Source organism: Allobosea sp. (assembly GCF_017308075.1).
GTDB lineage: Bacteria > Pseudomonadota > Alphaproteobacteria > Rhizobiales > Beijerinckiaceae > Allobosea.
In genome coordinates, this window is record NZ_JAFKFX010000033.1 from 54444 (window position 1) to 110287 (window position 55844).

Consider the following 55844-nt stretch of genomic DNA (forward strand, 5'->3'; position numbering starts at 1 on the left):
CGGCTTTGCGGCGCGCTGCCCGGTCGAGGTGCCGGGCTCGGGGCTGGAGGAGCTCTGCCGGGTGACCTTCCGGCATCGCGGCATGGATGTGAACATCCGCTTCCCGCGCGCGATCATCGCCGATTGGGAACTGATGCTCGGCGGCGTCCGCCGCACCGTCGACCGGCTGGTGCGCTAGATCGCCGTCCGCCAGCTCGGACGCGGTCGCTGCGACCTATCACATTGTTATCAAATCGGAATAATCCGAAAAATGGAGTCCGCTTTCGGTCCGACGCTATAGAGGGGTCAGCGCCGGAAGCGCCGGCATTTCGGCCGGAGCAAAGCGAAACGCCGGAATCCAGCGCGGGACTCCGGCGTTCCAGGATAGTTTCCGGTGCTGTGCGGCTCCGCCGCCTGCCGGCATGGCGAGCTCGGCTCGGCCGGAAAGCACGTTTCCGCCAAGCCTTCGGCGGCCTCAATCGTCGAGATCGACGTCGAGGATCGCCATGGTGAAGTTGAAGGAGCGGTCGCCGTCCTCGTCGTCGACATGGATGATGCCGATGAACTCGTCGGCGAGGTAGACCTCGGCGGAATCGGTCTTCTTCATCCGCGCCCGCACGCTGATCTGATGGTTCGAGAAGGTGCGGCGAAGATAGGCTTCGAGCTTGGCGAGTTCGGTCTTGTCCACGTGGGCGATCCTTTTGCGTTGGGCGGACGGATGCCATGCGAGGCCGGCGAGAGCAAGCGAAACGGCACCTCCCCCGGACGAGCACGACCTGCATGGGCCCATCCGCCCGAGCACCTGACGCAACGGCGCCGCGCGTGACATGTTCCCGCCGAACCGGCTCGAAGGATAGGTCTTGCGATGAAACCCTGGTTGCCCGCCGCCCTCGACTATATCGGAAGCTGGCTCGCCTTCCAGCGTCGCCATCACGACCAGCCCGGCTGCGCGCTCGCCATCGCCAGCGGCGGCGAGATCGCGCTCGAGGCCGCCTTCGGCAAGGCCGACCTCACCAGCGACGAGGTGCTGACGCCGCGCCACGGTTTCCGCATCGCCTCGCATTCGAAGAGCTTCACCGCCGCCGGCCTGCTGCGCCTCGCCGAGGCCGGCCGCCTGCGCCTCGACGACGAGGTCGGCGCCTATGTGCCGGGTCTGCACGAGGACGTCGCGAAGGTCACTCTCACCCAGCTCCTCTCCAACAGCGCCGGCCTCGTTCGCGACGGCGCCGATTCCAGCCAGTTCTTCGATCGCCGCCCCTATCGCCGCCGCGAGGAATTGCTGGCCGACCTCGCGCAGCCGCCGGTCTACCCGCCGGCCCAGCGCTTGAAATACTCCAATCACGGCTTTGCCCTGCTCGGGCTGGTGATCGAGGCGGTCACCGGCGAAACCTATCCCGACTGGATTCTCCGCGAGATCGTCGCCCCCGCCGGCCTGCGCGAGACGCAGCCCGATATCGGCCTGTGGACCGGCCCGATGGCCAAGGGCCATAGCGGCACCCAGCCGCTCGGCCGGCGCGTGGTGATCCCGGCCGACAATCCCGGCAACGCCATGACCGCCGCCGCCGGCTTCGTCGCCACCGCCGCCGACGTCGCCAGTTACTTCGCGCAGCTTTCGCCGCGCGCCGAAACCAGCATCCTGTCGCCGCTCAGCCGGCGCGAGATGACGCGCCGGCTCTGGCCGGACAGCGAAAGCGGCCTCGGCCGGCATTACGGGCTCGGCACCATCTCCGGCGGCGAAGGCGACTGGCACTGGGTCGGCCATTCCGGCGGCTTCCAGGGCTTCATCACCCGCACCGTCATCCTGCCCGAGCAGGACCTGACCGTCTCGGTGCTGACCAATGCGATCGACGGCCTCGCCCATCCCTGGCTCGACGGCGTCGTCCACATCCTCAAGGCCTTCTCCGAGCACGGCGCCCCCTCCAGGACGACGCAGGACTGGACCGGTCGCTGGTGGACGATCTGGGGAGCCGGCGATCTCGTGCCGGGCAAGAGCAAGGTGCTCTGCGCCAATCCGGCCCTGTTCACCCCCTTCCTCGACGCCCCGGAGATCACGGTCGAGGCCCCCGATCGCGGCCGGATCGTCAAAGCCTCGGCCTTCAACAGCCCGGGCGAGCCGGCCCGGCTCGCGCGCGACGGCGCGGGCAAGGTCGCCTCGGTCTGGCTCGGCGGCGGCCAGGCGATCGGCGAGGACGCGCTGCGCGCCGAGATGATTGAGCGCTATGGCGGGGCCAGCGGCTAGCCTTGCGAATTTTTCGCCAAACCTACGCCGTCATTCCGGACAAGCGGCGCTAGCCGCGCAGATCCGGAATCCATCGGAAGGCACTGAGCCCTATGATGGATTCCGGCACTCCGCTGCGCTGCGGCCGGAATGACGGCGAAGGTTTCGCATGAAGACAGCAAACGCCGGATCGTAAGCGCGCGGCTGCCCAAAAGCAGCCCACCGCTGGAGCTAACCGAGCTTGCTCAATCCCAGCGTATGCTCGACGCAGGCGTTGACATGGGTGCCGAGCACCGCAGCCGCCCGCTCCTGATCGCGCTTCAACGCGGAATCGAGCAGGATCTGATGCTCCTCGGCGGCGATCTGCCCGCGAAAGATCACCGCGACCATCTGGTAGCGCAGATATTTGTCGTAGATCGCGGCATGGGTCTCGAGCAGCACCTGCGAGCCGCAGGCCGAGATCAGCGCGTGGTGGAACTCCCAGTCATAGCGCTTCCAGAGCTCGGCATCGGCGCGGTCCTGCTCCAGCATGCGCCGCTCCATCTGGGCGAGCTTGTGATGGGCGGCGACGACGCGTCCCTCCCACTCCATGTCGCCGGCTTCGAAGGACTGGGCCAGCGCGTGGCCTTCGAGCAGCAGCCGCATCGCCGCGATCTCGCGCAGATTGGTCGCCGAGACCGGCGAGACCATGAAGCCCTTCTGGCCCTCGGCCGCGATCAGCCCTTCCGAGGCGAGCCGGTTCAGCAATTCGCGCAAAGTGCTGACGCTGGCGCCATAGCCCTCGCGCAGCACCTCGAGCTTGAGCTTCTGCCCCGGCGCCAGCCTGCCGAAGATGATGTCGGCGCGGATACGGCGATAAGCCAGCTCTCCGACAGACGCGTCCGGCGGGGCGATGGTGAGCATCTTCACGGCCTCGATGCGGGTGAACGGATCATGCCGGCACCGAAGCTCCCGCCCGTGCCGCCGGCCGATGCTAGCGCAGCCTCAGCGCAATAGACAATCCTATGTCGAAACCGAAAATCTCATATGAAAGCAAAAATCGAGGTTGCGCAGTTTCCAACCTCTGGCGATAGTGCCGGCAATAGGCGGAGCGATAAGCCGCCATGAGGGAGGGATCGGCATGACATTCAGGATCGACAGGCGCGCCTTGCTCGCCGGCGGCGCCGCTGCGGCGACGATGGGCCTCACCGGCGCGGCCATGGCCCAGGCCAAGCCCAATCTGCGCTTCTCCGCGGTGTTCTCCGAGCAGGACATCCGCGCCGAGATGATGAAGAAGTTCGGCGAGGCCATCAAAGAGGACTTCACGCTCCAGCCCTATTACGGCGGCAACCTGTTCAAGCAGGGCACCGAGCTGGTCGCGATGCAGCGCAACAACCTCGAAATGGGGAACATCGCGCCGCAGGACGTCTCGAACCAGATCCCGGCCTGGTCGATCGTCACCTCGGCCTATCTCTTCCGCGACGCCGGCCATCTCAAGAAGGTCTTCGCCAGCCCGGTCGGGGCCGAGCTCAAGAAGATGGCCGAGGACAAGCTCAACATCAAAATCCTCGGCCCGACCTATTTCGGTGCCCGCCAGGTCGGCCTGAAGCCGAAGAAGAAGATCAACACCCCCGCCGACATGGCCGGCATCAAGCTGCGCATGCCGGGCGGCGACGCCTGGCAGTTCCTCGGTCAGTCTCTCGGCGCCAATCCGACGCCGATGGCCTATGCCGAGGTCTATACCGGCCTGCAGAGCGGCGCGATCGACGGCCAGGACAATCCGCTGCCCAACGTCCAGAACATGAAGTTCTACGAGGTCTCCTCGCAGATCGTGCTGACCTCGCATCTCGTCGGCTTCGATCTGCTCTGCGTCACCAAGCGCGTCTGGGACGGCATGGATGCCAAGAAGCAGGCCGCCTTCCAGGCCGCCGCCGATGCCGCGATCGACTGGAGCACCAAGGAGCACCTCGCCAAGGAGACCGAGCTCGTCGACTTCTTCAAGAAGCAGGGGCTCGAGGTCTACACGCCCAACCTCAAGGCCTTCCGCGACTTCGCCCAGCAGAAATACCTCGCCTCCGACCTCGCCAAGGGCTGGACGCCGGGCATGCTCGACAAGATCAACGCGCTCTAGAGCCGTCCCGGCCGGGTCGGGGCGGTCCGGCCGGCAGCTCCGCCTTTTGAACCATCGATGGGGAACCCATGATCCGGTCAGCCTGCCCTGCGGGCTCACCGGCGCGGGCTCCGTCATCTGCCGCCTTCTGCCGGTGCGCCGGGCGACCCAGTTTCAGCGCCAGCCCTTCGAGGCCGGCGCGGCCCGCCGATTGAGGGGTCGGCGGGCCGAATTTAACGGGAGGACCGATGCTGCGCTCGCTGAAACCGCTCGGAGCCTGGCTGGCGCGCCGCGCCGAGAATGTTCTCGTGCTGATGCTCGGCGCGATGTTCGCCGTGTTCCTCGTGCAGATCGTCTTCCGCTACGTCTTCAACCTGCCGATCGGTTGGACGCATGAGATCAGCGTTCTGCTCTGGCTCTGGCTGGTGCTGTTCGGGGCCGCCTTCGTCACCCGCGAGAGCGACGAGATCCGCTTCGACATCATCTATGGCGCGGTCGGCCCCAAAGCCCGGCGGGTCATGGCGGTCATCACCGCCGTGCCGCTGATCGTGCTCTACACGATCTCGCTGCCGGCGATGGCCGACTATGTTTCCTTCATGAAGGTCGAGCGCACCGCCTATCTGAAGCTGCCCTTCAACTGGGTCTATTCGATCTATCTCGCCTTCGCGGTCGCCGCGATCGCCCGCTATCTCTGGCTGTGCTGGCAGGCACTGCGCGGCAAGGCGCCGGAGGCCTTCGACCCGACCAAGGCGGGCTCCGGCGTATGAGCCCCTTCGCTCTCTGCATCGCGACGATCGTCGCCCTGTCGCTGCTCGGCCTGCCGATCGGCCATGCCATGATCGCCGGCTCGATCTTCTATCTGCTGCTCGCCGGCCAGGATCTCTCCATCGCCGCCGAGCAGTTGCTCAACGGCATGTACACCAACTACGTCATCCTCGCCGTACCGCTCTTCATCCTGGCGGCGGAGCTGATGAACATCGGCAGCATGACCGAGCGTCTGCTGCGCTTCTGCGATGCGCTGGTCGGCCGTTTCCGCGGCGGCCTCGCCCAGGTCAACGTCGTCCAGAGCGTGATCTTCGCCGGCATGTCCGGCTCCGCCATCGCCGACGCCGCCGGCACGGGGCGGATGATGCAGGCGATGATGACCAAGGACGGCAAGTACCCGCCGAGCTTCGCCGCGGCGCTGACGGCGGCGACGGCCGTGATCGGCCCGATCATCCCGCCTTCGATCCCGATGGTGCTCTATGCGCTGGTCTCGGACGCCTCGATCGGCTTCCTCTTCCTCGGCGGCGTGATCCCCGGCCTGCTGATGGCCCTGGCGCAGATGAGCCTGATCGGCGCCACCGCGCGCCGCCGCAATTTCCCGGTCGAGGCTCCGGTGCCGTTGCGCAAGCTCCCCGGCATCACCTGGCGCGCCTTCCCGGCGCTGATGATGCCGGTCGTCCTGCTCGGCGGCATCTATGGCGGCGCGACCACGCCGACCGAGGCCGCCGCCGTCGCTGCGGCCTACGCTCTGGCGATCTCGGTGCTGCTCTATCGCAGCGTCTCGCTGCGCGCCTTCTACGCCTCGCTCGCCTACAGCGCGCGCACCACCGCCTCGATCGGCATGCTGATCGCCGGCGCTCTGGTCTTCAACTACGTCGTCACCATCGAGAACATCCCGGAGAGCCTGAAGGTCTTCCTCTCCGGCTGGGATCTTTCGCCGATCGGCTTCCTGGTCCTGGTCAACCTGATCCTGCTCGTCCTGGGCTGCCTACTCGAAGGCACCGCGATCCTGCTGATCGTCGTGCCGGTCTTCATCCCGACCGCCAAGGCGCTCGGCATCGACATGGTGCATTTCGGCGTCGTCGTGGTGGTCAACATCATGCTCGGGCTGATCACCCCGCCCTATGGCCTGCTGCTCTTCGTCATGACCAACATCACCGGCGTCCCGCTGCGCGACATCGTCCGCGAATGCATGCCCTTCCTCTGGGCGATGCTGGTGGCGCTGGCCCTCATCACCTTCACCCCCGAGCTCGTGCTCTGGCTGCCCCGGCTGATGGGCTACCAGGGCTGAACCCGGACGAACGGAAACCGCGAATAGGTGCTGCCGTGAACAAGCCGATCTATGTCCTGAACGGGCCGAACCTCAATCGCCTCGGCAAGCGCGAGCCGCACATCTACGGCAAGACTACGCTCGCCGAGGTCGAGACCATGTGCCGCGAGACGGCCGGCGACTGGCCGGTCGAGTTCCGACAGAGCAACCGCGAATACGAGCTGATCGACTGGATCCACGAGGCGATCGACGAGGGCAGCGCGATCATCATCAACCCGGCCGCCTATTCCTTCACCTCGATCGCTATCCTCGACGCGCTGAAGATGTTCCCGGGCCCGATCATCGAGCTCCACATCTCCAACATCCATCGCCGCGAGGCGCACTACCACAAATCCTATGTCTCGTTGGCGGCGACCGCGATCATCGCCGGCCTCGGCGCCCGCGGCTACGCCACCGCGATCCGCTCGGCGATCGAGCTGGTAGAAGGCTGAGCCTGCCCGGTTTCCCGGCAACCGCCCCGTCATCCCGGCTGGAGCGAAGCGGAACGCCGGGATCCATCGTAAGGCGCGGCGCACTGCGATGGGTCCCGGGACAGGCCCGGGACGACGGCGTGTTTCCCAGCAGGATCGGCACGCGGCCAGCCCCCGCCCCCTCATCCTGAAGGCAACAGCCCTCAGCGCATATAGTGCAAGTCGGTGAAACGCTTGCGGAAGGCGGTGACCTCCTGCGCCACCGCCGCCGCCGGACGCGCGCCCGACAGACCGTCGGCGATGTAGCCGGCGAGTTCCGGCATGTGGTCGGGCTTCATGCCGAAGCGAACGATCTCCGGCGTGCCGAGCCGGAGCCCGTTCACGTCCCCCGGCACTTCCGCGATCGGCAGACCGATGCCGCAGCTCAGGATGTTGGCGGCGCGCAGCCGCTTCGCCGCCGCCTGGCCGCCGCCATAGGCCGCTGCCTCGATGGCGAACTGGTGCGACCTCGTCATGCCGCGCTCGCGGGCGAAGACCGGCACCTGCCGCTCGACCAGCGCCTCGGCCAGCGCCTTGGCCGTCGCGGCCATCATCTGCGCGTAGTCGCGCCCGAATTCCTGCCAGTCCATCAGCGTGATCGCCAGCGAGGCCGATTTCGCCACGTCGAAATTGGCGGTGAGGCCGGGATAGGCGATGGCGTCGAGCTTCTTGGCGATCGCCGCGTCATTGGTGACGATCAGCCCGGAAGGCGGCCCGCCCAGGCTCTTATAGGTGCTCATCGTCATGACATGGGCACCCTCGGCCAGCGGCTGCTGCCAGGCATGGCCGGCGATCATGCCGGAGAGATGGGCCGCATCGAACAGCACGATGGCGCCGATCTCGTCGGCGATGGCGCGGATTTCGCGGATCGGATGCTGGAACAGGTTGAGACTGCCGCCGATGCTGATCAGCTTCGGCCTCAGCCGCAGCGCGTCGGCACGCAGCTTATCGAGGTCCACCGTGTAGTTCTGCGCATCGACCGGCGCCGGATGGGTGGTGATGCCGTAGAGCCCGGCCGCGCCGGCGCCGTGATGGGTGACGTGGCCGCCGATCGAAGGCGGCGGCGCGATGATGCAGTCGCCCACCTTCGCCGCGGCCATGAAGACATAGAGATTGGCGATCGCGCCGGATGGCACCCTGATCTCGGCATGGCCCGCGCCGAAGACCTCTGCCGCCAACTCGGCGGTGACGATCTCGATCTGCTCGATCGCCTCCAGCCCCATCTCGTATTTTTCGCCGGGATAGCCGAGTGAGGGCCGCGCACCCATGCCCTGGCCGAGCACGGCTTCGGCACGCGGGTTCATCACATTGGTCGCCGGGTTGAGGTTGACGCAGTCGCGTTCATGGATCGCCCGGTTCTCGGCGATGAGCCCGGCGAGCCGCGCCTCCGTCGCCGCCCGGTCCTGCCCGGCGACTTCCCCCGCGACACGCAGGACATAATCCTCGCTCGCCGCCGGCACCCAGCCCCGCCTCGCCAGTTTCACGCTCATCCGCCTGCCCTGCCCCAGCCTGTGTTTCGTGCCGCCATTGGAACGGCTTGGCGCGCCCCGCGCAAACCAGTTATCGTCGCCGCGAGGCCTAGAAAATCTAGGCCTGAACCAGCGATCACGATCCATGCCTGTCGCACCGCCGCGCCCGCCCATGCCGCCGCTCAACGCGCTGCGCGCCTTCGAGGCGGCAGCGCGGCTCGGCAGCTTCGCTCGCGCCGCCGAGGAACTCGGCGTCACGCCCGGCGCCATCGCCCAGCAGGTCCGGCAGCTCGAAGCGTTCCTCGGCTTTCCGCTGTTCCGGCGGCTGGCACAGGGCGTCGCGCTGACGGACGCCGGCAGTCAGGCGCAGCCGCGCCTCAGCGCGGCCTTCGAGGCGCTCTCGCTCGCGGTGCACGATCTGCGCGCAAGCCATGCCGGCCGGGCGCTCGCCATCGCCGCCTTGCCCTGCATCGCCCAGCTCTGGCTCTCGCCGCGCCTGCCGGCCTTGCAGCAGGAGTTTCCGGAGTTGCAGATCTCGATCTCGGCGATGGAGGCGCCGCCGAGCGGGCCGCGCGAGGCCTTCGACCTCGCTCTGTTCTATCTGGCGGAGCCGCCGCCGGGCGCCCTCGCCCTTGCCGAAGACAGCCTGGTCCCGATCTGCTCGCCGCATCTGGCGCAGCAATTGCGCACACCCGCCGATCTCCGCGGGAAAACCCTGCTGCATGATGCGGTCTGGCGCGGCGACTGGGCGCGCTGGCTGAGGCATGCCGGCGTAGCCGGCATCGATCCCGGCCGCGGCCCGTCCTATTCACTCTATGCGCTGGCGCTCGATGCCGCGCTCGGCGGCTCCGGCATCCTCATCGGCCGGACGAGCCTGATCGCATCGCTCTTGGCGCAGAGCCGTCTGGCCACGCCTTTCGACAAGGCGATGCCGAGCGGCGACCGGCTGACGATCCTGCCAGGGCCGGCCAGCAAGCCACACCCGTTGCGGGCACGGGTCATGGAATGGTTGGCGAACAGCCTCTAGCGGCGCCTCAGATGCCGCCGCCGCAATCGCTGGTCAGGATCTGGTCCATCGAGCGGGCGGGCTCGGCACAGCCGGCCTCGCCGACCACCTTGGCCGGCACGCCCGCCACCGTGGTGTTGCGCGGCACCGCCGCAAGCACGACCGAGCCGGCGGCGACGCGGGCGCATTGCCCGACCTCGATATTGCCGAGGATCTTGGCACCGGCACCGATCAGCACGCCCTTGCGGATCTTCGGATGACGATCGCCGCCCTGCTTGCCGGTGCCGCCGAGCGTGACGTCCTGCAGCATCGAGACATTATCCTCGATCACCGTGGTCTCGCCGACGACGAGGCCGGTGGCATGATCGAGGAAGACGCCCTTGCCGATCTTCGCGGCCGGGTTGATGTCGGTCTGGAAAACCTCGGAGGAGCGGCTCTGCAGGTAGAGCGCGAAATCGCGCCGCCCCTGCTTCAGCAGCCAATGCGCCAGGCGATGGGCCTGCAGGGCGTGGAAACCCTTGAAATAGAGCACCGGCTCAAGCAGCCGGTAGCACGCGGGATCGCGGTCGAGCACGGCGACGACATCGGCACGGATGCCCTGCCCGATCTCGGGATCGGCGGCGAGCGCCTCCTCGAAGGCCTGGTCGATCAGCTCGGCCGGCACCGCCGCATGGGCGAGGCGCGCCGAGACACGATGCGAGACCGCTTCCTCGAAGCTGCGCTGGTTCAGCACGGTCGAAAGGATGAAGCTGGTCATCGCCGGCTCGGCGGCGATCGCCTGCTCGGCCTCGCGGCGCAGCCGCGACCAGACGGGATCGACCCGATCGAGCCCGGTAGCGGGATCACGGGCTTCGATGTTCGGGCGTCCCGATGGCATGGCGTTCTCCGCTACGGTGCGCTCGATGAGCGATTTTTCCGGCACGACGGCGTCGCGCAGAAGGAGATGGGCCTGCCTTCTAGCTGAATCAAGCCGTGAAGGACAAGACTCGAAATGCGAACGGCTCCATGCAAGCCATTGATGGAGAATAATATTCTCTCCTAGGAGAAGGTTATTCTCCGGACCAAAGGTCAGGCCCGGCGCGACAGGAACTCCAGCACCGCCTGCTTATGGGTCTTGTCGCCGACCGCCAGATTATGGTCGCGGCCGATGATCTCGAAGCTCTCGGCGCCCGGGATCAGCGCCGCGAGCTCCGGCCCGGAACCGGCGACATCGTCCTTGGTTCCGACGCTGACCAGGGTCGGCACCGCGATGGCACCGGCCTCGGCGACGGTCAGCGTCTGACGGGTGCCGCGGATGCAGGCGGCGAGCGCGCGCAGGTCGCTGCCGGTGTTCTCGGCGAAGGCCCGGAACATGCGCTGCATCGGGTCGGTCAGATCGGCGAGCGAGGGCGCCTCCATCGCATCGGCGATGCCGAGCGGCAGGCCGACGCCCTCGACGAGATGGATGCCGAGTCCGCCGAGCAACAGCGAGCGCAGCCGATCGGGATGCGCCAGCGCCAGATGCGCCGAGATGCGCGCGCCCATCGAATAGCCCATCACATCGGCCCGCTCGATGCGCAGATGGTCCATCAGCCGGCGCACATCCTCGGCCATGATGTTCGAGTTGTAGGCAGCGGGATCGTAGAGCTTCTGGCTCTGGCCATGGCCGCGATTGTCGAGCAGCACCACCCGGTAGCCGGCATGGGTCAGCGTCTTCGTCCACTGTGTATTGACCCAGTTGACCATGTGGCTGGAGCCGAAGCCGTGCACCAGCACCACCGGATCGCCCGAGCCGCCTTCGATGGTCGGAGCGAGGTCGAGATAGGTGAGGCTGACGCCGTCGGAATCGAATCGCTGCATGTCGTCTTCGTCGCTTCTGCGTGGCTTGGAGATCTCGCCATCTGGTCTGCCACGACCTCGGGACTTTGGGTAGCCACGCCCGCGACTGCCGAGCGCAGGGCGCACGGAAAGAACGCCGTCATTCCGGCCGCAGCGAAGCAGAGCGCCGGAATCCATCGTAGGGCTCAGCGCTCTAAGATGGATTCCGGGACTGCGCTGCGCTTGCCCGGAATGACGGCGGATAGCTGGTAATAACTGGACCTCGGCGTTCCGGCCTTCCTCCGGCGCTCGCGAATGCCTAGAACGGCACCATGAGCGAGCAAGCCACGGCCTCGGCCAAGACCTCCGCCCCGGCCCGAGGCCGCATCGAACTGCTCGACCTGGCGCGCGGCATCGCCCTGCTCGCCATGTTCGTCTACCATTTCGCCTATGATCTCTCCTTCTTCCGGCTGATCCGCGTCGATGTCGTCTCCGATCCCGGTTGGCGCCTCTTCGCCCGCCTGATCGCCGGTTCCTTCCTCGCGATCGTCGGCTTCAGCCTGATCCTGGCGACACGGAACGGCCTGAACCGGAAGGCCTATGCGAAACGCTTCGCCATGGTCGCCGGCGCCGCGCTTTTGGTCACGATCGGCACCTGGTTCGCGATCCCCGAGAACTTCATCTTCTTCGGCATCCTGCATCATATCGCGCTGGCGAGCCTGCTGGCCCTGCCCTTCCTGCGGCTGCCAGCCCTGGCTCTGGCGCTGGTCGCGGCGGCCTGGTTCGCCCTGCCCTTCATCCTCGGCGGCGAGGTCTTCGAGAGCGAATGGCTGTCCTGGCTCGGCTTCGGCCCCTGGCCCTACACTGCCGATTTCGTGCCGCTCTTTCCCTGGTTCGCCTGCGTCCTTGCCGGCATGGCGCTGGGCAAGCTCGCTCTGGCCAGGGCGCCCGAGGGCGACTGGGCGCTCTGGCGTGCCAGATCGGCCCCGGCTCGCCTCGTCGCGCTCGGCGGCCGCAACAGCCTCATCGTCTACCTCGTGCACCAGCCGCTGTTCATCGGCGCGCTGATGCTCTTCATGCAGCTCTCCGGGCCGAAGCTGCCCGACGCCGAGGCCGTCCCCTTCCTCAGCGCCTGCCAGCGCAGCTGCGTCGCGACCGGAACGCCCAAGGAGGCCTGCGAGCGCGTCTGCTCCTGCTCGATGGAGGGGCTGAAGCGCGAGGAGCTCTGGAGCCGCGTGCTCGCCGACGCCCTCACCCCGGAGCAGACCGAGCGCGCCCGCGAGATCGGCCTCGCCTGCGCCCGGGCCCGCTGACCGGGACAGGACGCCGCAAGCCGCGAACCCGTGATTTCGCCCCCGCGCACTGGCGCGCCCGCAGGCGAGCGACTATCCTGCGCCGCAAATCGAGACGATAGAGAGCGACCATGGCCGACCACGGCACCCCGCATTTCCACAACGACCCCGGCGTCGCCGTCATCCATGTCGGCGCGCGCGAGCTGATGTGCATCGGCGCCAAGCCGCCCTTCGACCATCCGCATGTCTTCCTCGACATGGGCTCGGATGACGAGATCATCTGCCCCTATTGCTCGACGCTGTTCAAATACGAGCCTTCGCTCGGCGCCGGTCACGGCAAGCCGGCGGAATGCGAGTACCACGACGCCCCCAAGGCGGCTTGAGGCGCTTCCCGCCGGGGCACGGCGGGACATAGACGGCTGAAAGCCATGTTTCCGATCCTGATCGCCGGCGCCGGCATTGGCGGGCTCACTGCGGCCATCGCGCTGGCGCGCCGCGGCATTCCCGTCGCCATCGCCGAAAAGCGCACCAGATTCGCCGAGGCCGGCGCCGGCATCCAGATCTCGCCCAATGCCGGCCGGGTGCTCGAGGCGCTCGACCTCGGCATCGCCCTGCGCCGGGTCGCCGTCCGGCCCGAAGCGCTGGCGATCAGCCGCTGGCAGGGCGAGGCGCCATTGCTGCGGATGCCCTATGCGCCGCCGGCGCCGGGCGCGACGCCCTCGCGGGCGCTGAAGCGGGCCGATCTCCACCAGATCCTGCTCGATGCCGCCCGCACCCTGCCGAATATCCGCTGGCTGATCGGCCGCGGGCTGCTCGACTGTACCGAGACCGCAGCCGGCCTGACCGTGACGCTCGCCAGCGAAAGCGGCCAGACCGAGACCATCGAGGCCATGGGCCTGATCGGCGCCGACGGGCTCTGGTCGCGCGCCCGCGAGCTCACGGGCGATGCTCGCCCGCCGCGCTTCACCGGCTGGGAAGCCTGGCGGACGCTGATTCCCTCGGCCGAAGTGCCCTCCGAATTGCGCCAGCCCACCATTTCCTTGCGTCTCGGCAGCGCCCGCCATGCGGTCCACTATCCCGTTTCCGCCGGCAAGGAGATCAATCTCGTCCTGATCCGCGCCGCGCGCGAGGCCCGCCCGGGCTGGTCGCGCGACGGCGACGCTCGCGACCTGACCGGCATCGCCAGCGGCGCCCCGATCGCGCTGCGCCATCTGATCGAGGCGGCGCCCGCCTGGCAGGTCTGGTCGCTCTATGATCGCGAGCCGGCGGCGATGGCGAAGGGCCGGATCGCCCTGCTCGGCGACGCCGCGCATCCGGTCCTGCCCTTCCTCGCGCAGGGCGCTGCGCTCGCCATCGAGGATGCCGCCGTCCTGGCGCATGAACTGGCAAGCGGGCTGCAGGCCGGGGGCACCGCCTCGGTTCCGGCGGCCTTCGCCGCCTATGCCGCCGCGCGTCAGGCCCGTGCGACGCGCGTCCAGCAGGCGAGCCGCGACAATGCCCGCTCCTATCATCTCGGCCGCCCCTGGAGCTTTGCCCGCGACCTCGTGCTGCGCCGGCTCGGCCCCGAAGGTCTGCGCCAGCGCTATGCCTGGGTCTATGACTGGCCGCTCCCGGGCTGAAAAATCCGGGCGGCACCCTCGTCAACGCCGCATTGGCTTCCTAGATTAGCGCCAACTGAACGAACGACGAGCCATGATCCGCATCGACCTGAACAGCCGCCTCAACCAGAGCACGGCCCGGCTGCCGCGCTGGGCGAGCTATCTTATCATGGCCGGCGCCTTCGCGCTCGGCGTCCTGCTCTTCCTGGTGGCGGCCAGCCTCGCTTTGGTCCTGATCCCGGTGGTGCTGATCGGCGGCGCCGTCGCCGCCTGGCAGATGCGCCGGCGCATGCGCGCCGCCGGCATCGATCCGCAGAACCCCTTCGGCCAGCCCCAGCAAGGCGCTGCGCAGGGCGAGATCGTCGACGCCGAATACCGGGTCATCGAGACGAACGAGCGGCGCTGACCACTAGCTCCGGACGCGCCCGGCCAGCTCCGCCCGGAGCCGGGCATTCTCGGCTTCGAGTTCTTCCAGCCGCTGCCGTACCGGCGCCAGCGCCGGCCCCAGCTCCGCCTCGCTGAAGCGCGGCGTGATGTGCTGCGGGCAGTTCCAGTCGAAGCCCTCGACCTCGATCGTCATGCCGCGCTCCGGCACGGCGCGGTAACCCGGCACGATCAGCCGCCGCGCCAGTCCCGGCTCCGCCGCGAGATCGTGGAAGCGGGCATGCCCGAAGATCTTCAGCCGGGCCTGGCGGCCGTAATCCATCAGGAACAGGCAGAGCCGGTCGTCGGCACTGAGATTGCCCAGGCTGAGATATTGCCGGTTGCCCCTGAGATCGGCGAAGCCCAACGTCGTCTCGTCGAGCACGCGCAGGAAGCCGGGCGGGCCGCCGCGATGCTGCAGATAGGGCCAGCCGGTTTCCGAGACGCTCGCCATGTAGAAGGAATCGCGGCTGGCGATGAAGGCGGCCTCGCTGTCGCCGAGCCGGTCGTGATGCGGCGCGCCCTCCTCCTGCCTGGCATAGGCGCGGCGGCTGCCCTGTGCCTCCTGGGCCGCCCGAACGGCGGGCGTGGTCGCGATCTCGAGAAAACGATGGGTCATGGCTCTGGCCTCCGACCCAGCGAAATGATCATTCCTTCGCCCGGGCACAATTCCCTTGCCGGACAGTTCAGAATTCCAGGAACTGGAATGATCCCTATCCGACCAGGCGCAGCGCGATCCCGGCCAGCGCACAGCCGGCGAGCACCGTCATCATCCCCAGCTTGAAGCGCAGCATGGCCAGCATCGCGCCGGCGGCGAGCAGCGCCGCCCGCCAGTCCAGCGTCGAGAGCACCGGCAGGTCGGGCGCCAGCGGCCCGAAGCTGACCGGCTTCACCGTGCCGAACAGCACGTGCAGCCCGAACCAGAGCGCGAGATTCATGATCACCCCGACCACCGCCGCCGTGATCGCGGTCAGCGAGGCCGAGAGCACCCGGTTGCCGCGCAGCGCCTCGACATAGGGCGCGCCCAGGAAGATCCAGAGGAAGCAGGGCGCGAAGGTCACCCAGAGCGTCAGCAGGGCGCCGAGGCTGCCGGCGAGAAGCGGATCGAGCCCGCCCGGTACCCGCCAGGCGGCGAGGAAGCCGACGAATTGCAGCACCAGGATCAGCGGCCCCGGCGTCGTCTCGGCGAGGCCGAGCCCATCGACCATCTCGCCGGCGACGAGCCAGCCATAGCCCTCGACCGCCGCCTGCGCGACATAGGCCAGCACCGCATAGGCGCCGCCGAAGGTGACGACCGCCATGGCGCTGAAGAAGCTGCCAATCTGCGTGAAGACATTCCCCCCGCCGGCCAAGAGCAAGAGCAGCGCCACCGGGCCGAGCCAGAGCGGCAGCCAGAGCGCCAGCGTCCGCAAGGCCCGGCGGCTCGAAGGCTTGGCGTGCTCCAGCTCGCCGCGCTCGAACATCAGGTCGACGACGCCCTTGAACTCGTGCGCGCCGCCCTTGCCGGCATGGCCGCCGGCCTCGAACAGCGCCGGCGCATAGAGGCTGCCGAGCCAGCCGGTCAGTCCGGCGCAGAGGATCACCAGCGGAAACGGCAGCTTGAACAGGAAGAGCGCGAGGAAGGCCGCGACCGCGATCGCGACCATCGCCCGGTTCTTCAGCGCCCGGCGGCTGATCCTGAGTCCGGCCTCGATCACCACGGCGAGAACCGCGGCCTTGACCCCGAAGAACAGGGCATCGACCACCGGCACGCTGCGATAGAGCACATAGAGCAGGGAGAGGCCCAGCATCACCAGCGCGCCGGGCAGGATGAAGAGCAGCCCGGCGATCAGCCCGCCCGCCGTGCGATGCAGCAGCCAGCCGACATAGATGGCAAGCTGCTGCGCCTCCGGTCCGGGCAGCAGCATGCAGTAGTTGAGCGCGTGCAGGAACCGGCGCTCACCGATCCAGCGGCGCTCTTCGACCAGTTCCTTGTGCATCAGCGCGATCTGGCCGGCCGGTCCACCGAAGGAGAGCAGCCCGATCTTCAGCCAGACCCGCGTCGCCTCGCCGAGCGAGGGGATTTCGGCAGCAGCGGCCCTGCTTGCATCATCTGTCACCGTCGTCATGGCCTTGCCTCCGCCCCTGCCGGCACGGATGGCCAGTTATGGGTTTCCTCTGTGGCATCGCGGCACCAGCGATAAAAGGCGTCGTAGAGCAGCATGCCGGCCTCGAGCTGTGCCAGATCATCGCGAAACATCCGCGACAATCCGAGCGACGCGGCCAGAAACCCGGCCGCCTGCGGCACGTCCTCGAGCCGGGCGGTGTCAGCCGCCCGCGCGATCGCCGCGAGCCGGTCGAGCGCCGGAGTCGACAGGCCGAACTCCGCGATCATGGTGTCGAAGCTGCAGCGCTCGCCGCGATGGCTCCAGAATACGCCGTCTATGTCGAAGGGCGTCGCGCCGAAGCGCTCGGCCACCGCAGCGACTTCCGACGGCGTCACGAACAGGAAGATGGCTGCGGGGTCGACGAAGCGACGGATCAGCCAGGGACAGGCGATGCGGTCGACCTTGGGCCGCGCCCGCGTCACCCAGACGGTGCGCCCGGCACCGTCGCGGGCCGGCAGCCGGCCGACATCGACCAGCGGCAGGCCGGCCTCGCGCCAGGCCTCGAAGCCGCCGGTCAGCGTTTCGGCGGCGATCCCCTCATGCCGCAGCCAGGCCGCGACGCCTTCGCTGAGCTTTTGCCCGCGCTGGCAGCAGATCACGAGCTTGTGGCCGGCGAAGACATTGGCCCAGCCGGCGACGTCCTCATGGCTCCGGCGCTGCGCGGCCGGCAGCAGCCGTGGATCGGCGGCGAAATCCTCCGCGGTGCGGACATCGACGAGCACCGGCGCATCGGGCAGGCCGACGAGCCGTGACAATTGGGCAGCGCTGATCTGGATATTGGAAGACATGGCGTCCCTCCCGGAAGCTAGGAGACTGGACGCGATCCTTGGGCTGACGCCTCACGGGGTCGTCGCGAATGAACCCCTGCGGAATTTAGACCATGGCGTCGGGGGAGCGTCAACGGCGGTTTCATGAGACAACCCCGTCATGCTCGCCCTTGTGGCGAGGATCCATGCCTTGGAGACCAAGCTGTCTGAGGGAGGGCGTGGATGGTCGGGACAAGCCCGACCGCGACGGAGAATCGAGCTCTGGCAGACGCCGCTCAATCGATCCGGCTGACCAGGATCTTGTCGATGCGGCGGCCGTCGAGATCGACCACCTCGAAGCGCCAATGGCCCTTCTCGAAGCTCTCCCCGACATTGGGCAGCCGGTTCATCTCCGCCAGCACGAAACCGGCGACCGTCTGGTAATCGGCATCGCGCGGCACATGGATGCCGAGCTCGTGCGAGAACTCGTCGACCTGCATCCAGCCGGCGACGAGATAGGAGCCGTCGGCGCGCGTCACCAGGGCCGGCTCGCTGTCGTCCTCCTCCTGGAAGGCGCCGGTGATCGCCTCGAGCACGTCGCTGGAGGTGATGATCCCCTCGAAATGGCCGTACTCGTCGAAGACCAGCGCCATATGCACCGGCGAGGCGCGGATCGCCCGCAGCACGTCGAGCGCGCCGGTCGTGTCGAGCACCACCGGGATCTGCTGGACCATACTGCGCAATTCGCGCCCGTCGCCGTCGGAAAAGGCATCGAACATGTCCTTGACCGTGACGACGCCGATGATCGCATCGGCCTCGCCGTCCTGCACCGGCAGGCGCGAGCGCCGCGTGGCGCGCAACTGCGCCCTGATCTCCGCCGGGCTGTCGGCGAGGTCGAGATGCTCGACCTCGCGCCGCGGCGTCATCAGCGCCCGCGCCGAACGGTCGGCGAGGCGCATCACGCCGGAGATCATCTCGCGCTCGTCGCGCTCCAGCACGCCGGCCGTCTCGGCCTCGGCGATGATGGTACGGACCTCCTCCTCGGTGACCTTCTCCTCCGACTCGCCCTTCTGGCCGAGCAGAGCGAGGACGGTCTTGCCGGAGACGTCGAGCAGCCAGACCAGCGGCGAGCCGATCTTGGCGAGCAGCGCCATCACCGGCGCGACCCGCGCGGCGACCCGTTCCGGATCACGCAGCGCGATCTGCTTCGGCACGAGTTCGCCGATGATCAGCGAGAGATAGGTGATCGCGACGACGACCGTGCCGACGCCGACGCCGTCCGCGACGGCGCTGGAGAAGCCCTGCTCGTCGCGCAGCCAGTCGGCGAGACGTGTACCGAGCGTCGCGCCGGAGAAGGCGCCGGAGAGCACGCCGACAAGGGTGATGCCGATCTGGACGGTGGAGAGGAAGCGGCCGGGATTGTCGGCCAGGCGCTGCGCCGTCGCCGCGCCGCGGCTACCCTGATCGCTGAGGACTTTGAGCCTTGCTGGTCTGGATGAGACGACCGCGAGTTCCGACATGGCGAGCACACCGTTGATGACGGTGAGGACGACGACGATCAAAATCTCGGTTAACAACACCAGCTCGAAGGCTGCAGGGCCGCACTCGCTATCGTCCTGCTTCGCTGGCGCTTATAGAGCATCGCGCGAAGAAGTGGGTACCGGTTTTTCGTAGGGCCCTATGCCGAACTTTACGTATCGGTCGCGCATTTTATCCTTCGGGCAGCTCCGCCCGAAAGCGATGGGAGAACGCAAAATTGCCTGAAGCCGAGATCCGCCAGTTCGCGCCCTCCGCCCAGCGCAACCGCGACCCGATCCTCGCCGTGATGCGCGAGACCTTGCCGGCGAAGGGTCTGGTGCTCGAGATCGCCAGCGGCTCCGGCGAGCACGCCATGCATTTCGCGGCCGCCCTGCCCGGCCTGTCCTTCCAGCCCTCGGACCCCAATGCCGAGGCGCGCGCCAGCATCGACGCTTGGGCGAAGGAGGCCGCGCTGCCGAACCTGCTGCCCGCCCTGGCCCTGGACGCGTCGACGCCCGGCTGGCCGCTGGCGCGGGCCGATGGGGTGATCTGCATCAACATGATCCACATCTCGCCCTGGGCGGCGACGCAGGGACTGATCGCCGAAGCGGCGCGGCTGCTGCCGCCCGGCGGCCCACTCTATCTCTACGGCCCCTATCGGCAGAGCGGCGTGCCGCTGGCGCCGAGCAATGCCGCCTTCGACGAGAGCCTGCGCGGCCGCGATCCGCGCTGGGGCCTGCGCGAGCTCGACACGGTCGCAGCCCTCGCCGCCGCAGCCGGCTTCGGACCGCCCGAGGTCACGGCGATGCCGGCGAACAATCTCAGCGTGGTGTTTCGCAAGCGCTGAGCGACGAGTGCGGCGGGCTTCAGAGCCTGTCGGAGAACGCCCCAGCCCTCATCCTTCGAGACGCCACTGGCGCGGCTCCTCAGGATGAGAGCTCGAATATCCGGAGGCCGGCTCAGAGCACCATCGGCAGGACGAAGAAGCCCCCGACCACCACCACGACCAGCGCCAGCGCCGTCATCGGCAGATGCTTCTCGATGAAGATACGGATGTTGTCGCCGTAATAGCGCAGGGCGACCGCGATCATCGCGAAGAAGGTGACGCGGGAGATCACCATGCCGACGGTGAACTTCCAGAGATCGAAATGCAGGAAGCCCGACATGATCGTGACGATCTTGAACGGGATCGGCGTCAGCCCCTTGGTCAGCAGCACCCAGAACCAGTAGTCCTGAGAGGTGTGGATCAGATGGGCGGCCTTCTCCTGCAGGCCGTAGATGCCGATCAGCCAGGCGCCGACCGATTCATAGAGCAAGGCGCCGATCGCATAGCCAAGATAGCCGCCGGTGACGGCGCCGAGCGAGCAGACGCCGGCATAGAACCAGGCACGGTCCGGACGCGCGATGCACATCGGGATCAGCAGCGGGATCGGCGGCAGCGGGCTGATCGAGCTTTCAACGAAGGTAATGGCGAAGAGCAGCCAGGGCGCTGCGGGATGGGACGCGTAAGACACGCACCAGTCATATGCACGCTTGAGCATTTACTGTTCGACCGCTCCCCGGGCTCGCCTCTGACGCATGGTTGGCGTGCGCCGCATGCATCTACGCGATCCCGCGGCCGGACGCCAGAATTCTCTTAGACCAGCGTCAATAGCGCGACCGTTTCGTGACGGAAAAAGGTCGGGGCGGCCCCGAAAGCACCGCCCCGGCATTCGCCTCAGGCAAGGCGCTCGAGCGCCTCGGCGATCTTCAGCTTACGGGCCTGCGCGATCGCCTTGCGCTCGCGGTTCTCCTCGACGATCTCCTCGGGCGCGCGGGCCATGAAATCGGCATTCCCGAGCTTGCGCTCGACGGCGGCGATGTCCTGGTCGAGCTTGGCGAGTTCCTTGGTCAGGCGCCCGCGCTCGGCATCGAGGTCGATGATCCCGGCGAGCGGCAGGGCCGCGATCTCGCCGCGCACGATGATCTGGGCCGACTGGCCGGGCGCCGCATCGGCGAACTCGATCGCCGAAAGCCGCGCCAGACGCTCGATCATCGGCGCCCAGGCCTCGACGGCGGCGCGCGTCGCGGCACTCGGCTTGACCAGCACCAGCGGCACCTGCGCCCCACCCGGCACATTGGTCTCCGAGCGGACCGAGCGGATATCGGAGATCAGGTCGACGACGAAGCCGATCTCGGCCTCGGCCGCCTCGTTGACCAGCGCGCCGAGCTGCGGCCAGCGCGTCAGGCAGACCAGCGAAGCCTCGCCGGCCGGCACCGGCCGCGGCGCGCCCTCGCCCGCCTTCTGCGCCCAGAGCTCCTCGGTCAGGAACGGCATGAACGGATGCAGCAGCTGGCAGATCAGGTCGATGACATGCGCCACCGTCGCCTGCGTCTCGGCCTTCGCCGCAACGGCAGCCGCGTCGGTGCCCTCGCCCTGCAGCACCGGCTTGGAGAGCTCGAGATACCAGTCGCAGAACTGGCCCCAGACGAAGCGATAGGCCGCGTCGGCCGCCTCGTTGAACTTGAAGCTCTCGATGCCGGCGGCGATCGCATCGGCGGTGCGCGCCGCCTCGGAGAGGATCCAGCGGTTGAGCGGCAGCGCGACCTTGGCGGGGTCGAAGCCCTCGGCCCGCAGGCAGCCGTTCAGTTCGGCGAAGCGGGCCGCATTCCAGATCTTGGTCGCGAAGTTGCGGTAGCCTTCGACACGCGCGGTCGAAAGCTTGATGTCGCGGCCCTGCGCCGCCATCGCCGAGAGCGTGAAGCGCAGCGCATCCGCGCCGTATTTGTCGACGAGCACCAGCGGGTCGATGACGTTGCCCTTGGACTTCGACATCTTCGCGCCCTTCTCGTCGCGAACGATGGCGTGGATGTAGACGTCCTTGAACGGCACCTCGTCCATGAAGTTGAGGCCCATCATCATCATCCGGGCGACCCAGAAGAAGATGATGTCGAAGGCGGTGACCAGCGTCGCGGTCGGGTAGTAGCGCTTGAGCTCGGCGGTCTCCTCCGGCCACCCCAGCGTCGAGAACGGCCAGAGCGCCGAGGAGAACCAGGTGTCGAGCACGTCCGCGTCGCGCGTCAGCGCGACCGGGCCGCCATAATGGCCGAGCGCCAGCGCCTGCGCGCCGGCCTCGGACTCGGCGACGAAGCACTCGCCATCCGGCCCGTACCAGGCCGGAATCTGGTGGCCCCACCAGAGCTGGCGCGAGACGCACCAGGGCTCGATGTTCTCGAGCCAGTCGTTGTAGGTCTTGGTCCAGCTCTCGGGCGTGATCTTGGTGCGACCGTCCTTGACCGCCTTGAGCGCGCGGTTGGCCAGCGGCTTGACGTCGACATACCACTGGTCGGTCAGCCAGGGCTCGATCACCACGTCCGAACGGTCGCCATGCGGCACGGTGTGGGTGTTGGGCTCGACCTTGCGCAGCAGCCCGCGCGCCGCCATCAGGCCGACCACCGCCTTGCGAGCCGTGAACCGGTCCGTGCCGTGCAGCGCCAGCGTCTCCGCCTCGGGCGCCGCGCCCTCGAGGAAGTCGGCATTGTCCTGAAGCAGGATGCGAGCCTCGCCGTCCAGGATGTTGACGATCCTGAGTGAATTGCGCTTGCCGACATCGAAGTCGTTGAAGTCGTGCGCCGGGGTGATCTTGACCGCGCCGGTGCCCTTCTCGGGGTCGGCATAGTCGTCGCCGAAGACCGGGATGACGCGGCCGACCAGCGGCAGCACGGCATTCCTGCCGATCAGCCCCTTGAGCTTCTCGTTCTCCGGATGCACGGCGACGCCGGTATCGCCCAGCATCGTCTCAGGCCGGGTCGTCGCGACGGTGATGTAGGTCTCGGGATTCTCGGGGTCGTAGACCGCGCCCTCGATCGGATAGTCGAAATAGTAGAGATGGCCGTTCGGGTCCTTGGCCAGCGCCTTGTCGAGCTTGGCGGCGTCGAACGCCTCCTCGCCGTCGCGCTGCCATTTGAACGAGCCGGTCTTCTCGACCTGCAGCACCTCGAGATCGGAGATCGCGGTCTGGAACTTCGGGTCCCAGTTCACCAGCCTTTTGGCGCGATAGATCAGCCCCTGCTTGTGCAGGGCGACGAAGACCTTGAGGACGGCGGCCGAGAGACCCTCGTCCATGGTGAAGCGCTCGCGCGACCAGTCGCAGGAGGCGCCGAGGCGCTTCAGCTGGTTGACGATCGTGCCGCCCGATTCTTCCTTCCACTTCCAGACCTCGGCGACGAAGGCCTCGCGGCCCATGCTCCGCCGGTCCGAACGGTTCTCGGCCGCGAGCTTGCGCTCGACCACCATCTGGGTCGCGATGCCGGCATGGTCGGTGCCGGGCTGCCAGAGCACGTCCTTGCCGCGCAGGCGCTCGAAGCGGCAGAGCACATCTTGCAGCGTGTTGTTGAGCGCGTGGCCCATATGCAGCGAACCCGTCACGTTCGGCGGCGGGATCACGATGCAATAGGGCTCGGCGCCGGGCGCGGCGCCACGCCCTGCCCGGAAGGCATCCGCCTTCTCCCAGGCCTCGCTGATGCGTGCCTCGACGCTGGCCGGCTCGAATGTCTTGTCCATCATCGCTTTGCTCGAACGCCGAAAGGCCGGGGGAACCTGCCCCGGCCGTTGAATAACGAAAGCCAAAAGGTCTGACGCCTTAAGAGCGCATGCGGGGGCTGTGCGTCAACGTTTTCGACGCGATGCAGCCCTGCATCGGGCTCCGGGCGCTCAGGCGGCCTGCGATTGCAGGAACCAGAGCGCCTTGTCGAGCATGCGCGAATAGGCAGTCAGGAGATCGGCGGTGCCGGTGTCGCCGGCCTCGTCGCTCTTGTCGATCGCCTCGCGGACGCTGTTGGCCGCCGCGGCATAGCGCTCGATCAGCGCCGCGAGATGCTCGGCGACCGCGACGATCTCCGTCGGATAAGGCTTGAGGTCGCTGCCCGCGGCAACCGCCTGCGTCGTGCCGAGCGCGATGCCGCCGAGCTGAGCGACCCGCTCGGCCACCGTGTCGACATGGCCATCGAGTTCCTTGCGGAAGCCGTCGAGCATCAGATGCACGCCGATGAAGCCCGGCCCCTTCAGGTTCCAATGCGCCTGCTTGGTGGCGAGGGCGAGGTCGATCCCGTCCTGCAAGCGCTCGTTCAGCAGGCCGATCACCTCGTTCCTGGCATTGGACGGCAGGTCGATGCGCGTGGCGGGCTTCTTCATGGCGATTTCCTCGGCTGGAGAGAATGGCGGGCGCTCCAGCAACGCATGAACGCCCCTCCCCGTTCCCTGGCACCGAACCGCACCGCGCGAGGAACCGGCGCGCTTTCCAGCCGTTGGAAATGGCAGATCAAGGAGGATCTGAAATGCCCCGCCAAACCGACCAGGATCATGTCTGGGAGCTGATCGAGGAGATCGGCCTGTGCATGCTCGTCAGCCATGACGGCGCCAGCGACCAGCTGCGCGCCCGCCCGATGAGCGCTCATGCCAGGCGCGACGAGGACGCAATCTATTTCCTGACCGACAAGCGCTCCCACAAGGACGACGAAGTCGAGATCAACGAGAATATCTGCCTGACCTTCGCCGACAATGCCTCCTACAAATATGTCTCGGTCAGCGGCACCGCCAACGTGCTCGACGATCGGCCCCGCGTCGAAGAGCTCTGGTCCACCGCCGCCCGCGCCTTCTGGGAGAGCAAGGACGATCCCAATATCCGGATCCTGCGGATGCGCCCGACCATGGCGGAGTTCTGGGACAGCCCGGGCAAGATCGTCACCAGCGTCAAGATGATGGCCGCAGCGGTGACGGGTTCGCGGCCGGATCTCGGCGCGAACCGCAAGGTCGTTCTTTGAAGCAGGGGGGAGCAAACCCATGAGATTACTGGTTCATCTCGTCGGCGCCTGGGTCGCGGCAGAAGCCGCTTCAGGCCGCTATCCCCGCCCGGTCTCGCTGGCGCTCGGGGCGCTGGTCGCGCGCCTCGGCCCGCCGACCGCGCTGATGGCGCTCGCCGGCTGCACCATCCAGCGGCTCTATGAGGGCGGCGTCTTCGACAATTACCGGCCTCGCCCCGCATCGCGAGTACGGGCGCGAGCGGCGAAGCGGCGCTAGAGCATCGAACCGAAAAGTGGACTCCACTTTTCGGAAAGCTCCGATGCGATAACACTGCGATAGATCACCGTGACCGCGTCCGATGGCAGGCTCGACGATCTAGGCTCGCCAAGCCCGTCCGGCAGGCTGCCTCAGTGGCGCCCGCCGCGGGCGACGCGCTCGATCTCGGCGCGCACCAGTCGCTCGACCATGCCCGGCAGATTATCGTCGAGCCAGGTCTTCAGCATCGGCTTGAGCATGTCCTTGACCAGATCCTCGAGGGTCCGGGCATTGTTGCTCAGCACGGTGTTGGCGAGGGCGCCGAAGGCGTTGTGCACGGCGGCACCGGCCTGATCCGAAATCAAGGACGCCATGTCGAGAGACGGTGCGCTCGGCGCGACCTGCACTGGCGGCGCGATCGCGACCGGAGGTTCGGGTGGCAACGGCGCAGCCGTCGGCGCAGGCGCGGGTTCGACAGGCTCGGCGAACTCGATATCGTCGACCGCCACCGGCGCCTCGACCAGGCTCGCCTCGGCACCGAGGTCGAGCACATCGTCCTCCGGTTGCGGCTGCGGATCGGGCTCGGAAACCGCCTCGGGCTCAGAAACCGGGTCGGGCTCCGGCACCGGAGCGAGCGCGACAGGCTCGGGCTCGGGAGGAGTCGCCGGCTTCTCGTCATCCGCGATGATCCGCCGGATGGAGGCGAGGATTTCCTCCATCGAGGGTTCATTGGGCTTGGGCTGCGCGCTCATGCTGAATCCGGACCGCTCGACCGGGGAACGGCCATGGAATCAGCGCGCCCCCACATCATGAGTAGTTCACTGCTGAACCGGCAGGCAAGGCAGCGGCGTGCCCGCCCACAGGAGAAATCGCGACATGTGCGCCGAGGTTTCGCGTGATCCAAGCGCCAGAACCCGGCCTCGCGCCGGGTGCGGCGACGAGGCACTGGCGGGAACCGGCAGGCTGGCTCAGCGACCGTCCGGCGTCTGCGTGCCCCAGAGCAGGCCCTTGACCTGATCGTAGTGCTTGCGGGCGTCGTAGCGCTCGGCCTTCAGCTTCAGCGTATTGGCCGAGAGCTTGCCGGTAGCGGAAAGGACGGCATAGGAGGCGACGACGCGGTCGCGCTGCGCGGTCACCAGCGTCGAACGGGCGATCACCAGTTCCTGCTGGGCGTTCAGCACGTCGAGCGTGGTGCGCTGGCCGACCTTGGCCTCCTCGCGGACGCCGGCGAGCGCCGTTTCGGCGGCCTGGACCTGCGACTGCGCCGCGGTGATCTGCGCCTTGGCGGCATCGAGCGCGCCCCAGGCCGAGACGACCGCCGCGCGGACCGTGTCGCGCGAGGTATCGACGTCGATGCGCCGCTGGCCGGCCGTTTCCTTGGCTTGGCGGGTGCGGGAATAGACCTGCCCGCCTTCGTAGATCGGGATGGTCAGGGTCGCGACGGCGCTGGCCGAAGTGCGGTTGTCACCGAAGAACTGGTTGTCATAGCGCTGCGCCACGATGCCGCGCACGCCGAGCACCGGATAGAGATCGGCCTCGGTGACCTTGACCTGCAGCTCCGCGGCATCGACGCCATGCAGCGCGGCGATGATCGCCGGGTGTCCCGTCAGCGCGATGTTCAGCGCAGCCTGGAGATTCCGGGGCAGCAGGTTCTCGACCGGGCGACCGGGGGAAAGCTGCTTCGGCTCGACGCCGATGTTCTGCCGAAAGCGGGCGATCGAGGTCTTGAGATTCGACTCGGCCAGAATCGCCTGCGACTGCGCCTGCGAAAGACGGGCCTCGGCCTGTGCGACGTCGGTGCGGGTCACTTCGCCGACCTGAAACCTGTCGCGCGTCTGGCGCAGCTGCTCCTCGAGCACCTCGACGTTGTTGCGGTTGAGGTTCAAGATCGCCGTGTCGCGCAGCACGTTCATATAGGACGTGGCCGCGTCGAGCAGCACGTTCTGCTCGGTGTTGAGCAGCGTCGCGCGGGCGCCGAGCACCTGCGATTCGGCCTGGCTCACGGAGCTGCGCGTCTTGCCGCCGTCGAAGATGTTCTGGTCGATCTGGATCCCGGCACCGCGCGGCGTGAGTCGCGAGGTGTTGTTGTTGTGAAAGCTTCCGTTACGCGGAACCGCCGGAATGCTGCTTTCGGTGATGCTGGCGCCGATATCTGCGGAGGCGTTGATCCGCGGGCGGTAGCCCGAAAGCGCCTGCGGCACGTTCTCATTGGTGGCGCGGACCGCCGCGCGCTGCGAATTCAGGGTCGGATTGCCGGAGTAAGCGCGCGACAGCGCCGATTCCATCGTCTGCGCAAGAGCTGGTGCAGCCAAGCCCGTGCCGAGAACGCCGATCAGCGCCAGGCGGCTCGCGGACCTTTTCCAGAGTAGCTTCGTTTCAGTCACCGGACGCCTCTTGTGCGGACTCTTGTCTCGCCCAGGCATCGCCCCAGCCTCGGCACTCATTTGAAATTTATAGGCGCGTCGACCGATATCGCCAACGGCCGCAGGGAACCCATCGCCTTTTCAGTTCGCCAGTGCCGCAAAAATGAGACACCTTTATCCTGCTCGCCATACCGCCCCCGGGGCGGCATGGAATTCGCTTCTGCTCCCGAGCCAGATCGCGGACGCGTCCCGCGAACGGCACCGCTTCAGAAAACGAAGGCCTCGGCCTTGCGGAATTCCGTGAGAGCAGGCGCCGCGGCATCGAAGACTGGCCGGCCGGTCAATGTCTCGCCTGCATGCCGATAGAGGATCACCCGCGCCGCACGGCCGAGCCCTTCGATCGCGATCAGCCGGCCACCGGGGGCGACATGGCCGAAAAGGCTGCTCGGCTGCGTTTCGCAGGCCCCGCCGACGAGAACGACGTCGTACTGCGCCTTGGCGGGAATCGCCGCCAGCGCCTGGACCTCCGGCACGCCATCCTGCGCGAACGCGGCACGCGCCAGCGCCAGCGCCGCCTCGTCCGGCTCGCACAGGCTCGCCTGCGCGCCCATCGCCGCCATCAGCGCCGCGCCATAGCCCGAGCCACCGCCATATTCGAGCGCGCGCTCGCCGGCCTTCAGCTCCAGCGCCTGGATCATCCGGGCCACGACCATCGGCGCCGGCAGGGCGCGCGTCGTACCGGGCAGGGAGACCGACTGGTCGAGATAGGCCAGATGCGCAAGATCACCCGGCACGAAAGCCTCGCGCGGCACGCTGTCGGCGGCGGCAAGCACGGCCCGGTCGGTCACGTCATAGGTGCGCAGCTGGCAGTCCACCATCATGCGACGCAGATCCGCGAAGCTCGACATGCTCAAAATCTCCGTATGACGGCACAAGGCCGGCAGCGGGGTTTTGGGCGAGGCGGCCGCAAAAGGCAAGGCCGGCCGGCAGGGCGCATTGTGGGTACGCACCCCGTCGCAGAGCCGGGATCGCCACCGCCGCGAGCCACGCGGCCGGCTCATACGCAACCGCGACATCCCCGGAGGCCCGGGATCGCATCGCTGCCCCCTCGCCTGCCGGCGGAACTGGCAAACGCGCCAGGAGGAATCGGCGCCGAGCATACGGCAAGAGCATGCAGCAAGAGCACTCGCCCGAAACGGAGCGATTCGCCTGCCCTCGCCGGAACCCTATTCCCGACGGCACCTGCGCAGGCACGTGTCGAATCGTCGAGATCGTGCCGTCTATTGAAAAGGGCCGCCCCTCCCCCCGGGGGATGCGCGGCCCAGATTTCGATGTCGGGGCGCCGTGCCGAAAGGCCGCCGCTCTACGGCTACGGTACAGACGGCATCATCGACCGCACCGCTTTTCGACAGGCGCCCAGCCCTGCCTTGGCTCGGCTTACTGGGTGAAGGTGAAGGTCGAGATCTCGCAGACATTCACCTTCTTTTTGATCACGGTGTCACCATCCGCGAAGACCGCCTTGAAGTCGTAGATGCAGGCCTTGGTGCCGTCATCGATGTCGGCTTCGAGCGTCTCGCCATTTGCGAGCGTGTCGTTGTCGAGCATGTCTTCTTCCCAGCTGTCGGTGCCGGTCGACGACGCGAAGAAGCTGGTCATGACGCTCCCGGTCTTGTTGACGATGTCGACCTTCCGGTTCGCCGCAAAAGCCGGAGCGGCGAGGAGCGATGCAACTGTGACGGCGGCGATGATGAGACGAGTGGTCATAGGCATATTCCGTAGGCCAAGCGAAACAGATCGCTTGCAGCAACGGGCTGCTCTCACATCCTCTTGCGTAACGCAATCGGACCACCGGCCAGCCTGAGGTTCTCCCGCAGATTTTGCGCCGGGTCGGGACCCCGAAACAAGAACGGCTCGGCCGGCCGAAGCGAGCGCGACAGCGACACTTGAACCGAAGCCTCGCCAGCCGGTCAGGCCGGCACCGGGATCGCCCCCGGAAACAAGATCGCCCCGGGAAGGACGAGAACGGGAGGGAGTTTATCCCGCCAGCTGACGGGGTGGGCGCCGGGCGGAACAACCTGCCGAAACAGCCCAAGGAAATCTGTTCATGAAAAAGAGTTTGGAGGCCTCGCCCGGAATCGAACCGGGGTGCAAGGATTTGCAGTCCTCTGCGTAACCACTCCGCCACGAGGCCTTCCGGGAGATCACGCGGGCGTGATCTCCATGACGCCGCCTATAACCACATGGCGCGCGCCTCCGCAACCGAAACCAACGCGCTGACCACAGCGAAAATGCGACGCACCCCATCGATGACGATTTGCCGGCATGTTGCGTCGCAAAGGGCTTGCACCCGGCGAGCGTCGTCGCTATACGCCCCCCATCGGTCCCGGATAGCTCAGCGGTAGAGCAATCGACTGTTAATCGATTGGTCGCAGGTTCGAATCCTGCTCCGGGAGCCAGCAGTTTCAAGGGCTTAGTCGAGAGATCGGCTAAGCCCTTTCTGTTTTGCGCGCAGGCGCGCCTTCCAGCCCCTCAGGCCCGGTTTATTGCTGATTTTGACCCGCTGGGTGCTAGGCGGCAGGCGCTTCGGCGAAGCCTATCGGCAAGCGGCGTGACAAGCCGCCGCAGCCGCAAGGCAGCCGAATCCCGTTTCCAACCCGGCCCGGCATCGCCGATGCGAATCCCGATGCCAGCAGGCCTGGACGGGCGGGAATCGCGCCCATGGCTTGGGCCGGGCGAAACCATGCGCTATCAGCGCCCGGAAGCACCGCCGAGCGCGCGATCTGCGCCGCGTGCGGCAGTCCGCCGCCGGGCCGGCGAAGGAATCACCACGCGGCGCCGGGCGAGCCGGAATCAATGGGAGGGCCTGCGAGTGGCCTATACCGACGAACTCGAGCCGCTGATCGCGCTCGAACAGGATCTGCGCCGCAGAATCGCCCTGCAGCTCGCAGCGGAGAGCGGCGCACCGGCGCACCCCTCGCCCACCGAGGACGAGCTCGCCGCCGCGGACGAGGCCATCGCCGCCTGGGTCGAAGCAGGCGAGGACGAGCAGGACATGCGCGCCTTCCGGCCGATCGGCCCGCTTCAGGCCCTGCTCGCCGACCATCAGGCGATCTTCGAGCGAATCCTCGATATCCGCGACCGCCGGCTGTCCTGACGCGCAGGAGGCGGAAACGACGCTCGACCGGGCCAGCAGCCCGGCTTCAGGGCACGAGAAGAGGTCCGGCGTCATCCCGGACAAGCGGCGAAGCCGCGCCGCTCCGGGATCCATCATAGGGCTCCGGCGCTCCATAGCATCGGACCGAAAAGTGGAATCCGCTTTTCGGAAAATTCCGATGCGATAATAATGGGATAGATCACCGTGACCGCGTCCGAACGGACGCGCGGTGATCTAGGATGAATCCCGGCGCTCCGCTTCGCTCCAGCCGCGATGACGCGGTGCCCCACCCGAATCCGACGGCGCTACAGCGTACGCAGCGTCTTCAGCGCCGCCGCGACGCTGTTCTGGTAATGCGCGCCATCGACGCCCTGCGCGATCACCGAATAGCCGAGCTCGCGCACCCTTTTCGACCAGCCGAGATCGCCGGCCATCAGCCCGGCCGCCTTGCCATGCGCCCGGGCGCTGCGGCCGACATGGCTGAGCGCCGCCTCGAAATCGGGATGATCGAACTGGCCGGGGATGCCCATGAAGTTCGACAGGTCGAAATGACCGACCCAGAGCACGTCGATTCCCGGCACAGCCGCGATCGCCTCGGCATTCTCGACCCCCTGCGGGCTTTCGATCTGCGCGATGATCAGCGTGCGGGCGGCGGCCTGCGCGATCTTCTCGGCCGGCGAGCCGGGCAGATAGTCGTCATGGGCGATGCCGAAGGCGGCGCCGCGATGCCCGGCCGGCGGATAATGCGCGCAGGAGGCGATCAGCCGCGCCTGCTCTTCCGTGTTGACCATCGGCACCATGACGCCATGCGCGCCGATATCGAGCGCCCGGGCGATCAGGCTGTATTCGGTGGTCGGCACCCGGATGACCGGCGCGATCGAGAGCCCCCGGCAGGCGGCGCAGAGCATCCGCATCGTCTCGAAGCCCGTGCCGGTATGCTCCATGTCGAGCAGGATGAACTCCGCCCCGGCCGCTGCCGCGATCGCAGGCAGGCCCGGCACGAAGAATTCCAGGGCCATCGTTCCGGCGACCAGCTCCCCCGACTGGATCCGCGCCTTCAGCCCGCTTGCTCCGCTCATCCGATTCCTCCCCTTGCAATGCAACGCGCCCATCTGTGCGCATCCGCAGCCCGACATCGCATTGCTAACTCGGCAAGGCGCACCCGCCGCGAACGCAAGGCGGCGATGATCGCGCCGGCATGGCGGCGGCGCCGGCCGATTCGAATGGAAGAAGCGGAAAGGCGCTATCGAACTGGTGCGGACGGCGGGGATCGAACCCGCACACCATCTCTGGCGAGGCATTTTAAGTGCCTTGCGTCTACCAGTTTCGCCACGTCCGCGCCGGGACACGGTTAGCCTCCCGCGAAGGCGTCTACAAGGGCAAGCGCTGCATGCTTACCTTCGGAGCCACTCGTCATCCTTGACAAGCCGCGAAGCGGCGCAGCTCCGGGATCCATCGTAGGGCTGCTGCGCTCCAGGATGGATCCCGGGGCAAGCCCGGGATGACGGCACTTGTGGGAGTCGTTGGCGAGTACCGCCAGCGTCAGCGCCGGCGGCTCGGCTTGTACCATTCGACCCCGTCGGGATCGACATAGAGCCCGGGCGCCACATCGGAGCCGATCTTCTTCTGCTCCATCGGCACGGGCACCGTGTCGTCGCGGTCGCCGCGGCGGATATAGGGACCGCTCGCCTGCGCCTGGCCGCGCCCGCCGCCGCCGATCACGCTGCGGCGTCCCGCGACCTTGTCGTCGAGCGCCGCGACCTTCCGGGCCGTGAAGGCGATCCTGGCCGAGCCCTCGACGATCGGCAGCGCCCTGGCGGCCGTCCCCTCGCCGCTGACGCGGATGCCGACGAAGCGCGGCACATAGCTCGCAGCCCCGCCGCCGCGCGCCAGCGCGTCCCAGCCGCCGGTCGTCGTGACCTGGGCGCCGCAGCGCTTATGGGCGCGCTCGCACTGCGCCCGCGAGGCATAGCGCGGCGCCTTCTGCTCGAATTCGGCGCGGGCATTGCGATAGGCGAACTCGCATTGCTCGGCCGAGAGCTTGCCGGCCTCGATGCATTCGTCGCGGCGCACATAGGTCTGTCCGACCGCCTGCGCCGCGAGATCGGCCGGCGCGAGCGCCAGCCCGAAGGCGAACAGTGAGGCCATCCTGATCATGGCGACGGGAAGCAGCAGCAGCATGCCCCCTCTGAGATCATGCGAATGTGGCGTCACAGCAGCGGCCGCATCGTGATCGCCAGCTCGCGCGTCGCGCCATAGTCGATCTTGCCGTTGCCGAGCACCGGGATGGCGCGGGTTACGAGCAGCGCCTTCGGCATCCACAATTCCGGGAAGCCCTGAAGCTTCGCCTCGTCCTGCAGCGCCTTCTTGTCGGCATCCGGTTTTTCGGTGACGAGCACGAGCTGCTCGCCCTTGCGCAGATCCGGCAAGGCGACGACGACGTGATTGAAACCCGGCCACAGGCCGGAGATCATCGATTCGACCGCCGCCAGCGAGACCATCTCGCCGCCGAGCTTGGCGAAGCGGCGCGCCCTGCCCCTTATGCTGACGAAGCCGTCCTCGATCGCGACGATGTCGCCGGTATCGTGCCAGCCGCCCTCGGGCGGGGCGAGCGTGCCGGGGCTGTCGGCGTTGAGATAGCCCAGCATCACATTGGGGCCCTTCACCATCAATCGGCCGCCCTCATGGATGCCCTCGACCGGTTCGAGCCGCGCGGTGATGCCGGGCAGGAGCCGTCCGACGCTACCCTCGCGCATCGCGCTCGGCGTATTGCATGCCAGCACTGGCGAGCATTCGGTGCAGCCATAGCCTTCGAGGATGGTGGTGCCATAGGGCTCCCAGAGCCGGCGCGTCTCCGGCTTCACGCGCTCTGCCCCGGCGACGACATAGCGCACGCTGCTGAGGTCGCCCTCGCCGGCGGCGCGGGCATAGCCCTGCAGGAAGGTGTCGGTCGCGAGCAGGAAAGTCGCGCCGGTCTCGGCGATCAGCCGCGGCACCTGCTTGTAGTGCAGCGGGCTCGGATAGAGCACGACCTTCATCCCGTGCAGCAGCGGCACCAGCATCCCGGCGGTCAGCCCGAAGGAGTGGAAGGCCGGCAGCGGGTTCATGAAGATGTCGCGCTCGGAAATCGCGCCCTGCGCATGCTGGAACACTTGCCGCGCATTCGAGACCAGATTGGCATGGCTGAGCACCACGCCCTTGGGCTTGCCCTCGGTGCCGGAGGTGAACAGCACCACCGCCGGTTCGTCCGGGCCGGCCGCATGCCGGCGATGGACGAACCCCGGCGCCAGCGAGGCGAGCGCGCCGAGCAGCTTGTCGAGGCTGGTCAGCTGCTTGCGGACATCCTCGAGATAGATCACCCGTCTGCCCTGGCCGATCGCCTCGATCACCTCGTCGAGCTTGGCCTGATCGATGAAGCGCCGCGAGGTGACGATGGTCGAGAGCGGGGCGACCTCGCAGGCCGCCTTGAGGTTCTTGGTGCCGGCGGTGAAGTTCAGCAGCGCCGGCACCCGGCCATAGGCCGACAGGCCGAACAGGGTGACCGCCATGCCCTGCATGTTCGGCAGCAGCAGCCCGACCTTCTCGCCCTTCTGCGTCTGCGCCGCGAGCTTGCGGCCGAGCACGAAGGCGCCGAGCACCAGCCGGCCGAAGCTGATCGGCTGACGTTCGGGGTCTTCCAGCGCGATTCGCGCCTTGCCATGGCGGGAGACGGCGGCGAGCACGGCCAAGAATAGCGTGGTGCGCGCACCCTCCGCGTCGAAGGGCTCCGCCCCGAATTCCGTGGCCACCATGCTGCGCCCTGCTCCCGGCTGCGTTTCCTCTGGCCGCACCCTAAGGCGGGACGGCTTGCGAGGGAACGGCGCAGGCGCCGGTCAGCGCATCGGCGGCGCGTAGAGCACGCCGCCCATGTTCCAGAGCTGGTTCAGCCCGCGCGGAATGCCGAGAGGCGAGTTCACCCCGAGGTTGCGCTCATAGATCTCGGAATAATTGCCGGTCGCCTTCACCGCCCGGATCGCCCAGGCCTCGTCGAGGCCGAGCGATTTGCCGAAGCCGCCCTCGGCACCGGTCAGGCGGCGCACATCCGGCTTGGTCGAGGCGACGGCCTCGTCCGCATTGGCCGCGGAGACGCCGAGTTCCTCGGCGTTGACCAGCGCGAAATTCACCCATTTGACGATGTTGAACCACGGGAAATCGTCGGAGCGCGTCACCGGGCCGAGCGGCTCCTTCGAGATCACGTCGGGCAGGATCACGGCATCGCCCGGCTTCGGCAGCTTGAGCCGTTCGGCGTAGAGCGCCGACTGGTCGCGGGTCAGCACATTGCACTGGCCGGACTGGAAGGCGGCGAGCGCCTCGGCGGCGCTCGGAAACGCCTTCTCCTCGAAGCTCATCGAATTGGCGCGGAAGAAATCGCCGAGATTGAGCTGGGTCGTCGTGCCGGCCTCGACGCAGACCTTGGCCTTGTCGAGCGACAGCGCCCCGTCGACGCCGAGCGAGCGCGCCACCAGGAAGCCCTGCCCGTCATGATAGGTGATGCCGGCGAAGGCGAGGCCGAGCCCGGCCTCGCGGCCGAGGGTCCAGGTCGAATTGCGCGAGAGCAGGTCGACCTTGCCTTGTTTCAGCGCCTCGAAGCGCTCGCCGGCCGAGAGCGGCGTGAAATTGACCTTGCCGGCATCGCCGAGCACCGCCGCCGCCACGGCACGGCAGAAATCGACGTCGAACCCGGCCCAGCGCCCCTGCGCATCCTTCTCGGAAAAGCCGCGCAGCCCCTCGCTGACGCCGCATTCCAGCGTCCCGCGCTGCTTCACCTTGTCGAGCGTGCCGGCAGCGGCCGGCAGCGCGACGAGCCCCGCGGCGAGCACGGCGAGCGCCGATGGCTGGAGACGAATTCGGAACGCGCCTCGCATGGGGTCGGATCTCCTGATTGCTGAATGGCGTGCGGCCTTGAAAAGGCCGGTCAGATCGTCGCCTTGTGTCGCACCACGACCTTGGTCCCGAGCGGAACGCGCGAGTAGAGGTCGATGATGTCGCCATTGGCCAGGCGGAAGCAGCCCGACGAGATCGACTGGCCGATCGTCTCCGGCTGGTTGGTGCCGTGAACGCGGAACACGGTCGAGCCGAGATAGAGCGCGCGCGCCCCCATCGGATTACCCGGCCCACCGGCCATGAAGCGCGGCAGATAGGGTTGGCGCTGCAGCATCTCCGGCGGCGGACGCCAGTCCGGCCATTCCGCCTTGCGGCTGACCTGGACGAGGCCCGACCACTGGAAGCCCTCGCGGCCGACGCCGATGCCGTAGCGCAGCGCGCGGTTGTTGGGCTGCACGACATAGAGGAAGCGCTCGGCGCTGTGGATCACCACCGTGCCAGGCGCCTCGTTCGAGCGGAAGAACACCATCTGCCGGGCATAGGGCCCTTCGGTGATGGTGACCTCCTCGGTCGAGACCCGGCCCGGCTCGTCGCCGACATCCATCGTCTCGGCCGGCGGCACCATTCCCTTGCCCTGCGCCTGGACGGCGGCCGGCCAGGCCAGCGCCAGCGTTAGTGCCGCGGCGCCGAGGCCGCCGAGAATCCGTGTCATGTCGGGCTTTTTCATGCGCGATCTCGCCTCGCGGGTTTCAGGTGCCGCAGCGGGCGTAGATGAAGGTGCCGTAGCGGCGGTTCGCATCGGGATCGACGAAGCGCATGGTCAGCATCGAATCGCTCGCCGAAAGGATCTCGCGGTCCTGCGGATCCCCCGCCGGCGCCTCGAAGCCGACATAGTTCTTGCCGCCAGGCCCGCCTTTCAGGCGCAGCTCATAGGGTTTGGGATCGTCGGCGACATGCATCATCACGCCGTCGGTCGGGCCTTTGGAGATGGTATAGGGCTGGGAGCAGCCGGCCTTGGCCTGCGCCTCGGTGCGCTTGCGGTCCTTCTCGGTGTGGAAGGAGGCGATGCCCCAGCGCCCGATCAGGCGCTCGCGCGGAATGCTCGAAGGCCCCGAAGCGCCGCCGGCGGAAACCCCGCCGCCAGCCGGCCCCTGGCTGGTCGAGCCGCAGCCCGCCAGCAGCAGCGCAGCGCCGAACAGGCAGGCGCCCGCCGCGCCACGGCCCGCCATTGCGGAAATCCCCGCGCGCCCCCTGCCCCGGAGACGACCGATGATCGCCACCGGATACGCCAACGCCATGCGCATGCCTGCTCCCCCCCGCTTCGGCCCATCATGGTCTCGGCTTTCCGCCGCGGTCAACGGTCGGTTCGGCCCCGAAGCTGTCGCCGTGCCGAATGAGCACTTCGGCGCCAGGGTCGCAAGGTCACCGGCCCGTCCGCTCCTGGCAAACGGCGCACGGCGACGATGCGCCGCCCGCAACGCCTCGGAAATTAACCGAGAAAGCGTCAGAAACGCGAATGAAACCAAGACCTTCGGAAAGCGGAGCGCACGCCCTCGAAAGGATTGCCAACAAGCGATTCAGCACTTGCCGATTTGCACGTTGAGATCGCCCTGCCCGCTCGCTATCTCCTGATGCTCAGAGCTGGGAAACGCCGCCTTGTCCGCCGATCGCAACCGCCTCACCGCCGTCATCGCCCTCGCCGCGGCCTCCCTGACCAGCGCCGTTCCGGCGCAGGCGAACTTCCTCGAAACCCTGTTCGGCATCGCGCCGCGCCGGGTCGTGGCGCCGGTGCCCGAACGCGAGCCGCTGCACATGACCGTGCGCCCGCGGGCACCGCGGGACGGCCGGCCCGGTGTCGCGACCAAGGAAGCCCCGCCGACGCCGCGCGTCGCGCCGATGGAATATGCCAGCGATCCCTATTGGTATCTCAAGGACCCGACGCTGAAGAAGGGCGACGTCATCGTGCTCGACGGCCGCGTCGTCGTCTTCAGCGGCGGCGAACGCAGCTACAGCAGCTTCCAGTCGATCAAGGAGAGCCGGCTGCTCTCGGAGCGGGCCAAGAAGCAGCTCAGGCACATGGTCTCGACCCCCATCGACACGCATACGGTCTGGGAGCCGGCCGAGATCATGAAGAGCAACGGCGCCATGACCACCGTCGAGGTCTCCGAAAGCGCCCGCTGAGCGTCGCGGGTCGCGCTCAGACCGGGACGTAGCTCAGTCTGATCACGCCCTCGCCGACCGGCTCGCTGGCCATGAGGCGGAGCGGCGGCCGCGGGCCGGCGAAGAACGGCATGCCGCGCCCCAGCACGACCGAGTGGAAATAGAGCCGGTACTCGTCGATCAGGCCGAGCTCGGTCAGGCTTTGCGCCAGCTCCGGCCCGGAGACGGCGATCTCCCCGGCAAGCCTCGCCTTCAGGCCGCGGACCATCGCGGCCAGATCGCCCTCGACGAGCCTCGCATTCGGGCCGACGGATTTCAGCGAGCGCGAGACCACCCATTTCGGCTGCTTCCGCCACGCCGTGGCGAAATCGCGCCGCGCCGCATCCCAGGCAGGGTCGTCCCCATCCCAATACCGCATCGCCTCGTACATGCGGCGGCCGTAGAGGCTGGCGGCCAGGGCGCGCACATGCTCGGTCCAATGGCGAAACAGCACCGGCCCCACCTGCATCTCCGGGTGGAGATCGACATAGCCGTCCAGGGACTGGTTCATGCCGAAAACGAGCTTCGCCACGCTGCTGGCCTCCCTGTGGTTTGCGTTCAGTTTAGAGCGAGGCGTGGTCACGCAAAAGTGACGTTGGAACGCCTGCCGCGCCATCGTCCCGTGCCCGGCAGCAGCACGATCAGCCCGCCGACGCAGCGGTGTAGACCGCGAGCTGCGCCGCGAAGGCGCGCCGATAGGCGGGCCGAGCCTCGCCGCGCGCGACATAGGCGGCAAGGTTCGGATATGCCTCCAGCAGGCCCGAGCCGTGCAGCCGGCGCAGCACCGTCACCATCAGGAGGTCGCCGGCACTGAAGGCGCCATCGAGCCAGTCCGCCTCGCCGAGCCGCCGCGACAGGTCGCCGAGCCGCTTGCGGATGATGCTCTCCAGGGCCTGCAGCCGCTGCTCGTACCAGGGCTGATCACGCTCGAGGATCGCCGCGAGAGAGCGGTCGAAGATCTGCGGCTCCATCGTGTTGAGCGCCGCGAACATCCAGGCGATCGCGCGCGAGCGGGCGTTCGCCTCCTGCGGCAGCAGGCCGCCATGGCGCTCGGCGATATGCAGCACGATCGCCCCCGACTCGAACAGGCAGAGGTCGCCCTCCTCGAAGCTCGGAATCTGCCCGAAGGGCTGAAGCGACAGATGCTTCGGCTCACGCATCGCCCTGAACGACAGGAGCCGGACCTCATAGGGCTGGCCAACCTCCTCGAACGCCCAGCGCACGCGCATGTCGCGGGCCAGCCCCCTGCCCCGGTCGGGCGAGCGTTCGAAGGCGGTGATGATGGCGGTCATCCTCTGGCTCCCGACTATTGCCTCGTGCTTCCGGGGTAAAGCAGCCGACAGTCACAGGACGGCAGCACCCGACAACCCGCCTCGCCCATTTCGAGCGTGTGTCGCCGTCATCTCGCGCCGCACAACTTTGCCTCTTCCTTCCGAAATTAACCTTCTGGTAAGAGGAAGGGGATTCCTTGCCGGAGATGACGGACCGCCGCCCTGGGCAGCCCCGATCCCGTAATCAGGAGGTTGCCGCATGACGCGGATCGAGATCGCTGCGAACGCTACCCGTCTTTCCGGCACAAGCCGCCACGGTCGCAAGGCGATCCCGCTCCTGGTTTCACTGGCGGCTCCGGTCCTGGGCGCCTGCAGCATGACGCCGGTCGAGACCGCCTCGACCACGGCTCGGACGACCGCTGCGAGCACTGCGCCGAAGCAGAGCCACGAGATCCGCAAGCGCGCCATCGCCTTGGCCAAGGCCGACCCGCGCGAGAAGGAATGCCTCGTCCGCGCGATGTATTTCGAATCGAACCGCTCCAGCGAATCCGGCCTGCTCGGCGTCGGCACGGTGGTGATGAACCGGGTCGGCGCGCCACGCTATCACGACACGATCTGCGGCGTCGTCGGCGCCCCCAAGCAATTCGCCGCCGGCGTGCTCACCCGCCCGATGTCGGCGCGCGAGCTCCCCAAGGCCGAGGCCGCCGCCGAAGCCATCCTGGCCGGCAAGCGCAACGAAGCCGTCGGCAACGCCAAGCATTTCCACATGGCGGGGATGCGCTTCTCCTACCCCAACATGCACTATGTGACGGTGGCCGGCGGCAACGCCTTCTACGTCAAGGGCGAGCGCCCGGAACGCCGCCGCATCGAGGAGCCGAGCTCGCAGGTCGCCGCGCTTTCCGAGCCGGCGCCGCTCGCGACCAGCGCCTCCTCGGCCTCGACCGCCTTCGCCAGCGCGCCGCTCGCCTTCGCCCCGGCCGCGCCCGCTCCCGCGATCGCCCTGGCCACGAGTTCGGCCTCCTATGTCGTCGCCAATGCGACGCTGCCGCCGAGCCGCCCCTACGATCTCGGCATCGCCCGCAAGACCACGCAGGCCTTCATCGCGCCGCCGAAGAGCGAGGCCCGCCTCGCGGCGCTGATGCCGCCCTCCCGCCCGCTGCGCGGCTCCCTCGCGCTGGACTGACGGCTGCAGGGCCGCAAGCGCGGCCGGCTTCGTCATGGTCGGGCCTGTCCCGACCATTCACGTCTTCCTTGACGAAGCGCGGCGTTCAAGCCGTGGCTGCTCGCCACGCGGGCGAGCATGACGGGGCGGCGATCTCAGCCGAACGCCCCGATCTCATGCTGGATCGCGCCGGAGATCTCGCGCAGCAGCGCAAAGCACTGACGCATCGGCTCGACCACGTCGCGATGCAGCGCCGCATAGGCGCCGCCCTCGCGCGGCCCCGGCGGCTCGCCGAAATCGAGGCCGAGCGCCGGGTCCGGATTGAGCGGGAAGATTTCGCCGAGCAGGACGAGCGCCCCGGCCATGTCTAGCCGCAGGATACGCTCGAGCAGGAGTTCGCGCGTCACCCCGGCATGCGGCCGGAAATCCGGGATATGCGTCGCCGAGAGCCAGATCCGGTGCAGCAGCGCAAGCCGCAGCGTGTGCAGCGCGACCAGCCTGACCGGCATCGCCGGCGGCTCGCCCGCCGCCTCCTTCAGCTTCAGCCGATCGGAGGCGAAGCGCCAGAACAGCCGCCGCAGCGCCGGCGCAAGGTCGAGCCGCGCCAGCGCCTCGGCGACCGCGAGCAGTTCGTCACGCCGCCCCTCCTTCTCGGTGCGCCGCGCCCGGTCGAACCAAGAGCCGGCATCGAGCGTGTCGAGATAGGCGCGCAGCACGTCGAGATCGCTGTTCGCCATGGCATGGGCCGCGAGGCGATAGGCCCGGCCGAAGCGCTCTGAACTCTCGCGCATGCTCGCGAACAGCTCCGGCGCCCTTGCCGCCGCCTGGCCGATACCGTGCACGCTGTTCGCCAGCCAGCCGAGCTGCTGCAGGATGGCGTTGTTCGGGATGGCGCGCAGCTCCCGGGGATGGCGGATCACCGCCGGCCCACCGGCATCGCTCTGCCGCGCCGCCGGGCGCGAGCCGGTCTTGTCGAGCAGGGACGGGCCGAAGGTGCCGATCAGCGCGGCATAGCCGGGATCGTCGACGAGATGCGTCATCTCCTCGCGCACGGTCTGGAAGAACTCGGTGGCGAAGTCCGGCTCGGCATAAATCGGATCGTCCGCACCACCCGCCGGATCGGCGAACACCGCCTCGGCGATGCGTGCCACCGTCGCCCCGGCGAGCGTGCCCGTGCCGAACAGCAGATAGCCGTCGCTGCCCTGGAAGCTGGTCTCGCGCGTCACCTTGACGCCGGCCTTCGCAAACGCGCGCCGCGGCCATTCCGGATCGAGATAGGCGAGCCGGTCGGCGAGGCTGTCGGGATGGGCACCGCGCCCGGCCGACTCGCCATGGGTGTCGAAGATCACGAGCTCGATGTCGGTCAGCCCGTAGCGCTGCAGCAATTCGAGGATGCGGCTTCTCAGCCGCTCGACCCAGAAGGTCGCCGCGACCTGGCCGATATAGCGGCCGGAATCGGAGTAGCCGAACTGGACGCAGAGCCTGCCATGGCGCTTGAGATAATCGCGCCAATGCGGGCTGCGCAGCGCCTCGTCGATGATGCGCGGGCCCTGCTCCAGTGCGTCCGACGTCTCGAAGAGCGGCGAGATCTCGACGTGATCGGCGATGCCGAAGCGCTTCGCCAGATAAAGCGCCGAGAGCAGCGTATAGCCGGTCTCGGTCTCGGCGATCAGGAAGCGCACCGGCCGCGAGCCGTCGACATGCTTCACGATCTGCGCGACCATCATCATCATCCGCGCCGCCGAGGCGCGCTCGACCGCGAGCGCGCCGAAATCGACCGGCGTCGGCTGCGCCTTGGCGAGCGCCTGGTTCGCCGCCGCGAGGAAGGCGCGCCTTTGCGCCGGCTGGGCCGGGTCCTCGTCGAGCGGGATCACGCCGCGCATCGCATTGTGGAGCTGCGAGGCGTTGAGCCGGAAATGCGGCAGCGCGATCGAGACGCCATGGGCGATGACGCCGGCCCGCGCCAGCACCAGCGCGCTCGCCGCCTCATCGTCCTCGGCCAGCACGATCGCCTTGTCGAGCGCCGCCAGCAGCTTCGAGGCGTCAGGCAGGGCGGCCTCGCGCTCGCCGATCAGCGCCAGCGAGAAGGCCTGCAAGGCAGCGATCTCCGGCTTGCTGTTCAGGGGCGGGCAGAGCGCAAGCTGCCGCTCGACAGCAGCGAGCGCAGCCTCGAGCAGCGCCCTCACCTCGGCGGCCGCCGGCACCTCCGGCAGCTTCTCCAGCAGGCGGAAGAACTGGCCGCGCTTCGATTCCAGCCGGTAGCGCAAAGTGTCCCACCAGCCGATATCGGTGCGCCCATCGGTATCGCTGCCGACCCAGGAGGCGAGCTGCAAAGCGCGCGGCCTGAGCTCGCGCCAGCGCTGCGGCCAGCGCGCCCGCGCCTCGGCCAGGAAGGCCGCGGTCAGCCGGTCGATCGCGTCGCGGGCATGGCGCACCGCAAAGCGCGCCTGCTCGAACTCGTCCTGCAGGGTGATCGCCGCATCCGGCCGGAAGGAGAGATCGGCCGCCTTCAGCACCGCCGCCTCGCCCTCGTTCGAGGCGAGCTCGGCCAGCGCATGCGCCACCGCCCGGCTCATGCCGAAGGTCGGATGCGCGGTGAACACGGCCGCGAAGCGCACCCGCGCCAGCGCCGCGCCATAGGCTTCGAAGGGCTGGGCCGAAGCGCTCGCCTCCTCGCCGACGCGCCGCGCCAGCGCCGCATAGGCTTCGGCCTCGTCACGCTCCAGCCCGACATAGGATGCGACGCGCCCCGCCCGGTCGGCGAGCGCGGCGCGGCCGAGCTGGCGGATCAGCGCCGCGGCGTCGGCGAGCGTCACCTCGCCGCGATCCATCTTGCGGGTCAGCCAGAGCGTGGCGCGTAAGACCGGATTGCCGAACGGGTCCTCGCGCGCATCCCTGCGCGCCTGCACGATCGCCGCCGACAACTCGCTCGCCAGCACCGATGGCGACATTTCCTCCGCAGCCACGCCGCTCTCCGTCTTCTTTAAATCGTTTGATGAGGCGGCTCGCAGGGGAGCAGGATTCCAATTCTACCGCAACCGCGAAAAGCGTTGCGGCGCCGCAGCAGACGGATGCGACAGGCGCGGGAACCTCGACGCAGATCCCCTCTCGTGGAAGGAGAGGGGCAGGGGTGAGGTGTCCGGGAGGGATATCGTGAGCCTGCCCCCGACTGTGCGGTGGGCGCAGCGCGGGCTGGTCAAACCTCGCACACCTCACCCTGCCCTCTCCTTCCAGGAGAGGGGTCCCCGCGCCTCTCCCTCGCGCGCAGCCGCGTTCCGCCGGGGACAACCCGCCAACTTATCCCCGCCCCGAAAACCTCGCTTATGCTTCTGCCCGTCCCGCCCGAACCGAGGGGGCTTCGCGAGGCATCATGAGGCCGGGCGGGAGAGCGGTCTTCGCGGCGAAAGGGCCTTGCGAGCCCGAGCGAGCGCGCTCCGCAAAGGTGCGATCCACCTTTGCGGCCGGCCTGCCTGTTCCACCGCGGAGGGGTTTTCGTCGATGGGAGAGGCCCTCCCAGTCCTGCCGGACGTAACCAGACGACGAAGACACCATAGAGAACCGCGCGCGGGGCTCGGGAGGCGGCCAATGGCGCTGCTTCGACAGAAGACATCGACATTCGGCACGCAGCCGTCGACTGCGACGCCGCCCGGCCCCGCGCCCTCCCTCGGATGGCGTTCTCTTCAGACCTTCGCGGTGAAAGCCGGCGGGAGGCACGCCCATGCAACCCGCCTGCGCACGGCCTTGGCCATATCGCGGGTCGTCCCGGGCGACCGCAGGGAGACCCGGGACCCATGCCCGAACCTCCTGCGGGAAGGCTCAGGCATGGATCCCGGATCGGCGCCGCTTCGCGGCTTGTCCGGGATGACCCCGGGTTGCATCACGAAGGACAACCCACCGACTGCCCACGCCCGAGTCCCCATGAGACGAAGCAGCCCGCCCCGCCTGCCCGCGCCCTATCTCCGGCACATCTGGCTCGACCGCGCCGCGGTGCCGGAGCCGCAGGCCTATCCCTGGTGCCTGCCCTTCCTGCGCGAGGACTTCGCGCTGTCCTTCGACCGGGCGATCACCATCATCGTCGGCGAGAACGGCACCGGAAAATCGACGCTGCTCGAGGGCATCGCGGCGCTTGCCGGCTATGACGAGGCCGGCGGCGGCAAGGGCTACCGCCCGGTCGACCATGCCGAGGCCGTCGAGACGATGGGTGGCTGGCTCGCGAGCGCATTGAAGGCGAGCTGGCTTCCCAAGGTCACCGATGGCTGGTTCTTCCGGGCCGAGAGCTTCTTCTCGGTGGCGCGCCATCTCGACCATGCGGCCCGCAGCTCCGGCCATGCACCGCCCGATTTCCTCTCGCATTCGCATGGCGAGGGCTTTCTGCGCTTCTTCGAGGAGCGCTGCCAGCGCCGCGGCATCTTCATCTTCGACGAGCCGGAATCGGCGCTCTCCCCGGCCCGCCAGATCGAATTCCTGAAACTGCTGCGCCGGATGGACCGGCTCGGCCAGTGCCAGGTGATCATGGCGACCCACGCCCCGATCCTGATGGCCTATCCCGGCGCCCGCCTGCTCGGCCTGACCAAATACGGGCTCGATCCCGTGACGATCGAGCAGACCCAGCATTTCCGGATCATGCGCGAGTTCTGCGCCGACCCGGCGACGTTCGTGGAGACGATGATGGAGGAGTGAGGAAGCGGCGCGTCGACTGGCTCAGGGCCCCGCCTAGGCAGTTCTAATCCAGCCCTGCGGCAGGGATGCCACCGACATGAGGCTGTTTGCGATCAATTAGAAGCGCCTACTCCTCAGGCAAAGCTTGCTCCCTCGACCAGAATTTGAAACTCAAAAACAAGTTCATCATACTGATCCTGGCGAGAGTCATCCTTAATTTCTAATATTTTTGTTGCAGCATAAAGCCCGTTAATATTACGCCAAAGAACGATCTGATTAATTATAGGCGTTCTATGACTGGATGAATAATTGTAACCGGCCGCATCCTTGATCCCTTTAATCCAATCTGTATCTTTTACGAGAGCCAATCCTTCAATACTGGAATTTCTCCGATAGGCATGGATCGAAATATCGCTCGCCTTTGACCAATGGGTCTCAAACAGAAAGTGCCCCTCTCCTATCGCGAAGTTCCCGTTATTGTTCGAATAATCGAATTTAGCGACGCCCGATAAACTCTTGTTTTGATACTCTCCACTCGATGAGCTAGTAAGTGTCTTCGGCCTTACGCGTTCGTCAATACCTTGGATATAAGCGACACATTCCGCCGGCCGCATCACGACGGAACCCAGCTTCTTTAGTTCATCAGAGCGCCCAATCAGGTGACGATCGTCCGTGACGAAAATATCCCGGCCAGCCATCACGTGAGCAGCGAGATGGTCAACATCGCGAATCTTGTTACCAAACCGCTTATCTTCTTCAGCAAGCCCGGGGAATAGTACCTTCTGAATTTCGTCAGCCAGAACTTCTGTCTTCTTGTCAGCCCAGACGTCACCACCATCCCAGGACGACTCGTCCCAGCGAAGTACCGAGCTGATCACCTCAAACATCGCGAGATTGCCTTTGAGTCGCTTGCGCCGCTGCTCGTCCTTGTCCTGATCGAGGTCGGCCTCCGCGCGCGTCGTAATGACGACCTGAGCTCGACCATTCGTTGCATAGCGGATCAGCTGGGCGATCTCATCGCGAGAGGTCGCAGTCTCGCTTTCACTGTCGAAGTGATTGATCAAACAGTTGGTATCGAGGGTCAGTTTCATCGAAGCTCACGATACGAAAGTTGTATTGGCAACAACAACTCAGAGTACCTCGGCCGGCGCGCAGCGCATCGCCTTGACGATTTGTGCCGGGCGCAGATTCGGACGCAATACTTGCACAGCATATCCGACGCTGAAGGTTACAGATCGGCTTTCCGCCGTCATTACGCCAAGCCTTACGCGACCTGCATCGACAGCCGCAGACACCCCCACGCAGCAATGCTAAACCCGCCCCACTAGCAGCCACCTCCCACGAGTCCCCGCCTTGCCCAGCTCCCTCTCCTCCGCCCGCCTCCAGGACGCCGTCGCCTTTGCGCAGGCGCATGACTCGCCGTGGCCGCGCAGCATGTTCTATCCGGACGGCGCCTATGTCGGGAATCGCGAATGGGACGAGAAGGGTCCCTGGACCGAGATCGTCGGCCCGGTCGAGCCGCGCGGCGGGCCGGCCGGCATCGTCCTGAAGGGCGGCAAGCTCGCCGCCGAATGGGGCGATGTCGAGCGCGCCGACATGACCTTCTCGATCGCCAAGAGCTATCTTTCGGTGCTGGCGGGCCTTGCCGTCGCCGACGGGCTGATCGCCGATATCGACGAGCCCGTGGGCAAGAGCGTCGACGGGCCGCATTTCTCCAGCCCGCATAATGCGAAGATCACCTGGCGCCATCTGCTCAACATGAACAGCGAATGGCAGGGCGAAATCTTCGGCAAGTCCGACCAGGTCGACCATTTCCGCCAGATCGGCGTCGGCGCCGACAACAGCCGGAAAGGCCAGCGCCGCGAGCTCGGCGCGCCCGGCAGCCTCTACGAGTACAACGACGTCCGGGTGAACGCGCTCGGCTATGCGCTGCTGCGCCGCTTCGGCCGGCCGCTGCCGCAGGTCCTGCGCGAGCGCATCATGGACCCGATCGGCGCCTCGCAGGGCTGGCGCTGGGAGGGCTACGAGACCTCGTGGGTCGAGATCGACGGTGAGCGCATGCAGTCGGTCCCCGGCGGCGGCCATTGGGGCGGCGGCCTGTTCATCAGCGCCCGCGACCATGCCCGCTTCGGCCAGCTCGTCGCGCAGAAGGGCGTCTGGGACGGGCGCGAGCTGATCCCCTCCTCCTGGCTGGAGCAGTCGCTCAAGCCTTCGCCGACCCTGGCGAATTACGGCTTCCTCTGGTGGCTGAACGCCAACCCGAAGCTGCCGGCGAGCAGCTTCAGCGCCCAGGGCGCCGGCAACAACCTGATCTGGATCGACCCGGAGCATGACCTCGTCGCCGTGCTGCGCTGGATCGACAAGGCCGCAATCGACGGTTTTCTGGAGCGGCTGGTCGCAGCGGTGGAGTGAGGCCCCTTCTCCCCTCCGGGGGAGAAGGTCCCGGCAGGGGGATGAGGGCGGCGCGACCGGGTGCGCCGCCTCTACGGCAGCGCCATCCTTCCCTCATCCGTCAGCGCTTCGCGCTGCCACCTTCTCCCCCAAGGGGAGAAGGGTTGCCCGCGCCCTTGATCAGCCACTGGCGCATGACGTTGCGTCCATGCATTCAGCGAGCAGCACCCTCGCCTGCCCGCCCTTGCCGCGCCTCCCGCCCCCGCGCATAGAGCCGGCTCTCCTCGCCCGAAAGCCGCCGCGTGACCAAGACCATCCCCCTGACCTCGCGGCCCGCCTTCGGCGTCGCCTGCGGCCTGCTCTGCGCCGTGATCTGGGGCGTCCAGGCCGTGGTCTCGCGCCAATCCGTCGCCGACGGGCTCTCGGCCGGCGACGTTACCATGCTGCGCTTCCTCGCCGCATCGCTGGTGATGCTGCCCTTCGCGCTGAAGCGGCTGAAGCCCTTCCCGGTCGGGACGCTCGGCTGGAAGCGGGCGCTGGTGCTGACCGCGCTGGTCGGCCCGGCCTACAGCCTGATCCTGGTCGGCGGTGCCCATTTCGCGCCCGCTCTGCATTCCTCGGTGATCTCACCGGGGCTGATCCCGGTCTGCACCGCCGCGCTCGCCTGGTTCGTGCTCGGCGAGCGTGCCGGCAAGGCCCGCCTCATCGGCCTTGCCCTGCTCGTGCTCGGCATCGCCGTCTTCGCCCGGGAGGCGCTGGCCAACACGCCGACGCGCGCAGGCGCCTGGATCGGCGATCTGCTCTTCGTGCTGATCGCCCTGCTCTGGTCGATCTTCGGCGTGCTCTGCCGACGCTGGGGCGCCAATGCGGTCGAAGTCACCATGGCGACCTGCCTGCTGGCGCTGCCGTTCCTGCCGCTGCTCGCCCTCGTGCAGCCGGTCAATCTGCTGCAGGCGCCGCTCTCGGCCGTCGCCTTGCAGGCCGTCTACCAGGGCGTTCTGGTCGGAGCGCTGGCGCTGTTCCTCTACACCCAGTCGGTCGCGACGCTCGGCGCCGGCGGCGCGGCCTTGTTCCTGCCGCTGGTCCCGGTGGTCACCGCGATCGCCAGCGCCGCCCTGCTCGGCGAGAAGGCCTCGGCGCAGGAGATCGCCGGCATGGCTATCGCCATCACCGGCATGGTCGTGGCGCTCAGGGCGCCGAGCGCGCGCTGAGCGGCCCTTCCGCAGTCATTCCGGGACAAGCCGGAGGCCTGGACCCGGACCCCATGGACACCCTGCAATTCCAGCCCGTCATGCTCGCCCTTGTGGCGAGCATCCACGTCTTGAACACGACACTGGACCACTGAAGGCGTAGATGGTCGGGACAGGCCCGACCATGACGAAAAAAGGAGCGCTCATAGGTTCCGGGCTCGCCGCTACGCAGCGCCCCGGAACGACAGGGCATATCCTCAGCCCTTATGACCCTTGGCGATCGGCTCGACATAGGACAGGGCCATATCCCAGGGGAAATAGATCCAGGTGTCCTGGCTGACCTCGGTGACGAAGGTGTCGACCACCGGCACGCCGGCCGGCTTGGCGTAGACCGTGGCGAAATGCGCGTTCGGCAGCATCTCGCGCACGACGCGGGCGGTCTTGCCGGTGTCGGTGAGGTCGTCGACGACGAGGACGCCCTTGCCCTTGCCGTCGCCGATGGCGCGGATCGAGGGGGCGATCTCCTTCATCACCTTGAGCTCGGTCTGGTTCTTGTAGTCGTGATAGCTCGCGACGCAGACCGTCTCGATCATGCGCAGGCCGAGCTCGCGGCAGATGATCGCCGCCGGCACCAGCCCGCCGCGGGTGATGCAGACCATCGCCTCGAACGGCCCGGCATCGGCCAGGCGCCAGGCGAGCGCCCGGGCGTCGCGGTGGAACTGGTCCCAGGAAACGGGGAAAGCCTTGTTGGCGGTCGGTTCGGCCATGGCGGGCGGTCCTGCGGAAAGCGTGGCTGGCTTTTCCGCAAAGCGCATCCGGCCGGCGCGCGCAAGTGCCGAGCGGAAGCTTTTCCCCGCTGTGATCGCAACGGCATGGTCCGACCCGGCTCGCCGGGCCGGATCGTCCCACCGCTTCGGACCGTCAGAACTCGGCCCAGCCGTCGGCACCTCCGCTCCCGACCCGCACCGCCGTGCGGACCGGCGGCCTGCCCGCCGGGACGGGCGCGGGCTTCGCTGCCGGGAGCATGGCACGCAGGCCGGCGGCCAGCCTCTCGGGCGCATCCGAGGCGTCGCGCCCACCGAGCCGAAACGCCCCGACCAGCGCCGCCAGAGCCTGAGTCTCGCCCTGCAATTCGCGCGAGAGCCGGGAGCTGGCATCGGCCATCATCGCGTTCTGCTGGGTCATCTCGTCCATATGCGCGACGGTCCGCGCCATCTCGTCGACGCCATTGGCCTGTTCGACCGCGGCGCTGGAGATGTCGGCGATGGTGCCGGCGACCCGGGTCGCGGCGCTGACGATCTCCTCCAGCGTCTTGCCGGCCTGCTGGACCAGCTTCACCCCGGAGCGGACCTGCTCGCTCGAATTGCTGATCAGCTCCTTGATCCCGTGGGCAGATTCGCTGGAGCGCTTGGCCAGCGCCCTGACCTCGGAGGCAACCACGGCGAAGCCCCGGCCGGCATCGCCGGCGCGGGCCGCCTCCACCGCCGCATTCAGCGCCAGCAGATTGGTCTGGAACGAGATCTCGTCGATCATCGAGATGATGTCGGCGATCGCGGTCGAGGCCTGCTCGATTCGGCTCATCGCCGTCACCGCATCGGCGACGATCGCGCCGCCACGCGAGGCCACGGTCTTGGCCTCGTCGCCGAGCGCCGCGGCCTGGCGCGAATTGCCGGCGCTGGTCTTGATCGAGGCGGCGAGCTCCTCGGTGGTCGCCGCCGTCTGCTGCAGGCTGGAAGCCTGCGCCTCGGTGCGTTCGGCGAGATCGACGCTTTCCGAGGCGATCCGGTCGGCGGCAGCCGCGACCTTCCCGGAAACGCCGCCGACGGCACCGATCACCTGCGCCATATTGTCGAGAAGTTCGTTGATGCCGTTGCAGAGATCGGCGACCTCGCCCTCCTTGCCCGCCATCGGGATGCGCTGGGTCAGGTCGCGCTCCTTGGCCCGCCCGATCACGCCCTGCGCCTCCGCCACCGCCTGGGCGAGCTGGCGCGCCGCCTTCTGCTCGCTGATGTCGGTGGCGTACTTCACCACTTTCGTGGGCTGCCCCTTGGCATCGAAGATCGGATTGTAGCTCGCCTGGATCCACACCTCCCTGCCGCCCTTGCCGAGGCGCAGATACTGGCCGGCATCATATTCGCCGCGGCCGAGCTTCTGCCAGAAGGCGCGGTATTCCGGCGAATCGCGATAGACCGGCTCGCAGAACATGCCGTGATGCTGGCCCTTGATCTCGGCCAGCGAGTAGCCGGTGACGGCAAGGAAGTTTTCGTTGGCGTCGAGGATCGTGCCGTCGAGCGAGAACTCGATCACCGCCATCGCCTTGCGGATCGCCCCGAGCTGCCCGGCCATGTCGGCCTCGCGGTTCTTCTGCGCGGTGATCACCGTCGCGAACTTGATCACCTTCACCGGCCTGCCACCGGCATCGAGCACGGGGCTATAGCTCGCCTCGATCCAGAGCTCGCTGCCATCGGCCGCGACGCGCAGGAACTGGCGGGCCTGGTATTCGCCACCCGCCAGCTTCGCCCAGAACGCCTTGTAGTCGGCGCTGGCCGCTTCTTCCTTGCTGACGAACATGCTGTGGTGCCGCCCGCGCACCTGCTCCAACGTGTAGCCGACCGCTCCAAGGAAGTTCTCGTTGGCCTCGATAATGGTCCCGTCGAGCTTGAATGTGATCACCGCCATCGAGCGGCCGAGAGCCGCCATCTCACCTTCGAGTTCGCGGCGCGCAGCGCCGCCCGTGAATGGATTTAGCCGCATGCCCATCCCCCTGCATTCAGCACCGCGGAACTCGATCCGCGGAAATAAAGGATAGACGACGACAGTTTACGGGCAGCTAAGGAGCTTAAAAATTCACGGAATAACAAAATCGTGATCGGAAAAGTACTTAAAATTCTAAAGTAAATATAACGCCGAAAACCAACAAAAGCAAAACGGAATACAAAGTCCAGCAAGAATCAACCGCGCCATTGAAATAGCGACCCAGAAGACGTTTGCACATCAAGCGGGCGGATTGCAGATTTTAATGACTTTAAACAACACGCGAGAGCGCGGGGCGGCCGACGCGAGAGCTCCCTGTACCTTGACGGGAACCCCGGTCTCCGTGCGCAACCGGAAATTGTTCCGGACGGCTCAGCGAAGCTCAGCGCTTCAGCCGGGCGCGCTCCGTCTCGACCATCGCCTGAACCGCAGCGACCGCCTTCATCAGCTTCTCCGGATCGCGCGAGCGCACCACGAGATTGGTGTCCGGCCCGGTCTCCGACCAGAACGGATAGGAGCCGATCGTGCAGTCGGGATGGGCGGCGGCGATGGCCGCGAGCGGCGTGCCGATATCGCCCTCGCGCAGACCGGCGCGCACCGTTTCGGAGAGGATCTTGACCCCGGTCTTCAGGGTCGGCGCGACGACGTCGAGCATGGCCTGCATGATCGCCGGCACGCCGGCCATGACATGGACATTGCCGATGCGGAAGCCCGGCGCCTTCGACACGGAATTGGCGATCAGCTCGGCCCCGGCGGGAATGCGCGTCATGCGCATGCGGGCCTCGTTGAGCTGGTCCGGCGGGAAACGCTCGGCGAGCATGGCGATCGCCCGCGGATCGTAGTCGATCGAAACCCCGAAGGCACAGGCGACGGCATCCGCGGTGATGTCGTCATGGGTCGGGCCGATGCCGCCGGTGGTGAAGACATAGGTGTAGCGCGCGCGGATCGCGTTCAGCGCCGAGACGATTTCGTCCATCAGGTCGGGCACGACCCGGACCTCGCGCAGCTCGATGCCGATATTGGTCAGGAATTCGGCGATGTAGCCGATATTCTTGTCCTTGGTCCGCCCCGACAGGATCTCGTCGCCGATCACCAGTATCGCCGCGGTGACCGGCGGCTCGAAAGCCTTGTTCGATGACGCGCTCATGGGCAGGCTCCTGGAATGTCGAAGCGGAGAATGACGCCGCCTGCGCAGAACGGAGCTAAGCGCCTCGGGCCCGGCCGCTCAAGCACCGTCCGGGGCGGAGCCGTCATGCGCGGCAAGGTGGATCAGGACACCTTGCGCTCATAGACGAGGTTGAGCCGGGTCTGCGCCAGCAGGCGATAGCCCCGCGCCTCCAGCAGCGCCGGCAGATCCATCTGCCAGCGGGCGCGCGAATCCTCGATGACGATGAAGCCCGGCCAGAGCGCCTCGGGCGCATCCCGCAGGAAGGGTTCCAGGATCAGGTCCTCGGCCCCCTCGACATCGAGCTTGATCGCATCGAGCCGCTCATAGCCCTCGCTCTGCATCAGCGCGAGCAGCGTCGTCGCCGGCACGCGCACCGAGGTCGAGGTGCTGGAGCGGAGCAGGCGCACGCTCGATTCACCCTTGTTCGCGGGGTCGAGGAACAAGGTCAATTCGCCCGGCTTGTCGGCGAGCGCGCAGGCCACCGCCTTGACCGTGCCGAAGGGGTTGCGGGCGATGTTGTAGGTCAGCCGCGCGAAGATCTCCGGCTGCGGCTCGACGGCGAGGATGCGCGCCCGGCGCCCTGCTTTTGCGGCGACGAACAGCGAATAGGCACCGATATTGGCGCCGATATCGATGAAGCAGAAGCCCTCGCCGATCCGGGCCGCGAGCAATTCGCGCTCCCGCGCATCGAAATATTGCGGCGTGAACAGCACGCGCTTCTCGCAGACATTGCCGTCGGGGTAGAGCCGCATCCGGGCGCCCAGCGCCTCGATGTCGACCGGCCGCCCCTTCAGCGCCTTGAGCCCGAGCCGGCGCAGCGCGAAGGCGAATTTGCGACCGAGATAGGAGCCGGAGGCGCGCCGGGTGCGCGAGATGATCCGTGCAACCAGCCCCTGCGGCGCGAAGGTTCCGTAGGGCTGTTCCTCGCCCGACTGCATGTCATTAAGTGCCATTGGCGCGCTGTACACGGCAAATCCGCCCTGCGCCAGCACTACCGCGATGTCGCGGCCCGGCCCGTCCGGCTTGCACCAGCCGCCAAAGCCAATAAATAAAGGCATCAAGGAGCCACTTCTCGACATGACCCTCGACGAATCGATCGCGCGCGCACGGCGCGAGCCTGTCATCAAGCTGCACGGCGCCGAAGCTTTCCACGGCATGCGCAAGGCCGGGCGCTTGGTCGCCCAGGGGCTCGACATGCTCGCCGACGAGGTTCGGCCCGGCGTGACGACCCAGCGGCTCGACGATCTCGCCTTCCAGTTCGCCATGGACAACGGTGCCTATCCGGCGACGCTGTTCTACCGCGGCTACACCAAATCGATCTGCACCTCGATCAACCACGTCGTCTGTCACGGCATCCCAGACGACAAGCCGCTGCGCGAAGGCGACATCGTCAATATCGACTACACCCTGATCCTCGATGGCTGGCATGGCGATTCCAGCCGGATGTTCGGCGTCGGCGCGATACCCCGCAAGGCCGAGCGCCTGATCGAGATCACCTATGAGAGCCTGCTGCGAGGCATCGCCGCCGTGCGTCCGGGCGCGACCACCGGCGATATCGGCTTCGCCATCCAGCGCTATGCCGAAGGCGAGCGCTGCTCGGTGGTGCGGGATTTCTGCGGCCACGGCCTCGGCGAGGTCTTCCACGACGCGCCGAACATCCTGCACTATGGCAGCCCCGGCGAAGGCGCCGAACTCAAGCCCGGCATGCTCTTCACCATCGAGCCGATGATCAACCTCGGCAAGGCGAGCGTGAAGGTGCTCTCCGATGGCTGGACCGCTGTGACACGCGATCGCTCGCTCTCGGCCCAGTTCGAGCATACGGTCGGCGTCACGGAAGACGGCTGCGAGATCTTCACGCGCTCGCCCGCCGGCCGCGACAACCCGCTCGCACCCAGATGAGCGAGAGCGGCAAGGGAAGTCCCGCTCCCGTTGCCGCGCCCGCCAGCGCCGCCCCGCATCATCTCGGCCATCGCGAGCGGCTGCGCCAGCGCTTCCTCGAAGGCGGCGACGGCGCCCTGCCCGATTACGAGCTGCTCGAGCTGCTGCTCTTCCGCTCGATCCCCCAGCGCGACGTCAAGCCGCTCGCCAAGCAGCTGATCCAGCATTTCGGCTCCTTCGCCGAGGTGATCGGCGCACCGGTCTCGCGGCTGCGGGAGGTCAAGGGCATCGGCGAGAGCGTCGCGCTCGACCTCAAGATCGTCGAGGCCTCGCTGAAGCGGGCGATGAAGGGCCAGATCGCCAAGAAGCCCGTGCTCTCCTCCTGGTCCTCGGTCATCGACTATTGCCGCCTGGCGATGGCCTTCGCCGAGCGCGAGCAGTTCCGCATCCTCTTCCTCGACAAGAAGAACGCCCTGATCGCCGACGAGGTGCAGCAGACCGGCACCGTCGACCATACCCCGGTCTATCCGCGCGAGGTGATGCGACGCGCGTTGGAGCTCTCGGCTACAGCCTTGATTTTAATACATAATCATCCATCCGGAGACCCGACACCGTCCGGCGCCGACATGCGCATGACCCGCGAGCTCGTCGACATCGCCAAGCCGCTCGGCATCGCCATCCACGACCACATCATCGTCGGCCGCGACGGCCATGCCAGCTTCAAGGGGCTCGGCCTGATCTGAACGTCCCCGGATCAGCCCGACGCCGCGGCGCGCGCCGACTGCAGCGCCCGTGGACGGCGCTTGCGGAAGCGGCGCCTCGCCCAGATGACCAGCCCCGTACCCCAGAGCCCGATCAGCACCAGCGACAGCAGCGTGTTGAAAGTGGTCCCCAGCAAGGCGTGCCAGTTGCCCTCATGCAGCGCGCGCGACCAGTTCGTCGGTGCCGGCTGCAGCCCTTCCCGGGTCACGACATAGGTCGACAGCCGGTTGCCTTCGTAGATCCGGGCGACCAGCCGCCCGCCCCGCATCCGCAGCGAGGTCAGGCTGGCCAGATCATGGTCGCGCGCGACGGCCGAGACCGCGGCGCGGATCGGCACGCGCTCGCCGCGCGGCCCGGCAGGCGCCCCACCGGTTCCGACGCCCATCACGATGAACAGCCCGGTCAGCGGGCTCAGCACGACGAGCGGCAGGGTGAGCCAGGCCATTCCGGCGTGCCAGCCGCCCAGCGTGTTGCGCAAGCGCGGCCAGCCCATGGCGACGCCGAGCACGGCCAGGGCGATCATCGCGACGGTACTGGCCGTCACCAGCCAGCCGAGGTCCAGGAGCAGCCGCTCGTGCAGGCCGCGCGCCCAGCCGAACCATTCGGCGAGCCCCTCCGTCTCGACCTCCTCGCCGCTGGCGAGGCCGACATCCACTGTTCCGTCCTCTCCGACGCCGGACAGTCGGACCAGCTGGTCATAGGTGCGAACCGAGAAGCCGGTCGCCTTGCCGTCCGGATCGTAGCGGTCGAGGAAACCGAGCAGCCGCGCTTCGGTCAGAGGCGCCGCCGGTGCCTGGCGCTGCGCCAGCGGCTCGAGCGACAGCACCAGCCCCGAGACGATGATTCCGAGTAGAGGCAGCGCGAAAACGAGGGTGATCCAGCGGTGCAAGCGGAGCAAATAGGGCTTCAATCCCATATTGGAATCTTTCTAACCTGTCGCCGCTGCGGACCTTGCGCTCCTCCCGCCAGCCAGGCAAGCGACAGCAACGCCGCAGGCCCCTTTTGGCAGCCCCTGCGCTGTCCAAGGCATGATCGCTCCGCCTTCGGCGCCTTTGGTCGGCGCGCCCACCGCAGTCCGGCCGCCGCGCTTTGCCCAAGGAACGGGCAAGCTTCGCCGCAACCCTCGGCAGCAGACCTCTTTCCGAAGCCGCGCAATTGCGCATAGGC

The 55844-nt window shown here is 67.6% G+C and carries 53 protein-coding genes and 3 tRNA genes (1 of these 56 only partly in view); 23 read left to right on the forward strand and 33 right to left on the reverse strand.

What is annotated here, in order from left to right; translation table 11 throughout:
• On the forward strand, positions 1 to 178 hold the end of the coding sequence (locus J0J10_RS15940) for a hypothetical protein (protein WP_291647393.1). It extends 548 nt beyond the left edge of the window; the window shows 178 of its 726 coding nt (coding positions 549–726); the start codon falls outside the window, past its left edge; its stop codon occupies positions 176 to 178.
• 276 nt (positions 179 to 454) lie between these two features.
• Here the strand turns inward: J0J10_RS15940 and J0J10_RS15945 are convergent, their stop codons facing one another.
• Entirely contained in the window at positions 455 to 667 is a 213-nt protein-coding gene (locus tag J0J10_RS15945; protein ID WP_066469761.1) for a DUF3126 family protein, read from the reverse strand.
• A gap of 177 nt (positions 668 to 844) precedes the next feature.
• On the opposite strand from J0J10_RS15945, the gene J0J10_RS15950 reads away from it, so the two are divergent.
• Entirely contained in the window at positions 845 to 2218 is a 1374-nt protein-coding gene (locus J0J10_RS15950) for a serine hydrolase domain-containing protein (RefSeq protein WP_291647394.1), read from the forward strand.
• 210 nt (positions 2219 to 2428) lie between these two features.
• On the opposite strand, the gene J0J10_RS15955 is transcribed toward J0J10_RS15950, so the two are convergent.
• A complete protein-coding gene (locus J0J10_RS15955) occupies positions 2429 to 3100 on the reverse strand; it encodes a GntR family transcriptional regulator (RefSeq protein WP_291647395.1) in 672 nt (223 codons plus the stop codon).
• Positions 3101 to 3317: 217 nt separating this feature from the next.
• On the opposite strand from J0J10_RS15955, the gene dctP reads away from it, so the two are divergent.
• The 4 genes from dctP (at position 3318) to J0J10_RS15975 (ending at position 6812) form a co-directional block, all read left to right on the forward strand.
• Entirely contained in the window at positions 3318 to 4307 is a 990-nt protein-coding gene (gene dctP / locus J0J10_RS15960) for a TRAP transporter substrate-binding protein DctP (RefSeq protein WP_291647396.1), read from the forward strand.
• Positions 4308 to 4534: 227 nt separating this feature from the next.
• A complete protein-coding gene (locus J0J10_RS15965) occupies positions 4535 to 5053 on the forward strand; it encodes a TRAP transporter small permease (RefSeq protein WP_291647397.1) in 519 nt (172 codons plus the stop codon).
• Positions 5050 to 6342, forward strand: coding sequence for a TRAP transporter large permease (locus tag J0J10_RS15970; RefSeq protein WP_291647398.1), 1293 nt, complete (start codon positions 5050 to 5052; stop codon positions 6340 to 6342). The genes J0J10_RS15965 and J0J10_RS15970 overlap by 4 nt, the downstream gene beginning before the upstream one ends.
• A 35-nt stretch (positions 6343 to 6377) precedes the next feature.
• Positions 6378 to 6812 (forward strand): type II 3-dehydroquinate dehydratase, encoded by a 435-nt coding sequence (locus tag J0J10_RS15975; protein WP_291647399.1) that lies wholly within the window; start codon positions 6378 to 6380, stop codon positions 6810 to 6812.
• 182 nt (positions 6813 to 6994) lie between these two features.
• On the opposite strand, the gene J0J10_RS15980 is transcribed toward J0J10_RS15975, so the two are convergent.
• Entirely contained in the window at positions 6995 to 8320 is a 1326-nt protein-coding gene (locus J0J10_RS15980; RefSeq protein ID WP_291647400.1) for a serine hydroxymethyltransferase, read from the reverse strand.
• A gap of 124 nt (positions 8321 to 8444) precedes the next feature.
• Between J0J10_RS15980 and J0J10_RS15985 the strand changes: the two genes are divergently transcribed.
• Entirely contained in the window at positions 8445 to 9326 is an 882-nt protein-coding gene (locus J0J10_RS15985; protein ID WP_291647401.1) for a LysR substrate-binding domain-containing protein, read from the forward strand.
• Positions 9327 to 9333: 7 nt separating this feature from the next.
• On the opposite strand, the gene cysE is transcribed toward J0J10_RS15985, so the two are convergent.
• On the reverse strand, positions 9334 to 10182 hold the full coding sequence (gene cysE, locus J0J10_RS15990) for a serine O-acetyltransferase (protein WP_291647402.1): 849 nt from the start codon (positions 10180 to 10182) through the stop codon (positions 9334 to 9336).
• A 191-nt stretch (positions 10183 to 10373) separates the two neighbouring features.
• On the reverse strand, positions 10374 to 11144 hold the full coding sequence (locus tag J0J10_RS15995; RefSeq protein ID WP_291647403.1) for an alpha/beta fold hydrolase: 771 nt from the start codon (positions 11142 to 11144) through the stop codon (positions 10374 to 10376).
• A 290-nt stretch (positions 11145 to 11434) separates the two neighbouring features.
• Here J0J10_RS15995 and J0J10_RS16000 point away from each other — a divergent pair, with 290 nt between their 5' ends.
• From J0J10_RS16000 to J0J10_RS16015, 4 genes are all read left to right on the forward strand, one after another.
• Entirely contained in the window at positions 11435 to 12415 is a 981-nt protein-coding gene (locus J0J10_RS16000; RefSeq protein ID WP_291647404.1) for an acetyltransferase domain-containing protein, read from the forward strand.
• Positions 12416 to 12525: 110 nt separating this feature from the next.
• Positions 12526 to 12777, forward strand: a complete 252-nt coding sequence (locus J0J10_RS16005) for a zinc-finger domain-containing protein (RefSeq protein WP_066467298.1) — start codon at positions 12526 to 12528, stop codon at positions 12775 to 12777.
• A gap of 45 nt (positions 12778 to 12822) precedes the next feature.
• Entirely contained in the window at positions 12823 to 14013 is a 1191-nt protein-coding gene (locus J0J10_RS16010; RefSeq protein ID WP_291647405.1) for an FAD-dependent monooxygenase, read from the forward strand.
• Between the two features lie 73 nt (positions 14014 to 14086).
• Positions 14087 to 14398 carry a hypothetical protein gene (locus J0J10_RS16015; RefSeq protein WP_291638526.1) on the forward strand — a complete coding sequence of 104 codons (312 nt, stop codon included), beginning with the start codon at positions 14087 to 14089 and terminating at the stop codon, positions 14396 to 14398.
• A gap of 3 nt (positions 14399 to 14401) precedes the next feature.
• On the opposite strand, the gene J0J10_RS16020 is transcribed toward J0J10_RS16015, so the two are convergent.
• The 4 genes from J0J10_RS16020 to J0J10_RS16035 form a co-directional block, all read right to left on the reverse strand.
• Positions 14402 to 15034 (reverse strand): pyridoxamine 5'-phosphate oxidase family protein, encoded by a 633-nt coding sequence (locus J0J10_RS16020; protein ID WP_291647406.1) that lies wholly within the window; start codon positions 15032 to 15034, stop codon positions 14402 to 14404.
• 94 nt (positions 15035 to 15128) lie between these two features.
• Entirely contained in the window at positions 15129 to 16523 is a 1395-nt protein-coding gene (gene chrA, locus J0J10_RS16025) for a chromate efflux transporter (protein ID WP_291647407.1), read from the reverse strand.
• Entirely contained in the window at positions 16520 to 17350 is an 831-nt protein-coding gene (locus J0J10_RS16030; RefSeq protein ID WP_291647408.1) for a sulfurtransferase/chromate resistance protein, read from the reverse strand. The genes chrA and J0J10_RS16030 overlap by 4 nt, the downstream gene beginning before the upstream one ends.
• A 254-nt stretch (positions 17351 to 17604) precedes the next feature.
• A complete protein-coding gene (locus tag J0J10_RS16035) occupies positions 17605 to 18870 on the reverse strand; it encodes a hemolysin family protein (RefSeq protein WP_291647509.1) in 1266 nt (421 codons plus the stop codon).
• A 194-nt stretch (positions 18871 to 19064) separates the two neighbouring features.
• On the opposite strand from J0J10_RS16035, the gene J0J10_RS16040 reads away from it, so the two are divergent.
• The gene (locus tag J0J10_RS16040) at positions 19065 to 19673 is read left to right on the forward strand and encodes a DUF938 domain-containing protein (protein ID WP_291647409.1); all 609 of its coding nucleotides are present in this window, start codon (positions 19065 to 19067) and stop codon (positions 19671 to 19673) included.
• A gap of 112 nt (positions 19674 to 19785) precedes the next feature.
• Here the strand turns inward: J0J10_RS16040 and J0J10_RS16045 are convergent, their stop codons facing one another.
• The 3 genes from J0J10_RS16045 to dps all read right to left on the reverse strand — a co-directional run bounded on the left by J0J10_RS16045 (position 19786) and on the right by dps (position 23999).
• Complete coding sequence (locus J0J10_RS16045) at positions 19786 to 20340, reverse strand: YqaA family protein (protein ID WP_291647410.1); 555 nt, start codon at positions 20338 to 20340, stop codon at positions 19786 to 19788.
• A 203-nt stretch (positions 20341 to 20543) separates the two neighbouring features.
• Positions 20544 to 23372, reverse strand: a complete 2829-nt coding sequence (locus J0J10_RS16050) for a valine--tRNA ligase (RefSeq protein ID WP_291647411.1) — start codon at positions 23370 to 23372, stop codon at positions 20544 to 20546.
• A gap of 147 nt (positions 23373 to 23519) precedes the next feature.
• Entirely contained in the window at positions 23520 to 23999 is a 480-nt protein-coding gene (gene dps / locus J0J10_RS16055; RefSeq protein WP_291647412.1) for a DNA starvation/stationary phase protection protein Dps, read from the reverse strand.
• Between the two features lie 143 nt (positions 24000 to 24142).
• Between dps and J0J10_RS16060 the strand changes: the two genes are divergently transcribed.
• Positions 24143 to 24628, forward strand: coding sequence for a pyridoxamine 5'-phosphate oxidase family protein (locus tag J0J10_RS16060; RefSeq protein ID WP_291647413.1), 486 nt, complete (start codon positions 24143 to 24145; stop codon positions 24626 to 24628).
• 19 nt (positions 24629 to 24647) lie between these two features.
• On the forward strand, positions 24648 to 24884 hold the full coding sequence (locus J0J10_RS16065) for a hypothetical protein (protein WP_291647414.1): 237 nt from the start codon (positions 24648 to 24650) through the stop codon (positions 24882 to 24884).
• A 131-nt stretch (positions 24885 to 25015) separates the two neighbouring features.
• On the opposite strand, the gene J0J10_RS16070 is transcribed toward J0J10_RS16065, so the two are convergent.
• The 5 genes from J0J10_RS16070 to J0J10_RS16090 all read right to left on the reverse strand — a co-directional run bounded on the left by J0J10_RS16070 (position 25016) and on the right by J0J10_RS16090 (position 29417).
• The gene (locus J0J10_RS16070) at positions 25016 to 25615 is read right to left on the reverse strand and encodes a PopZ family protein (RefSeq protein WP_291647415.1); all 600 of its coding nucleotides are present in this window, start codon (positions 25613 to 25615) and stop codon (positions 25016 to 25018) included.
• 216 nt (positions 25616 to 25831) lie between these two features.
• Positions 25832 to 27247, reverse strand: coding sequence for a TolC family outer membrane protein (locus J0J10_RS16075; RefSeq protein ID WP_291647416.1), 1416 nt, complete (start codon positions 27245 to 27247; stop codon positions 25832 to 25834).
• 245 nt (positions 27248 to 27492) lie between these two features.
• On the reverse strand, positions 27493 to 28134 hold the full coding sequence (locus tag J0J10_RS16080) for a protein-L-isoaspartate O-methyltransferase family protein (RefSeq protein WP_291647417.1): 642 nt from the start codon (positions 28132 to 28134) through the stop codon (positions 27493 to 27495).
• Positions 28135 to 28663: 529 nt separating this feature from the next.
• Complete coding sequence (locus J0J10_RS16085) at positions 28664 to 28990, reverse strand: hypothetical protein (RefSeq protein ID WP_291647418.1); 327 nt, start codon at positions 28988 to 28990, stop codon at positions 28664 to 28666.
• Positions 28991 to 29343: 353 nt separating this feature from the next.
• Positions 29344 to 29417 (reverse strand) — tRNA-Cys (locus J0J10_RS16090).
• Positions 29418 to 29607: 190 nt separating this feature from the next.
• Here J0J10_RS16090 and J0J10_RS16095 point away from each other — a divergent pair.
• Both J0J10_RS16095 and J0J10_RS16100 read left to right on the forward strand, forming a co-directional pair.
• Positions 29608 to 29682, forward strand: a tRNA-Asn gene (locus J0J10_RS16095).
• Positions 29683 to 30095: 413 nt separating this feature from the next.
• Positions 30096 to 30380: a hypothetical protein gene (locus tag J0J10_RS16100; RefSeq protein ID WP_291647419.1), complete on the forward strand. Its 285-nt coding sequence runs from the start codon at positions 30096 to 30098 to the stop codon at positions 30378 to 30380.
• Between the two features lie 305 nt (positions 30381 to 30685).
• On the opposite strand, the gene J0J10_RS16105 is transcribed toward J0J10_RS16100, so the two are convergent.
• The 7 genes from J0J10_RS16105 to J0J10_RS16135 all read right to left on the reverse strand — a co-directional run bounded on the left by J0J10_RS16105 (position 30686) and on the right by J0J10_RS16135 (position 36472).
• Positions 30686 to 31459: an HpcH/HpaI aldolase family protein gene (locus tag J0J10_RS16105; RefSeq protein ID WP_291647420.1), complete on the reverse strand. Its 774-nt coding sequence runs from the start codon at positions 31457 to 31459 to the stop codon at positions 30686 to 30688.
• 173 nt (positions 31460 to 31632) lie between these two features.
• Positions 31633 to 31719, reverse strand: a tRNA-Leu gene (locus J0J10_RS16110).
• Between the two features lie 203 nt (positions 31720 to 31922).
• Positions 31923 to 32561: a DUF1190 domain-containing protein gene (locus J0J10_RS16115; protein WP_291647421.1), complete on the reverse strand. Its 639-nt coding sequence runs from the start codon at positions 32559 to 32561 to the stop codon at positions 31923 to 31925.
• A gap of 29 nt (positions 32562 to 32590) precedes the next feature.
• Positions 32591 to 34171: an AMP-binding protein gene (locus J0J10_RS16120; protein ID WP_291647422.1), complete on the reverse strand. Its 1581-nt coding sequence runs from the start codon at positions 34169 to 34171 to the stop codon at positions 32591 to 32593.
• A gap of 81 nt (positions 34172 to 34252) precedes the next feature.
• Entirely contained in the window at positions 34253 to 35284 is a 1032-nt protein-coding gene (locus tag J0J10_RS16125; RefSeq protein ID WP_291638547.1) for an amino acid ABC transporter substrate-binding protein, read from the reverse strand.
• Between the two features lie 50 nt (positions 35285 to 35334).
• Positions 35335 to 35970: a L,D-transpeptidase gene (locus J0J10_RS16130; protein WP_291647423.1), complete on the reverse strand. Its 636-nt coding sequence runs from the start codon at positions 35968 to 35970 to the stop codon at positions 35335 to 35337.
• A gap of 22 nt (positions 35971 to 35992) precedes the next feature.
• Positions 35993 to 36472: a hypothetical protein gene (locus J0J10_RS16135; protein WP_291638549.1), complete on the reverse strand. Its 480-nt coding sequence runs from the start codon at positions 36470 to 36472 to the stop codon at positions 35993 to 35995.
• A 427-nt stretch (positions 36473 to 36899) separates the two neighbouring features.
• Here J0J10_RS16135 and J0J10_RS16140 point away from each other — a divergent pair, with 427 nt between their 5' ends.
• A complete protein-coding gene (locus J0J10_RS16140; RefSeq protein WP_291638550.1) occupies positions 36900 to 37424 on the forward strand; it encodes a hypothetical protein in 525 nt (174 codons plus the stop codon).
• A gap of 16 nt (positions 37425 to 37440) precedes the next feature.
• On the opposite strand, the gene J0J10_RS16145 is transcribed toward J0J10_RS16140, so the two are convergent.
• Positions 37441 to 37974: a dihydrofolate reductase family protein gene (locus tag J0J10_RS16145; RefSeq protein WP_291647424.1), complete on the reverse strand. Its 534-nt coding sequence runs from the start codon at positions 37972 to 37974 to the stop codon at positions 37441 to 37443.
• Between the two features lie 109 nt (positions 37975 to 38083).
• On the reverse strand, positions 38084 to 38734 hold the full coding sequence (locus tag J0J10_RS16150) for a glutathione S-transferase family protein (RefSeq protein WP_291647425.1): 651 nt from the start codon (positions 38732 to 38734) through the stop codon (positions 38084 to 38086).
• A 238-nt stretch (positions 38735 to 38972) separates the two neighbouring features.
• On the opposite strand from J0J10_RS16150, the gene J0J10_RS16155 reads away from it, so the two are divergent.
• Positions 38973 to 39896, forward strand: coding sequence for a cell wall hydrolase (locus J0J10_RS16155; protein ID WP_291647426.1), 924 nt, complete (start codon positions 38973 to 38975; stop codon positions 39894 to 39896).
• A 134-nt stretch (positions 39897 to 40030) separates the two neighbouring features.
• On the opposite strand, the gene J0J10_RS16160 is transcribed toward J0J10_RS16155, so the two are convergent.
• Positions 40031 to 42826: a phosphoenolpyruvate carboxylase gene (locus J0J10_RS16160; RefSeq protein WP_291647511.1), complete on the reverse strand. Its 2796-nt coding sequence runs from the start codon at positions 42824 to 42826 to the stop codon at positions 40031 to 40033.
• Positions 42827 to 43793: 967 nt separating this feature from the next.
• Between J0J10_RS16160 and J0J10_RS16165 the strand changes: the two genes are divergently transcribed.
• Positions 43794 to 44555 (forward strand): AAA family ATPase, encoded by a 762-nt coding sequence (locus tag J0J10_RS16165; RefSeq protein WP_291647427.1) that lies wholly within the window; start codon positions 43794 to 43796, stop codon positions 44553 to 44555.
• A 113-nt stretch (positions 44556 to 44668) separates the two neighbouring features.
• Here J0J10_RS16165 and J0J10_RS16170 read toward each other — a convergent pair whose 3' ends face one another.
• Complete coding sequence (locus J0J10_RS16170) at positions 44669 to 45625, reverse strand: hypothetical protein (RefSeq protein ID WP_291647428.1); 957 nt, start codon at positions 45623 to 45625, stop codon at positions 44669 to 44671.
• A gap of 262 nt (positions 45626 to 45887) precedes the next feature.
• On the opposite strand from J0J10_RS16170, the gene J0J10_RS16175 reads away from it, so the two are divergent.
• Together J0J10_RS16175 and J0J10_RS16180 are read left to right on the forward strand one after the other, a co-directional pair.
• Positions 45888 to 46946: a serine hydrolase domain-containing protein gene (locus tag J0J10_RS16175; protein WP_291647429.1), complete on the forward strand. Its 1059-nt coding sequence runs from the start codon at positions 45888 to 45890 to the stop codon at positions 46944 to 46946.
• A 281-nt stretch (positions 46947 to 47227) separates the two neighbouring features.
• Positions 47228 to 48136, forward strand: coding sequence for a DMT family transporter (locus J0J10_RS16180; RefSeq protein WP_291640852.1), 909 nt, complete (start codon positions 47228 to 47230; stop codon positions 48134 to 48136).
• 236 nt (positions 48137 to 48372) lie between these two features.
• Here J0J10_RS16180 and gpt read toward each other — a convergent pair whose 3' ends face one another.
• The 4 genes from gpt to J0J10_RS16200 form a co-directional block, all read right to left on the reverse strand.
• Complete coding sequence (gene gpt, locus J0J10_RS16185) at positions 48373 to 48882, reverse strand: xanthine phosphoribosyltransferase (protein WP_291640854.1); 510 nt, start codon at positions 48880 to 48882, stop codon at positions 48373 to 48375.
• Between the two features lie 154 nt (positions 48883 to 49036).
• The gene (locus J0J10_RS16190) at positions 49037 to 50869 is read right to left on the reverse strand and encodes a methyl-accepting chemotaxis protein (RefSeq protein ID WP_291647430.1); all 1833 of its coding nucleotides are present in this window, start codon (positions 50867 to 50869) and stop codon (positions 49037 to 49039) included.
• Between the two features lie 382 nt (positions 50870 to 51251).
• Positions 51252 to 52016 (reverse strand): competence/damage-inducible protein A, encoded by a 765-nt coding sequence (locus J0J10_RS16195; RefSeq protein ID WP_291640858.1) that lies wholly within the window; start codon positions 52014 to 52016, stop codon positions 51252 to 51254.
• Positions 52017 to 52138: 122 nt separating this feature from the next.
• Complete coding sequence (locus J0J10_RS16200; RefSeq protein WP_291647513.1) at positions 52139 to 52990, reverse strand: FkbM family methyltransferase; 852 nt, start codon at positions 52988 to 52990, stop codon at positions 52139 to 52141.
• Between the two features lie 124 nt (positions 52991 to 53114).
• Between J0J10_RS16200 and map the strand changes: the two genes are divergently transcribed.
• Together map and radC are read left to right on the forward strand one after the other, a co-directional pair.
• Positions 53115 to 53936, forward strand: a complete 822-nt coding sequence (gene map, locus J0J10_RS16205) for a type I methionyl aminopeptidase (RefSeq protein WP_291647431.1) — start codon at positions 53115 to 53117, stop codon at positions 53934 to 53936.
• On the forward strand, positions 53933 to 54658 hold the full coding sequence (radC, locus tag J0J10_RS16210; protein ID WP_291647432.1) for a RadC family protein: 726 nt from the start codon (positions 53933 to 53935) through the stop codon (positions 54656 to 54658). The genes map and radC overlap by 4 nt, the downstream gene beginning before the upstream one ends.
• An 11-nt stretch (positions 54659 to 54669) precedes the next feature.
• Here radC and J0J10_RS16215 read toward each other — a convergent pair whose 3' ends face one another.
• Complete coding sequence (locus J0J10_RS16215; protein WP_291647433.1) at positions 54670 to 55575, reverse strand: PepSY-associated TM helix domain-containing protein; 906 nt, start codon at positions 55573 to 55575, stop codon at positions 54670 to 54672.
• Positions 55576 to 55844 lie beyond the last annotated feature (269 nt).

Excerpts from the sequence above, each read along its gene's own strand:
- J0J10_RS15985 (WP_291647401.1), top strand. The coding sequence starts at position 8,445 with ATGCCTGTCGCACCGCCGCGCCCGCCCATGCCGCCGCTCAACGCGCTG.
- J0J10_RS15980 (WP_291647400.1), bottom strand. The coding sequence starts at position 8,320 with ATGAGCGTGAAACTGGCGAGGCGGGGCTGGGTGCCGGCGGCGAGCGAG.
- J0J10_RS16010 (WP_291647405.1), top strand. The coding sequence starts at position 12,823 with ATGTTTCCGATCCTGATCGCCGGCGCCGGCATTGGCGGGCTCACTGCG.
- chrA (WP_291647407.1), bottom strand. The coding sequence starts at position 16,523 with ATGACGACGGTGACAGATGATGCAAGCAGGGCCGCTGCTGCCGAAATC.
- dps (WP_291647412.1), bottom strand. The coding sequence starts at position 23,999 with ATGAAGAAGCCCGCCACGCGCATCGACCTGCCGTCCAATGCCAGGAAC.
- J0J10_RS15955 (WP_291647395.1), bottom strand. The coding sequence starts at position 3,100 with ATGCTCACCATCGCCCCGCCGGACGCGTCTGTCGGAGAGCTGGCTTAT.
- dctP (WP_291647396.1), top strand. The coding sequence starts at position 3,318 with ATGACATTCAGGATCGACAGGCGCGCCTTGCTCGCCGGCGGCGCCGCT.
- J0J10_RS16130 (WP_291647423.1), bottom strand. The coding sequence starts at position 35,970 with ATGAAAAAGCCCGACATGACACGGATTCTCGGCGGCCTCGGCGCCGCG.
- J0J10_RS16200 (WP_291647513.1), bottom strand. The coding sequence starts at position 52,990 with ATGGCACTTAATGACATGCAGTCGGGCGAGGAACAGCCCTACGGAACC.
- J0J10_RS16115 (WP_291647421.1), bottom strand. The coding sequence starts at position 32,561 with ATGCTGCTGCTGCTTCCCGTCGCCATGATCAGGATGGCCTCACTGTTC.
- J0J10_RS15970 (WP_291647398.1), top strand. The coding sequence starts at position 5,050 with ATGAGCCCCTTCGCTCTCTGCATCGCGACGATCGTCGCCCTGTCGCTG.
- J0J10_RS16155 (WP_291647426.1), top strand. The coding sequence starts at position 38,973 with ATGACGCGGATCGAGATCGCTGCGAACGCTACCCGTCTTTCCGGCACA.
- J0J10_RS16060 (WP_291647413.1), top strand. The coding sequence starts at position 24,143 with ATGCCCCGCCAAACCGACCAGGATCATGTCTGGGAGCTGATCGAGGAG.
- J0J10_RS16085 (WP_291647418.1), bottom strand. The coding sequence starts at position 28,990 with ATGACCACTCGTCTCATCATCGCCGCCGTCACAGTTGCATCGCTCCTC.
- J0J10_RS16005 (WP_066467298.1), top strand. The coding sequence starts at position 12,526 with ATGGCCGACCACGGCACCCCGCATTTCCACAACGACCCCGGCGTCGCC.
- J0J10_RS15965 (WP_291647397.1), top strand. The coding sequence starts at position 4,535 with ATGCTGCGCTCGCTGAAACCGCTCGGAGCCTGGCTGGCGCGCCGCGCC.
- J0J10_RS16080 (WP_291647417.1), bottom strand. The coding sequence starts at position 28,134 with ATGTCGAGCTTCGCGGATCTGCGTCGCATGATGGTGGACTGCCAGCTG.
- J0J10_RS16150 (WP_291647425.1), bottom strand. The coding sequence starts at position 38,734 with ATGACCGCCATCATCACCGCCTTCGAACGCTCGCCCGACCGGGGCAGG.
- J0J10_RS16160 (WP_291647511.1), bottom strand. The coding sequence starts at position 42,826 with ATGTCGCCATCGGTGCTGGCGAGCGAGTTGTCGGCGGCGATCGTGCAG.
- J0J10_RS16170 (WP_291647428.1), bottom strand. The coding sequence starts at position 45,625 with ATGAAACTGACCCTCGATACCAACTGTTTGATCAATCACTTCGACAGT.
- J0J10_RS16000 (WP_291647404.1), top strand. The coding sequence starts at position 11,435 with ATGAGCGAGCAAGCCACGGCCTCGGCCAAGACCTCCGCCCCGGCCCGA.
- radC (WP_291647432.1), top strand. The coding sequence starts at position 53,933 with ATGAGCGAGAGCGGCAAGGGAAGTCCCGCTCCCGTTGCCGCGCCCGCC.
- J0J10_RS15995 (WP_291647403.1), bottom strand. The coding sequence starts at position 11,144 with ATGCAGCGATTCGATTCCGACGGCGTCAGCCTCACCTATCTCGACCTC.
- J0J10_RS16105 (WP_291647420.1), bottom strand. The coding sequence starts at position 31,459 with ATGAGCGGAGCAAGCGGGCTGAAGGCGCGGATCCAGTCGGGGGAGCTG.
- J0J10_RS16125 (WP_291638547.1), bottom strand. The coding sequence starts at position 35,284 with ATGCGAGGCGCGTTCCGAATTCGTCTCCAGCCATCGGCGCTCGCCGTG.
- J0J10_RS16070 (WP_291647415.1), bottom strand. The coding sequence starts at position 25,615 with ATGAGCGCGCAGCCCAAGCCCAATGAACCCTCGATGGAGGAAATCCTC.
- J0J10_RS16030 (WP_291647408.1), bottom strand. The coding sequence starts at position 17,350 with ATGTCTTCCAATATCCAGATCAGCGCTGCCCAATTGTCACGGCTCGTC.
- J0J10_RS15950 (WP_291647394.1), top strand. The coding sequence starts at position 845 with ATGAAACCCTGGTTGCCCGCCGCCCTCGACTATATCGGAAGCTGGCTC.
- J0J10_RS16015 (WP_291638526.1), top strand. The coding sequence starts at position 14,087 with ATGATCCGCATCGACCTGAACAGCCGCCTCAACCAGAGCACGGCCCGG.
- J0J10_RS16065 (WP_291647414.1), top strand. The coding sequence starts at position 24,648 with ATGAGATTACTGGTTCATCTCGTCGGCGCCTGGGTCGCGGCAGAAGCC.
- J0J10_RS16195 (WP_291640858.1), bottom strand. The coding sequence starts at position 52,016 with ATGAGCGCGTCATCGAACAAGGCTTTCGAGCCGCCGGTCACCGCGGCG.
- gpt (WP_291640854.1), bottom strand. The coding sequence starts at position 48,882 with ATGGCCGAACCGACCGCCAACAAGGCTTTCCCCGTTTCCTGGGACCAG.
- J0J10_RS16190 (WP_291647430.1), bottom strand. The coding sequence starts at position 50,869 with ATGCGGCTAAATCCATTCACGGGCGGCGCTGCGCGCCGCGAACTCGAA.
- J0J10_RS16020 (WP_291647406.1), bottom strand. The coding sequence starts at position 15,034 with ATGACCCATCGTTTTCTCGAGATCGCGACCACGCCCGCCGTTCGGGCG.
- J0J10_RS16120 (WP_291647422.1), bottom strand. The coding sequence starts at position 34,171 with ATGGTGGCCACGGAATTCGGGGCGGAGCCCTTCGACGCGGAGGGTGCG.
- map (WP_291647431.1), top strand. The coding sequence starts at position 53,115 with ATGACCCTCGACGAATCGATCGCGCGCGCACGGCGCGAGCCTGTCATC.
- J0J10_RS16165 (WP_291647427.1), top strand. The coding sequence starts at position 43,794 with ATGAGACGAAGCAGCCCGCCCCGCCTGCCCGCGCCCTATCTCCGGCAC.
- J0J10_RS16135 (WP_291638549.1), bottom strand. The coding sequence starts at position 36,472 with ATGGCGGGCCGTGGCGCGGCGGGCGCCTGCCTGTTCGGCGCTGCGCTG.
- J0J10_RS16050 (WP_291647411.1), bottom strand. The coding sequence starts at position 23,372 with ATGATGGACAAGACATTCGAGCCGGCCAGCGTCGAGGCACGCATCAGC.
- cysE (WP_291647402.1), bottom strand. The coding sequence starts at position 10,182 with ATGCCATCGGGACGCCCGAACATCGAAGCCCGTGATCCCGCTACCGGG.